General features: G+C 60.8%; 64 protein-coding genes and 2 tRNA genes (2 of these 66 cut by a window edge). 35 read left to right on the forward strand and 31 right to left on the reverse strand.

Features of this window, described 5'->3' with window-relative positions; translation table 11 throughout:
- The 3 genes from ACK3SC_RS12315 to ACK3SC_RS12325 all read right to left on the reverse strand — a co-directional run.
- Nucleotides 1-350, reverse strand: the beginning of a protein-coding gene (locus tag ACK3SC_RS12315; protein ID WP_416840486.1) for a hypothetical protein. The gene continues 445 nt to the left of window position 1, outside the view; the window shows 350 of its 795 coding nt (coding positions 1-350); the start codon lies at nt 348-350; its stop codon lies off the left edge, out of view.
- On the reverse strand, nt 319-1,506 hold the full coding sequence (locus tag ACK3SC_RS12320; protein ID WP_416840487.1) for a tubulin/FtsZ family protein: 1,188 nt from the start codon (nt 1,504-1,506) through the stop codon (nt 319-321). Before ACK3SC_RS12320 ends, ACK3SC_RS12315 begins: the two co-directional genes overlap by 32 nt.
- 309 nt (nt 1,507-1,815) lie before the next feature.
- The gene (locus tag ACK3SC_RS12325; protein WP_416840488.1) at nt 1,816-2,721 is read right to left on the reverse strand and encodes a complex I NDUFA9 subunit family protein; all 906 of its coding nucleotides are present in this window, start codon (nt 2,719-2,721) and stop codon (nt 1,816-1,818) included.
- Between the two features lie 243 nt (nt 2,722-2,964).
- Here ACK3SC_RS12325 and tmk point away from each other — a divergent pair, with 243 nt between their 5' ends.
- Complete coding sequence (gene tmk, locus ACK3SC_RS12330) at nt 2,965-3,558, forward strand: dTMP kinase (RefSeq protein ID WP_416840489.1); 594 nt, start codon at nt 2,965-2,967, stop codon at nt 3,556-3,558.
- Between the two features lie 22 nt (nt 3,559-3,580).
- Here the strand turns inward: tmk and ACK3SC_RS12335 are convergent, their stop codons facing one another.
- Nucleotides 3,581-3,901, reverse strand: coding sequence for a hypothetical protein (locus ACK3SC_RS12335; protein WP_416840490.1), 321 nt, complete (start codon nt 3,899-3,901; stop codon nt 3,581-3,583).
- Nucleotides 3,902-4,013: 112 nt separating this feature from the next.
- Between ACK3SC_RS12335 and ACK3SC_RS12340 the strand changes: the two genes are divergently transcribed.
- Nucleotides 4,014-5,060 carry a thiamine pyrophosphate-dependent enzyme gene (locus tag ACK3SC_RS12340; protein WP_416840491.1) on the forward strand — a complete coding sequence of 349 codons (1,047 nt, stop codon included), beginning with the start codon at nt 4,014-4,016 and terminating at the stop codon, nt 5,058-5,060.
- Between the two features lie 101 nt (nt 5,061-5,161).
- On the opposite strand, the gene ACK3SC_RS12345 is transcribed toward ACK3SC_RS12340, so the two are convergent.
- Nucleotides 5,162-5,395: an Lrp/AsnC ligand binding domain-containing protein gene (locus tag ACK3SC_RS12345; protein WP_416840492.1), complete on the reverse strand. Its 234-nt coding sequence runs from the start codon at nt 5,393-5,395 to the stop codon at nt 5,162-5,164.
- A 107-nt stretch (nt 5,396-5,502) separates the two neighbouring features.
- On the opposite strand from ACK3SC_RS12345, the gene ACK3SC_RS12350 reads away from it, so the two are divergent.
- Nucleotides 5,503-6,186, forward strand: a complete 684-nt coding sequence (locus tag ACK3SC_RS12350) for a potassium channel family protein (protein ID WP_416840493.1) — start codon at nt 5,503-5,505, stop codon at nt 6,184-6,186.
- 2 nt (nt 6,187-6,188) lie between these two features.
- Nucleotides 6,189-6,425, forward strand: a complete 237-nt coding sequence (locus ACK3SC_RS12355; RefSeq protein ID WP_416840494.1) for an Lrp/AsnC ligand binding domain-containing protein — start codon at nt 6,189-6,191, stop codon at nt 6,423-6,425.
- A 603-nt stretch (nt 6,426-7,028) separates the two neighbouring features.
- Here the strand turns inward: ACK3SC_RS12355 and ACK3SC_RS12360 are convergent.
- The 4 genes from ACK3SC_RS12360 to ACK3SC_RS12375 form a co-directional block, all read right to left on the reverse strand.
- Nucleotides 7,029-7,529 (reverse strand): DUF5813 family protein, encoded by a 501-nt coding sequence (locus ACK3SC_RS12360; protein WP_416840495.1) that lies wholly within the window; start codon nt 7,527-7,529, stop codon nt 7,029-7,031.
- A gap of 369 nt (nt 7,530-7,898) precedes the next feature.
- The gene (locus tag ACK3SC_RS12365) at nt 7,899-10,211 is read right to left on the reverse strand and encodes a methyl-accepting chemotaxis protein (protein WP_416840496.1); all 2,313 of its coding nucleotides are present in this window, start codon (nt 10,209-10,211) and stop codon (nt 7,899-7,901) included.
- 107 nt (nt 10,212-10,318) lie between these two features.
- A complete protein-coding gene (locus tag ACK3SC_RS12370; RefSeq protein WP_416840497.1) occupies nt 10,319-10,450 on the reverse strand; it encodes a hypothetical protein in 132 nt (43 codons plus the stop codon).
- A gap of 100 nt (nt 10,451-10,550) precedes the next feature.
- Entirely contained in the window at nt 10,551-11,294 is a 744-nt protein-coding gene (locus ACK3SC_RS12375) for a tetratricopeptide repeat protein (protein ID WP_416840498.1), read from the reverse strand.
- A gap of 365 nt (nt 11,295-11,659) precedes the next feature.
- Between ACK3SC_RS12375 and ACK3SC_RS12380 the strand changes: the two genes are divergently transcribed.
- From ACK3SC_RS12380 to ACK3SC_RS12395, 4 genes are all read left to right on the forward strand, one after another.
- The gene (locus tag ACK3SC_RS12380; RefSeq protein WP_416840499.1) at nt 11,660-12,829 is read left to right on the forward strand and encodes a tubulin/FtsZ family protein; all 1,170 of its coding nucleotides are present in this window, start codon (nt 11,660-11,662) and stop codon (nt 12,827-12,829) included.
- Nucleotides 12,830-12,881: 52 nt separating this feature from the next.
- On the forward strand, nt 12,882-14,195 hold the full coding sequence (locus tag ACK3SC_RS12385) for a tubulin/FtsZ family protein (RefSeq protein WP_416840500.1): 1,314 nt from the start codon (nt 12,882-12,884) through the stop codon (nt 14,193-14,195).
- On the forward strand, nt 14,192-15,007 hold the full coding sequence (locus ACK3SC_RS12390) for a hypothetical protein (protein ID WP_416840501.1): 816 nt from the start codon (nt 14,192-14,194) through the stop codon (nt 15,005-15,007). Before ACK3SC_RS12385 ends, ACK3SC_RS12390 begins: the two co-directional genes overlap by 4 nt.
- Nucleotides 15,008-15,332: 325 nt before the next feature.
- Nucleotides 15,333-16,082, forward strand: a complete 750-nt coding sequence (locus ACK3SC_RS12395) for a hypothetical protein (RefSeq protein WP_416840502.1) — start codon at nt 15,333-15,335, stop codon at nt 16,080-16,082.
- A gap of 113 nt (nt 16,083-16,195) precedes the next feature.
- On the opposite strand, the gene ACK3SC_RS12400 is transcribed toward ACK3SC_RS12395, so the two are convergent.
- Together ACK3SC_RS12400 and ACK3SC_RS12405 are read right to left on the reverse strand one after the other, a co-directional pair.
- Nucleotides 16,196-16,280 (reverse strand) — tRNA-Leu (locus tag ACK3SC_RS12400).
- Nucleotides 16,281-16,321: 41 nt separating this feature from the next.
- On the reverse strand, nt 16,322-16,666 hold the full coding sequence (locus ACK3SC_RS12405) for a ferredoxin (RefSeq protein WP_416840503.1): 345 nt from the start codon (nt 16,664-16,666) through the stop codon (nt 16,322-16,324).
- A 94-nt stretch (nt 16,667-16,760) separates the two neighbouring features.
- On the opposite strand from ACK3SC_RS12405, the gene ACK3SC_RS12410 reads away from it, so the two are divergent.
- On the forward strand, nt 16,761-18,011 hold the full coding sequence (locus ACK3SC_RS12410) for a hypothetical protein (RefSeq protein WP_416840504.1): 1,251 nt from the start codon (nt 16,761-16,763) through the stop codon (nt 18,009-18,011).
- Nucleotides 18,012-18,017: 6 nt separating this feature from the next.
- On the opposite strand, the gene ACK3SC_RS12415 is transcribed toward ACK3SC_RS12410, so the two are convergent.
- Complete coding sequence (locus ACK3SC_RS12415) at nt 18,018-18,536, reverse strand: peptidylprolyl isomerase (RefSeq protein WP_416840505.1); 519 nt, start codon at nt 18,534-18,536, stop codon at nt 18,018-18,020.
- Nucleotides 18,537-18,750: 214 nt separating this feature from the next.
- Here ACK3SC_RS12415 and ACK3SC_RS12420 point away from each other — a divergent pair, with 214 nt between their 5' ends.
- The 6 genes from ACK3SC_RS12420 to ACK3SC_RS12445 all read left to right on the forward strand — a co-directional run bounded on the left by ACK3SC_RS12420 (nt 18,751) and on the right by ACK3SC_RS12445 (nt 22,551).
- Entirely contained in the window at nt 18,751-18,969 is a 219-nt protein-coding gene (locus ACK3SC_RS12420) for a DUF2892 domain-containing protein (RefSeq protein WP_416840506.1), read from the forward strand.
- A 105-nt stretch (nt 18,970-19,074) separates the two neighbouring features.
- Entirely contained in the window at nt 19,075-20,100 is a 1,026-nt protein-coding gene (locus ACK3SC_RS12425) for a succinylglutamate desuccinylase/aspartoacylase family protein (RefSeq protein ID WP_416840507.1), read from the forward strand.
- Nucleotides 20,101-20,280: 180 nt separating this feature from the next.
- Entirely contained in the window at nt 20,281-21,243 is a 963-nt protein-coding gene (locus ACK3SC_RS12430; protein WP_416840508.1) for a hypothetical protein, read from the forward strand.
- Between the two features lie 118 nt (nt 21,244-21,361).
- The gene (locus ACK3SC_RS12435; RefSeq protein ID WP_416840509.1) at nt 21,362-21,718 is read left to right on the forward strand and encodes a hypothetical protein; all 357 of its coding nucleotides are present in this window, start codon (nt 21,362-21,364) and stop codon (nt 21,716-21,718) included.
- A 41-nt stretch (nt 21,719-21,759) separates the two neighbouring features.
- A complete protein-coding gene (locus ACK3SC_RS12440; RefSeq protein ID WP_416840510.1) occupies nt 21,760-22,062 on the forward strand; it encodes a CopG family ribbon-helix-helix protein in 303 nt (100 codons plus the stop codon).
- Nucleotides 22,063-22,551: a hypothetical protein gene (locus ACK3SC_RS12445; protein WP_416840511.1), complete on the forward strand. Its 489-nt coding sequence runs from the start codon at nt 22,063-22,065 to the stop codon at nt 22,549-22,551.
- A 24-nt stretch (nt 22,552-22,575) separates the two neighbouring features.
- On the opposite strand, the gene ACK3SC_RS12450 is transcribed toward ACK3SC_RS12445, so the two are convergent.
- The gene (locus ACK3SC_RS12450; RefSeq protein WP_416840512.1) at nt 22,576-23,643 is read right to left on the reverse strand and encodes an anthranilate phosphoribosyltransferase; all 1,068 of its coding nucleotides are present in this window, start codon (nt 23,641-23,643) and stop codon (nt 22,576-22,578) included.
- Between the two features lie 108 nt (nt 23,644-23,751).
- Between ACK3SC_RS12450 and ACK3SC_RS12455 the strand changes: the two genes are divergently transcribed.
- The 3 genes from ACK3SC_RS12455 to ACK3SC_RS12465 all read left to right on the forward strand — a co-directional run bounded on the left by ACK3SC_RS12455 (nt 23,752) and on the right by ACK3SC_RS12465 (nt 26,375).
- On the forward strand, nt 23,752-24,795 hold the full coding sequence (locus ACK3SC_RS12455) for an Lrp/AsnC family transcriptional regulator (protein WP_416840513.1): 1,044 nt from the start codon (nt 23,752-23,754) through the stop codon (nt 24,793-24,795).
- Between the two features lie 246 nt (nt 24,796-25,041).
- Complete coding sequence (locus ACK3SC_RS12460; protein ID WP_416840514.1) at nt 25,042-25,563, forward strand: hypothetical protein; 522 nt, start codon at nt 25,042-25,044, stop codon at nt 25,561-25,563.
- Between the two features lie 92 nt (nt 25,564-25,655).
- A complete protein-coding gene (locus tag ACK3SC_RS12465) occupies nt 25,656-26,375 on the forward strand; it encodes a hypothetical protein (RefSeq protein WP_416840515.1) in 720 nt (239 codons plus the stop codon).
- A 51-nt stretch (nt 26,376-26,426) separates the two neighbouring features.
- On the opposite strand, the gene ACK3SC_RS12470 is transcribed toward ACK3SC_RS12465, so the two are convergent.
- Complete coding sequence (locus ACK3SC_RS12470; protein ID WP_416840516.1) at nt 26,427-27,350, reverse strand: 2-dehydropantoate 2-reductase; 924 nt, start codon at nt 27,348-27,350, stop codon at nt 26,427-26,429.
- Between the two features lie 128 nt (nt 27,351-27,478).
- Here ACK3SC_RS12470 and ACK3SC_RS12475 point away from each other — a divergent pair, with 128 nt between their 5' ends.
- Complete coding sequence (locus ACK3SC_RS12475) at nt 27,479-28,381, forward strand: type II CAAX prenyl endopeptidase Rce1 family protein (protein WP_416840517.1); 903 nt, start codon at nt 27,479-27,481, stop codon at nt 28,379-28,381.
- Between the two features lie 30 nt (nt 28,382-28,411).
- Here the strand turns inward: ACK3SC_RS12475 and ACK3SC_RS12480 are convergent, their stop codons facing one another.
- A complete protein-coding gene (locus ACK3SC_RS12480; RefSeq protein WP_416840518.1) occupies nt 28,412-29,275 on the reverse strand; it encodes a CehA/McbA family metallohydrolase in 864 nt (287 codons plus the stop codon).
- Nucleotides 29,276-29,500: 225 nt separating this feature from the next.
- Here ACK3SC_RS12480 and ACK3SC_RS12485 point away from each other — a divergent pair, with 225 nt between their 5' ends.
- A complete protein-coding gene (locus ACK3SC_RS12485) occupies nt 29,501-31,246 on the forward strand; it encodes a Rieske (2Fe-2S) protein (protein WP_416840519.1) in 1,746 nt (581 codons plus the stop codon).
- 21 nt (nt 31,247-31,267) lie between these two features.
- Here the strand turns inward: ACK3SC_RS12485 and ACK3SC_RS12490 are convergent, their stop codons facing one another.
- Complete coding sequence (locus ACK3SC_RS12490; protein ID WP_416840520.1) at nt 31,268-32,302, reverse strand: NAD(P)/FAD-dependent oxidoreductase; 1,035 nt, start codon at nt 32,300-32,302, stop codon at nt 31,268-31,270.
- Between the two features lie 132 nt (nt 32,303-32,434).
- Between ACK3SC_RS12490 and ACK3SC_RS12495 the strand changes: the two genes are divergently transcribed.
- From ACK3SC_RS12495 to ACK3SC_RS12520, 6 genes are all read left to right on the forward strand, one after another.
- Nucleotides 32,435-33,136: an HAD family hydrolase gene (locus tag ACK3SC_RS12495; RefSeq protein ID WP_416840521.1), complete on the forward strand. Its 702-nt coding sequence runs from the start codon at nt 32,435-32,437 to the stop codon at nt 33,134-33,136.
- Entirely contained in the window at nt 33,133-33,906 is a 774-nt protein-coding gene (locus tag ACK3SC_RS12500; protein ID WP_416840522.1) for an aldo/keto reductase, read from the forward strand. The genes ACK3SC_RS12495 and ACK3SC_RS12500 overlap by 4 nt, the downstream gene beginning before the upstream one ends.
- An 85-nt stretch (nt 33,907-33,991) precedes the next feature.
- The gene (locus tag ACK3SC_RS12505; protein WP_416840523.1) at nt 33,992-34,696 is read left to right on the forward strand and encodes an RAD55 family ATPase; all 705 of its coding nucleotides are present in this window, start codon (nt 33,992-33,994) and stop codon (nt 34,694-34,696) included.
- Nucleotides 34,697-34,704: 8 nt separating this feature from the next.
- Entirely contained in the window at nt 34,705-35,121 is a 417-nt protein-coding gene (locus tag ACK3SC_RS12510; RefSeq protein WP_416840524.1) for a hypothetical protein, read from the forward strand.
- A gap of 38 nt (nt 35,122-35,159) precedes the next feature.
- A complete protein-coding gene (gene msrB, locus ACK3SC_RS12515) occupies nt 35,160-35,567 on the forward strand; it encodes a peptide-methionine (R)-S-oxide reductase MsrB (RefSeq protein ID WP_416840525.1) in 408 nt (135 codons plus the stop codon).
- A gap of 186 nt (nt 35,568-35,753) precedes the next feature.
- Nucleotides 35,754-35,978: a hypothetical protein gene (locus tag ACK3SC_RS12520; protein ID WP_416840526.1), complete on the forward strand. Its 225-nt coding sequence runs from the start codon at nt 35,754-35,756 to the stop codon at nt 35,976-35,978.
- A gap of 100 nt (nt 35,979-36,078) precedes the next feature.
- Here ACK3SC_RS12520 and ACK3SC_RS12525 read toward each other — a convergent pair whose 3' ends face one another.
- On the reverse strand, nt 36,079-36,507 hold the full coding sequence (locus ACK3SC_RS12525; protein ID WP_416841222.1) for a universal stress protein: 429 nt from the start codon (nt 36,505-36,507) through the stop codon (nt 36,079-36,081).
- A 160-nt stretch (nt 36,508-36,667) separates the two neighbouring features.
- Nucleotides 36,668-37,222, reverse strand: coding sequence for a helix-hairpin-helix domain-containing protein (locus ACK3SC_RS12530; protein WP_416840527.1), 555 nt, complete (start codon nt 37,220-37,222; stop codon nt 36,668-36,670).
- Between the two features lie 82 nt (nt 37,223-37,304).
- On the opposite strand from ACK3SC_RS12530, the gene ACK3SC_RS12535 reads away from it, so the two are divergent.
- The gene (locus ACK3SC_RS12535; protein WP_416840528.1) at nt 37,305-37,490 is read left to right on the forward strand and encodes an NAD-dependent epimerase/dehydratase family protein; all 186 of its coding nucleotides are present in this window, start codon (nt 37,305-37,307) and stop codon (nt 37,488-37,490) included.
- Nucleotides 37,491-37,545: 55 nt separating this feature from the next.
- Here the strand turns inward: ACK3SC_RS12535 and ACK3SC_RS12540 are convergent, their stop codons facing one another.
- Together ACK3SC_RS12540 and ACK3SC_RS12545 are read right to left on the reverse strand one after the other, a co-directional pair.
- On the reverse strand, nt 37,546-38,157 hold the full coding sequence (locus ACK3SC_RS12540) for a methyltransferase domain-containing protein (protein ID WP_416840529.1): 612 nt from the start codon (nt 38,155-38,157) through the stop codon (nt 37,546-37,548).
- Between the two features lie 43 nt (nt 38,158-38,200).
- Nucleotides 38,201-38,710, reverse strand: a complete 510-nt coding sequence (locus ACK3SC_RS12545) for a GNAT family N-acetyltransferase (RefSeq protein ID WP_416840530.1) — start codon at nt 38,708-38,710, stop codon at nt 38,201-38,203.
- A 98-nt stretch (nt 38,711-38,808) separates the two neighbouring features.
- Here ACK3SC_RS12545 and ACK3SC_RS12550 point away from each other — a divergent pair, with 98 nt between their 5' ends.
- Entirely contained in the window at nt 38,809-39,024 is a 216-nt protein-coding gene (locus tag ACK3SC_RS12550) for a hypothetical protein (RefSeq protein WP_416840531.1), read from the forward strand.
- An 82-nt stretch (nt 39,025-39,106) separates the two neighbouring features.
- Here the strand turns inward: ACK3SC_RS12550 and ACK3SC_RS12555 are convergent, their stop codons facing one another.
- Complete coding sequence (locus ACK3SC_RS12555; protein ID WP_416840532.1) at nt 39,107-39,715, reverse strand: translation initiation factor IF-2 subunit beta; 609 nt, start codon at nt 39,713-39,715, stop codon at nt 39,107-39,109.
- A 202-nt stretch (nt 39,716-39,917) separates the two neighbouring features.
- Between ACK3SC_RS12555 and ACK3SC_RS12560 the strand changes: the two genes are divergently transcribed.
- Nucleotides 39,918-40,136, forward strand: a complete 219-nt coding sequence (locus ACK3SC_RS12560) for a hypothetical protein (RefSeq protein WP_416840533.1) — start codon at nt 39,918-39,920, stop codon at nt 40,134-40,136.
- A gap of 152 nt (nt 40,137-40,288) precedes the next feature.
- On the opposite strand, the gene ACK3SC_RS12565 is transcribed toward ACK3SC_RS12560, so the two are convergent.
- From ACK3SC_RS12565 to ACK3SC_RS12585, 5 genes are all read right to left on the reverse strand, one after another.
- On the reverse strand, nt 40,289-41,011 hold the full coding sequence (locus ACK3SC_RS12565; RefSeq protein WP_416840534.1) for a fumarylacetoacetate hydrolase family protein: 723 nt from the start codon (nt 41,009-41,011) through the stop codon (nt 40,289-40,291).
- Nucleotides 41,012-41,075: 64 nt separating this feature from the next.
- Nucleotides 41,076-41,285: a hypothetical protein gene (locus ACK3SC_RS12570; protein WP_416840535.1), complete on the reverse strand. Its 210-nt coding sequence runs from the start codon at nt 41,283-41,285 to the stop codon at nt 41,076-41,078.
- Between the two features lie 193 nt (nt 41,286-41,478).
- On the reverse strand, nt 41,479-42,450 hold the full coding sequence (locus tag ACK3SC_RS12575; protein ID WP_416840536.1) for an aldo/keto reductase: 972 nt from the start codon (nt 42,448-42,450) through the stop codon (nt 41,479-41,481).
- Between the two features lie 59 nt (nt 42,451-42,509).
- Entirely contained in the window at nt 42,510-43,352 is an 843-nt protein-coding gene (locus ACK3SC_RS12580; RefSeq protein ID WP_416840537.1) for an ion transporter, read from the reverse strand.
- Between the two features lie 88 nt (nt 43,353-43,440).
- Nucleotides 43,441-44,256, reverse strand: coding sequence for a hypothetical protein (locus ACK3SC_RS12585; protein ID WP_416840538.1), 816 nt, complete (start codon nt 44,254-44,256; stop codon nt 43,441-43,443).
- Between the two features lie 511 nt (nt 44,257-44,767).
- Between ACK3SC_RS12585 and ACK3SC_RS12590 the strand changes: the two genes are divergently transcribed.
- Complete coding sequence (locus ACK3SC_RS12590) at nt 44,768-44,962, forward strand: cold-shock protein (RefSeq protein WP_058571634.1); 195 nt, start codon at nt 44,768-44,770, stop codon at nt 44,960-44,962.
- 80 nt (nt 44,963-45,042) lie between these two features.
- On the opposite strand, the gene ACK3SC_RS12595 is transcribed toward ACK3SC_RS12590, so the two are convergent.
- Nucleotides 45,043-45,366, reverse strand: a complete 324-nt coding sequence (locus ACK3SC_RS12595) for a DsrE family protein (protein WP_416840539.1) — start codon at nt 45,364-45,366, stop codon at nt 45,043-45,045.
- Nucleotides 45,367-45,490: 124 nt separating this feature from the next.
- Here ACK3SC_RS12595 and ACK3SC_RS12600 point away from each other — a divergent pair, with 124 nt between their 5' ends.
- The 3 genes from ACK3SC_RS12600 to ACK3SC_RS12610 all read left to right on the forward strand — a co-directional run bounded on the left by ACK3SC_RS12600 (nt 45,491) and on the right by ACK3SC_RS12610 (nt 48,139).
- Nucleotides 45,491-46,015 carry a hypothetical protein gene (locus tag ACK3SC_RS12600; protein WP_416840540.1) on the forward strand — a complete coding sequence of 175 codons (525 nt, stop codon included), beginning with the start codon at nt 45,491-45,493 and terminating at the stop codon, nt 46,013-46,015.
- A gap of 135 nt (nt 46,016-46,150) precedes the next feature.
- Nucleotides 46,151-47,410, forward strand: a complete 1,260-nt coding sequence (locus ACK3SC_RS12605; RefSeq protein ID WP_416840541.1) for a low temperature requirement protein A — start codon at nt 46,151-46,153, stop codon at nt 47,408-47,410.
- Nucleotides 47,411-47,698: 288 nt separating this feature from the next.
- Nucleotides 47,699-48,139, forward strand: a complete 441-nt coding sequence (locus ACK3SC_RS12610) for an NUDIX hydrolase (RefSeq protein ID WP_416840542.1) — start codon at nt 47,699-47,701, stop codon at nt 48,137-48,139.
- Between the two features lie 68 nt (nt 48,140-48,207).
- Here the strand turns inward: ACK3SC_RS12610 and ACK3SC_RS12615 are convergent, their stop codons facing one another.
- On the reverse strand, nt 48,208-49,206 hold the full coding sequence (locus ACK3SC_RS12615) for a hypothetical protein (protein WP_416840543.1): 999 nt from the start codon (nt 49,204-49,206) through the stop codon (nt 48,208-48,210).
- A gap of 86 nt (nt 49,207-49,292) precedes the next feature.
- Nucleotides 49,293-50,372: a deoxyhypusine synthase gene (locus tag ACK3SC_RS12620; RefSeq protein ID WP_416840544.1), complete on the reverse strand. Its 1,080-nt coding sequence runs from the start codon at nt 50,370-50,372 to the stop codon at nt 49,293-49,295.
- Nucleotides 50,373-50,553: 181 nt separating this feature from the next.
- On the opposite strand from ACK3SC_RS12620, the gene ACK3SC_RS12625 reads away from it, so the two are divergent.
- A complete protein-coding gene (locus ACK3SC_RS12625; protein WP_416840545.1) occupies nt 50,554-51,204 on the forward strand; it encodes a hypothetical protein in 651 nt (216 codons plus the stop codon).
- A gap of 98 nt (nt 51,205-51,302) precedes the next feature.
- On the opposite strand, the gene ACK3SC_RS12630 is transcribed toward ACK3SC_RS12625, so the two are convergent.
- Nucleotides 51,303-52,064, reverse strand: a complete 762-nt coding sequence (locus tag ACK3SC_RS12630; protein ID WP_416840546.1) for a Nif3-like dinuclear metal center hexameric protein — start codon at nt 52,062-52,064, stop codon at nt 51,303-51,305.
- Between the two features lie 172 nt (nt 52,065-52,236).
- Here ACK3SC_RS12630 and ACK3SC_RS12635 point away from each other — a divergent pair.
- Nucleotides 52,237-52,324 (forward strand) — tRNA-OTHER (locus tag ACK3SC_RS12635).
- A gap of 43 nt (nt 52,325-52,367) precedes the next feature.
- Here the strand turns inward: ACK3SC_RS12635 and speB are convergent.
- On the reverse strand, nt 52,368-52,727 hold the 3' portion of the coding sequence (gene speB, locus ACK3SC_RS12640) for an agmatinase (protein WP_416840547.1). Its footprint extends 450 nt past the window's final position; 360 of the gene's 810 nt are visible here — the last part of the coding sequence; the start codon falls outside the window, past its right edge; its stop codon occupies nt 52,368-52,370.

Raw genomic sequence — 52,727 nt, forward strand, 5'->3', positions numbered from 1 at the left:
GAGACTTCGACTTCACTGGTTCCGTCGTCAGCGACGACGTTTGCCCCGGTGAAGTTCTGCCCGTCGAAGGACTGCTGGTCGACTTTCGCGCCCGTCTGGTCGTAGTACGTGACGGTCCACGTCACATCCTCGAGTTCAGTCTCACCCTGGAGACTCCAGGCTTCGAGTTGTGGGTTCTTGTACAGTTCGTCGAGTGTGACCGATGCAGTCACTTTCGAGTCGACCTGTGCCTCGGAGGGCGCGTCCTCGGAGGCAACGCTCACCGCACCTGCCGGTACTGCCGCAACCGACAGGAGGACGACGAGCGCAAGAGCCAGCTTAGAAAAGTGACTCCAGTTCGTCCTCGTCATCGTTTATGAGGTTCTCCAAATTGGACTCGCTCTCCTGACGAATCTCTTCGATGTTGTCCTGTGCCTCGATGGCAACCTGCTGTAGCTCCTTGATGCGGGGCACGTTTGCCACTCCAGAGAGGAGGATGACACTCGCGACCTTTCCAGCGCCCGGAATCGGGTAGTCACCGCCGCGAACTTCCATGGAACCGGTCTGCTCCTCGATCCATTTCCGCCCGCGCTCTATGCCTTTCCGGTTCAGATGCTCCGGCGGGCCAGCGAGGACGAGCAGTGCGCGCTCGGCACCTTCGATCTCACAGGGGAGGGTGAGGCGACCGAGTGCGGCCTTGCGGACGAGGCTGGTGATACGGTTCGTGGTGTGGGCAGTGTCGAGGTTGTCGTCGGGTTCGTCACCGCCGGTGAGTCGCGACAGGAGGCCGCCGTTCTTCTTCTTCCGAGGTTCGACGCCTTCGGAGGCGTAGCCGACGGTCGAGACGCCGCCACCGGCCAGCGTGTTGATAATTTCCGAGGAGTCGACGACGGACTCTGCGACGTTCTGTCCGTCTTTGACTTCGCCAGCGCCGAAGAGGACGCCGAAGCGGTTGACGATCTCTTCGTTGATCTCGTCGTAACCACCCTGGACGGACTCGCCTGTCTTTCGCCAGGCGTCGTTGTCGAACACGAGGAGATTGTCGACCTCGCGGACGAACGTCTGGAACGAGCGGGCGGCGTTCAGGGTGTAGATGCCACCCTCGTCGGACCCGGGCAGGATGCCGAGGCCGTAGACGGGTTCGGTGTAGATGCGTTTGAGATGTTTCGCAAGGACTGGCGCACCGCCGGACCCGGTGCCACCACCGAGACCGGAGACGACGAGGAAGGCGTCGACTTCGTGTACTGGGATGCTATCGATTGCACCCTGTACCTCGTCGATGTCTTCTTCGGCGATCTCCGCACCGAGTTCGTTGTCCGCACCGACGCCGTGTCCCTTCACGCGGGACTGGCCGATGAGGACGCGCTGGTCCTTCGGGATGTTCTTCAATCCAAGCAAGTCGGCTTTCGCAGAATTCACTGCGACTGCTGCGCGAACGATACCGGCGTTTCGTTCGCGGTCGTACTCGACGAATTTGTCGACTACTTTTCCCCCGGCTTGCCCGAATCCGATCATTGCGAGCTTCATAGGTTCGGTCCCCTCGCCATTGCGTGAATTGAAGAACGAAGGCAGGCATAAGCGTTGTGGGATAGACGTGTAAACTCGTTGTAATGTTAGGTGAAAAAAACGGGTGACGTCGGAGGGGTGTTAACCGCACATTATGGCGTTAGAACCCCCTCAGAGTCGTGAAAAGTCAGCTTTCATAATCAATTAACTAATAAATTATTCGTATCTCACCTGTTCGATTCAGTACCGTTCCGAAAAACGTGAGAGACCAGTTCTGTGATAAACAGAAATCGCACCGATTCAGTTCGGTTCTGGTCAGGTCGGGTCGGGTCAGTTTCGTTCGTCGAGGTACGTCCCGAGCGTCTTCATCGAGTCAATCTCGACACCGAACGCGTCCACATCGTTGTCGTCAGTGGTGTTATCGAACTTCAGCGACCGATACTGGTCTTTGCCCATCGGGAATCCGGGGATCGCTCCGAGGACACTGAGTCCGATGCCCGCGAGTCCCATCGGAAGGGGGACGATGCTGATGGATTTGCCTTCCGCGTCGTAGACCATCTCGGTGATGTCGCGCAGGTCGAGTTTCTCCGGGCCACCGATGGTGTACGTCTTTCCGACGTGTTCGTCTGCTTCGACTGCGTCTGCGAGCATCGGGACGATGTCACCGACCCAGATGGGTTGGAAGCGCGTCTTCCCGTTTCCGGGGAGCGGATAAAGCGGGACACCCGGTGCGAACATCCCCTTGAGCCGCTTGGTGAACGAGACGAACTCGCCACCATCGCCGAACACGACAGAGGGTCGGAAGATGACCCAGTCGAGACTCGACGATTCGATTGCACGCTCGGCCTCGCCTTTCGACCGTATGTACGCGGTGTCGCCGGTGGCGTCGGCACCGAGTGCGCTCATCTGGACGATTCGAGACACGTCGTGCGACTCGGCTGCCTTCACGACGTTCTCGGTGCCCTGTCTGTGGACGATGTCGTGCATCTTGTTCCCGCCTTTGGGTTCGAACAGCGGGGAGAGGGCGACGAGGTTGACGACAACGTCTTTCCCGTCGAAGGCGTCGGCCATCGAGTCGTAGTCGGTGACGTCACCAACCGTGTGTTCGACACCGTCCGGAAGTCCAGACGTGTCTGGAGAGCGTGACATCGCAGTGACCGCGTGTCCACGCGATTGGAGTTCGCGACAGAGGTGCGTACCGATGAATCCACTTCCGCCGACGACAAGGACGTTCATACCGTATTATCCGGCGGAACGAGGGTAAAGCTAACGGGGGCCGAGAGTCGAATTCGCTCCCAACCAGTCCGATTAGAAACGTTTCGGGCGAGTGGCGACCACACTGTACAGACCCCAGACACCACACTGTACAGACCCCAGACACCACACTGTACAGACCCCAGACACCACACTGTACAGACCCCCGACCACTGACACGAACGGTTCGGGGTGCTTTTTCGTTGGGGCCGATTCAGTTGGTGTATGCTCGTCACGCTCGAGGGACTCGACGGAAGCGGCAAGACCACCGTCTGGGAGGCCCTTCACGATGTGTATTCGGATGCAGTGTTCACCCGCGAACCGACCGACGATTCGTGGTACGGTGACGCGGTCAACCGCGCAATCGGTGACGACGACGCCGACCCACTGGCGACGCTCTTTCTCTTCACTGCCGACCACGCAGACCATCTATCTCGGGTCGTCCGCCCTGCGCTCGCCGAGGGCAACCTCGTCATCTCGGACCGCTACTCTGACTCGCGCTACGCCTATCAGGGAGCGTCGCTCCGCGACAGCGACATCAAACGGCCGATGGAGTACATCAGAGGCATCCACGCCGCGTTCACTCGACCACCGGACAAGACCATCTACCTCGACGTGGACCCCGAGACGGCGGCCGCTCGAAGTGGCAAGACCAACAAGTTCGAACAGTCGGGCTACCTCGCAGAGGTCCGTGCGAACTACGAGCGACTCATCGACGCAGAACCGGACCGGTTCGTTCGCGTGGACGCGACCCAACCGCCAGAAGACGTCCTCGACGCGGTCGAGTCCGCACTCGAAGCGATTCTCGACGAAGCGTAACTCGCAGGGTTCGGCGCTGTCGTCATCGGGACTCTGGAAGGTTCTCGAACTCCTCCGGTGGCGGTACGTAGAGCGTGTCGATAGTGAACCCGAGCGCCAACGGCATTCCAATCATCACACCGAGCGCGGCGATTGGGCTGCCGAGGTCAACGCCGATGCCGAGGACGCCCGAAAACACGAGCGTCGAGAAGAACAACACCAGCGGAATGAGTAACAGCGCGTACAGCACGTACCCCCACTGCGTCTTCAGTCGAAGGCGGAAAAAGCGGGTCATGACCGCCGCGATAAGCGTGTGCAGTCCGACGACGACGACCATGAGCACGAGGTTGACCACCGAGACCATACGCCGCCTAGGGAGGCGGTGGTCTTTGGCCTGTCGCTCTCGCGGGCGGGTGGTTCTCGAAGACCACTTCGAAACGGGTGACGTTTATCACGAAGGACCGTGACCCACCGCCATGCACCGACTCATCGCAGAGCGCGGGTTGGACGGCACGGAGTTCTCTGCAGACGACGCCCGCGCCGCCCTCCGCGACATGATTCGAGCGCGACGATTCGACGAGCGTGCACTCGCCCTCCAGCGGCGTGGATGGATGAGCGGCTATCCACCGTTCCGCGGGCAGGAAGCGTCCCAGATTGGTGCGGCACACGCGATGCGCGACGACGACGTACTCCTGCCGACCTACCGGTCGAACGCACTCCAGATTACTCGTGGCGTCCCGCCGAGCGACATCTTCCTCTTCCGCCGTGGCTACGCCGAGTACGAGTCGGACCACGACGTTCCGGTGTTTCCACAGGCGGTTCCGATTGCGAGCCAGCTTCCCCACGCCACCGGCGTTGGCATGGCCGCCACCTACCGCGATGACGACTACGCGGCGCTGGTCTGCTTCGGTGACGGGGCGACGTCAGAGGGGGATTTCCACGAAGGGCTCAACTTCGCCGGTGTCTTCGACGCACCGGTCGTCTTCTTCTGCGAGAACAACGGGTACGCGATCTCACTCCCCCGCGAGCGCCAGACTGCGAGCGAATCCATTGCAGCGAAGGCCGACGCGTACGGCATCGACGGGATGCAAGTCGACGGCAACGACCCGCTGGCGGTCAGAGAAGCGGTCGAAGAAGGGCTGAAAAAGGCCCGAGACGGCGAGCCGGTACTCATCGAGGCACTCACGTACCGACAGGGCCCCCACACCACCGCCGACGACCCGTCTCGCTACCGCGACGACGACCCGGACCTCCCCGAGTGGCGGATTCGTGACCCGCTCGAACGCTTCGAGGAGTTCTGTCGAGCGGAGGGCGTCGTGGACGACGAACTCGTCGAGTCGATGTACGAAGACGCAGACGACGAACTCCGTGAGGCGGTCGAGACGGCAGAAGCGGCGCCAGAACTCGGTCCAGAGGAGTTGTTCGACTACATCTACGCGGACTTGCCGGCAGAACTCGTTGCAGAGCGAGAAGACTACATGGCGTTCGTCGACGAACACGGTCCGTTCCCGCTCGAACGCTGAACAGTCCCACGACCGTGATACCACTCTCGTTCGCACTCTAGCGAGACCACTCTCGCTCTTACTGGTTTTCCCACTGCGTCAACAGACCGAGAATAGCGATGTTACTCGTCCAGCGAGATGTACGTCTTCGTGTCGGTGACGCCCTGGAGTCCCTGTACTCGACTCGACGACGTTTTCAGCACTTCGTACACCTCCTCGGTGTCGACTTCGGCGATGATATCGTACGCGCCGGCGACGATGTGTGCCTCCGTCACTGTCTCGAGTTCGCGGATTGGCCCGAGTAACTGTTCGGACTCCCCAGCGCCAGTCTTCACCATGATGAAGGCGTGAACCATGCGTGTCATATTCTACCACATCATGCAAAAGCCTTGCCTCACCCGATACCGACTGACTCACCGAAACGGGGGAAGGTTATTTGCCTCCCCCGACATACCGTATTCGTATGCGGTTCGTTATCATAGGTTCTGGACGGGTTGGTCTGCGCACTGCCCGTGTCCTTCGGGAGGAAGGACACGAGATCACTCTCGTCGAGTTAGACCCCAATCGCGTCAAGCAGGCGCAAGAACGGGGTTTCGAGGTCGTCGAAGGAGATGGTTCCCACGAAGAGGTACTCCTCGAAGCGGGAATCGAGGACGCCGACGCACTGGGTGCGCTCACGGCGGACCTCAACGTGAACTTCGCGGCGTGTATGATCGGCAAGCACTTCGGCTGCCGGACTGTCCTCCGCATCGACGAAGATTACCGTGAAGAGGTCTACAAGAAGTACGCGCACGAAGTCGACGAAATCGTCTACCCCGAGCGACTCGGTGCCATCGGCGCGAAGAACGCACTGCTCGGCGGGTCGATTCGGGCGATTGCAGACATCGCACAGCATCTGCAGGTCATCCTCGTGACGGTGACTGAGGAGTCACCGATGAACGGATACAGTATCGAAGAGGTCGCACTCCCGGCGAACTCGCGACTCCTCGCGTTCGGCAAGAAAGACAAACCGATGGGCATCCCGCTCCCTGACGACTCCCTGGAGACTGGCGACCGGGTTGCCGTCCTCGCCGACTTCGAGGTCCTCGACGACGTTCGTCAACTGCTCGTCGGTGACGATGCTGTCCTCGCGGCGGGAGGTGCGTGACGATGGTCCACGCCTACATCATGGTGAAAGCCGCCGCCGTGACCGATGGAATCGACCACCTGAAAGAGGAACTCCTCGCCCTCGACAACGGAATCGAGAGTGCACACATCGTCGCTGGCGACATCGACTTCATCGTAAAGGTGGACGTCGGGACACCTGCCGACGTGAAGGATATCGCCGGTGGTATCCAGGCGGTCCAGGGCATCGAAGACACACAGACCTACATCGCGATGGACTGAGTCAGCGAGATACAGCACAGTCGCCGTCGCTGCCTCCCTCCCATCCGAACGCCCTCGGCCGGTATTCTCCTCGTACTCTCTCGACTGTCCCTACTGATTACTCGTTCCGTTCTTTCCACTCGTTCTGATCTGTCTAACCCTTCCATTCTGCCCACTCGTTTCGTTCTGTCTACCGTCTCCCCACAGCAGAGCATGAACCCCTGTTGTTACTGATTAGTATCCTACATCCATCTGAAAACGTCGCCTATCTGGCCAAAATTTTGATGTAGCGGAGTCGAAATTCTCAGATACTGTCCGAGTGGGGCAGTCGCCAACGCACAACGACTGGCGAGACGCCTCACCGACAGCACGTTCGACACCGGGCATTGACGACCCCGTCGACGACGGGTGTGTCTGGCAGCCCGACGAACATACCGGAGTACGGAAGGGCTTGCCGCCGCACATAGGGGTAGCGAGGAAACTCGCTGTGGCGCGCAAGGGGTTCGCGAGGGTACACGTGGCAGGGGCACACGCGAGAACCACGCAACAACCCCCCCAAGTCACATTTTTCGGGACCTCGCATCGTGCCGATGCGGCCAGAGTGCGTTAGAATCCAGTGCCAGGTTAGAACCCAGTGCCAGCAACGTCCCGTGCCCGGCTCAGGATGCTCGTCACCGGTTCGGTGTACTCGTATCCGGGGATGATGCCTTCGACGAACGTTCCTTCGACGTAGTCGATGATTGCACCGGCATCGTCGACGCCACGTCGTTCGTTGATGTCAGTGAACGTCGTCTCGACGACTGCTTCGTCGGCCACGCGACGAACGGTCGGGTCGAGTTCGTGGTCGCCTGCGATGACGCCGTTGATATCTTCGAGTCGGAGTTCGAACGTTTCGTACCAGCCGTCTTCGACGATTTCAGCCACGTCGTCGGCGACGACTGCCGACAGCATCGGGACACGAACCGCCACGTCGAACTCGACGTGTCCTGTGTCTTGCGTGGCGACGCAAACGACGCCTTCGAATGGCGTCGTCACCGACTCGTACGTCCGGTCGTCGACCTGTTCGAACGACCCGTGGTCCCCGAATGCCCGGTGAACTCGGCCGGGGAGTTCGTCTTCACTCATAGCCAACAGAATGGTCTCACGGGAGAAAAGTTCGTTGCGTCGGAGTCGCGTCTAACCGACAGACAGCGTCTGAGTGGACAGAATGGCGGCATATTTAAGTATCTCGCCGCACTCCTTTCAGGTGACGCTTCGCTTTGGAGGGCCGAAGCGTCAGCGGGGACCAATCTAGGGTGGCAATTCCCGCGCGGGCCGCTCCCGTGCGGTTGCCTATCCCTTTCTGACGAACCCAACGCTTCGAGCGGTGAGTCCGTATTTTCGTGCTGTCGTCTCGCCGAGTGACGTCGATGTCTGTTCCGTGGCTGTCTGTTCTGTACATCGTCCACCGACTCCCGAGTCGCTACACTGTCGAAACTGCAGACGACGGTGCGTCTACTCGTCGTCTCCCGACCCATCGGTGGCGAGTTCGGCCATCGTCGGCGACGACAGCACCTCGGCGTCCATCGACTCGGTGTCCGTGTCGTCCTGTGATTCGAAATCACCGTCCGCAATCGAGGCGTCAGTGCCAGATTCCACGCCAGTTCGAACCTCGAACCGGCCGGCGAGCGACCGGAGTTCGTCTGTCGTGGTCGACAGTTCTTGCATCTGTCCAGCGACGCCACTCATCGTCTCGTTCTGGTCGCGTGCCGCGCTGGCGACGGCTGCTGCGTCGGTCTGTGCCTCGGATGCAATTTCGGCTGCTTCGTCCGCGAGACGAGCAACCGACTGTGCGGCCGACGCCTGTGAGTCTGCAGCGTCGTCTATCGCGGCGACGCCGATGTCGACTTCCTCGAGTCGGTCCACTGCTTCGTCGATGGCCTCGACGCTCTCGGCAACCGTCTCGGAACCGGTCGAGACGCGTTCTCTCGCGGCGCGAACGTCTGCGACTGTCTCGTCTGCCGCCGCCTCGACTTCGTGTATCGACTCGGCGATTTCGCTCGTCGCTTCGGTTGTCTCTTCGGCGAGTGACTTCACACTCTCTGCGACGACAGCGAACCCGGCTCCTGCATCGCCTGCACGTGCGGCCTCAATAGAGGCGTTGAGGGCGAGCAGATTAGTCTGGTCGGCGATCTCGTCGATGAGGTCGACCACCTCGGAGATATCGGCAACGTCTCCGCGAAGGGTCTCGGCACCGTCTGCGGCGGCGGCGACGCGGGCGTCGATAGCCGCCATCTCGTCGTGGACGGCGGCGCTGGCGTCGCGACCAGATTCCCCATGCTCGGTGGCCTCACTGGCGAGTGACGCGAGTTCGTCCGCCGATGCCGCAACCTCTTCGACTGTCGCCGAGAGGTCCTGCATCTCCGAGGAGACGTTGGTCAGGAGCGTCGCCTGTTCGACTGCACCATCAGAGATATCGGCCGTTCCCTGTTCGACACGGTCGGATGCTGCAGTGACCTCTTCGGTTCCGGCGGTGACGCGCTCGCCGGCGGCGTTGACCGTGTTCGCAAACGTCGCGACCTGTCCAATCGTCTCTTCGAGGTCTGTGAGCATCGCGTCGATGCCCTCACCGACACCAGCCATCGCATCGTCGTCCGGTGTGACCGACGTTCGAACGGTCAAATCTCCCGTCGCGGCACGGTCCATCGTCTCTCGATAATCGGTGGCAGCGGCTGCGAGGTCTGCTTGCGCCTCCTCTGCTGCTTCGATGCGGTTCCGAAGCGCGTCTCGCATCTCACCGAATGCGTCGCTCAGTGCTCCTAACTCGTCGACACGAGCGGTGCTGAGGTCGGCATCGAGGTCACCGCTCGCCAGTGCTTCGGCGCGCGTTTGGAGTCGGCGCAACGAGACGACGGTCCCGCGACCGATGACGGTGCCGATGAGACCGAGACCAGCGAGTGCGACGCCGATGAGGATGGCGATATCTCGTTCGACGAACTGCGCCACTGCGTAGGCATTTTCGGGCGGGGCCTCGACGATGACTGCCCAGTTCGTGCCCGTGACTGGCGCGTGAGCGACGACCGACCCGTCTCGTTCGACGACACCCGATTCGCCACCGATTGCCGCGTCGAGTGCCGGTGTCTGGTCGCCGTCACGGTACTGTGTCAGGATATCGCTCCCGTATTTGTCGAAGGCGATGACCCCGTCGTCGGTGACGACTCTCGTGTGTGACCCCTCGATTGGTTCGCTGAGCGTCCCTGCGTGTTTGGTCGCGTCGACGACGACCATCACGGCGGCGTCTCGACCAGCGACAGGACTCATGAACGCGAGTCGTTCGCCACCACCGTATCGGTACACTTCGGAGACCGCGACCTGATTCGGGTCGACCATCGTCAGCGACCCCGTCGTCCACGAGATGTCGAGGTCCTCGACAGTCTTGGTCTCCAAGACGCTGTCAGTACTTCGGACGATGTTCCGGTTCGATGGTTTGATGTAGTGGATGGCGAGCACTTCGTCAGGGAGATTCTTTTTCTCATAATCGAGAATACCGTCGATTTCTTCTTCGTTCCCAGACCGAATCGCATCGTACTCTGAGAGCATTCGAGCCGTCCGTGAGTAGCCGTCTACCCAACTCGATAGCTCTTCTGCCTCTAACGTCGCGACCATCTCTAAATTCGTGTGGGCGTCTCCTCTGACCTCTTCGCCGACCATATCAGAGACGTAAAAGCCGAATCCGCCAAGGACTCCCGCCACCAACAGGATGACGAGCAGAAACTTTCGGAGGTAACTGCGTCTGAGAACCTCCGGCACGAGGGTGGCGAGTTTCATCTTATTCGTCCGCTCGAAAATAAGACGTAAAATCTTGCCCCACTAGCTATCGATATTGATAACACTCCAGACGATGACCTGTCGGTTTTCCGCACCGCTCAGTACCCCTACGAGAGGTCGCTCGCTGTCACACCGAGTGCGACTGCTGCCGCCCCGGTCGCACCCCCGCCCGTCGCGACGTACGTCGGGAGCGTCGAGAGCACTCCGCCTCCGAGACCAGCGACGAAGCAGAGTGCCATTCCAAAGAGTGCAGCGTCGTACCTCGTCGGACCATTCTGTGGAAACACGGTGTAATTACATGTCATTAGCGCATCCACAAAAGAAGTTGTGGAGGCGGGACTACTCGCCGCGCTCGTCGACGCTGTCGCCGTCTGACTCGACTACGCGTTCGCCACGGTCGGTTTCTGCCTCGCGTTCTTCCGTCTCGACTATCTGGAGTTTGTCGAGTGCGCGTTCTCGTTCACCCGTGACCGAGACGTCACGCAGTCCGAGCGAGAGTGCCGCGTCGAAGCAGCGAACCGCTTCTTCGAACTGACCACGCTCTGCGAGGAAGAAGCCACGGTTGTACCACGCGTGCGCGTCTCGCGGGTCGAGTTCGACCGCCCGTTCTGCGTGTTCGAGCGGATTCGACGAGTCACCGAGCTCCCACAGCGCGTACGCGAGGTTCATCTCCGCGATGGCCGCGTGGTCGTTGTCGTCGTCGATTCTGAGCGCCTCTCGGGCGGCACCGATCGCTTCGTCGTACTCTCCAAGCTGTGCGTGCGCGACGCCTTTGTTCACCCACGCCTCCTGTGCTTCGTGTGAGTCTTCGTCGGCATACGCGATCGCTCGACCGAAGCTGTCGATCGCCTGTCCGTACTCTTCGATAGCGACGTACGCCAACCCAATCTCGACGAGTTTCTGAACGTCGACTGCTTCCGGAACGATTTGCGACTCGTCGAGGATGTCGGCGAGGACGTAATCGTCTGCCGGGTCGACGAGCCGGGTGTTCGCTCGAAGCTCGGGGGGGTCGAGGTCGAACCCCTCGTACGGGTTTCCGAATCCACCTCCCTCCGAATACCGGTGGTCACGAGTCGAGGTCATCCATGAGTGTTGGTGCGGAGACGACATAACATGTCGTGTGGATGTGTTCTCGCCTGCGGTGAGTGTCGCTCTCTCGAAGGCTGTGAACTCCACCCCAGCGCGATACCATCGGATGTTTGAACTCCCCCAATACGTTGAATTTGGCACATTCGAGCCGTTTGAGGGGCGATAACTGCGGTATTTATCTTCCACACAGTATACTTAGATAGTTGACATGTGGCCAAATCGCTTAAATGCTCTTGGTTTGCATCCAAAATCAACTGGGGTGGACTCTAATCCACGGGTGGTGTCCGGATTGATTCTACCGAAGGAATACTCCGAGTAAGCCGTTCCCATAGAGAACCGACCCAGGCCGCAATCCAACCATGAAATTAGGCGTAATCGGTGTCGGCAATGCAGGCAGCAAAATTGTCGACAAGATGGTCGAATTCGAATCGCTCACGAACCGAAAACTCTGTCGTCACGTGATGGTGATAAACACCGCTCGGACAGACCTCACCAAACCGGACCACATCCCGGAGGACCGACGGATTCTCATCGGAGACACACACCAGAAAGCCAAAGGCCACGGTGTCGGTGGCGATGTGGACGTTGGTGCCGAAGTCGCCCGAAACGACATGGACGAGATTCGACGAGCGTTCGACGACGTGGACATCCACGAGGTAGACGCCATCTTGGTCTGTGCGTCGCTCGGCGGCGGAACCGGCAGCGGTGCCGGTCCAGTCGTCATCAACGAACTGCAGAAGATGTACGACGAACCAGTGTACGGGCTGGGTGTCCTCCCCGGAAAGTACGAAGGTGGCCGACCGGCCCTCAACGCGGCCCGGTCCCTCCAGTCGTTCGTCAACAACACGGACAACTTCATCGCCTTCGACAACGACGCGTGGCGGTCGAAAGACCAGACGGTCGGTGAAGGCTACGAAGGCATGAACCGCGAACTGGCGACTCGTATCGTCACCCTCCTCGGTGCCGGCGAGTACGACGAACCGACCATCGCCGAGAACGCGATGGACTCCAGCGACATCATCCGCACGCTCGACACGGACGGCATCTCGTCTATCGGCTACGCGTCGACGTCGGTCGACAACAGCGATGGCTTCATGAAGCGGTTCCGTGAGGACCACGAAGTCGACGACACGTCCAACTCCGCCGCGAAAATCAACGGCCTCGTCCGTCGGGCAGTCAACTCCCGACTCACGCTGCCGTGTGAACCCTCGAGCGCAGACCGAGCACTCATCGTCCTCTCCGGACCGCCGTCCGAACTCTCTCGGAAGGGACTCGAGAGCGCCCGTGAGTGGATCGAAAACGAAGTCGATACCGTCGAGGTTCTCGCTGGCGACGACCCCCGAGAGAACGCCAATGCGCTCTCTGCTGTGGTGTTGCTGTCGAACGTCACGCAAACGCCACGCATCGAAACGATTCAGGAACAGGCAGTCGCTGCCCAAGAAAAGATTGCCGAACAAGAGGCCGTCCGCGAAGAAGAAATCGCCGACCTGATCACGGACAAGGACGGCAAAATCGACCCGGTCATCTGACCATGACTCCCGTGAACCGGGGGGGAACACACACCTCTCAGGGAGTGGTCCGATGAAACTCGCAGTCATCGGCGTCGGTCACGCGGGCAGTCGCATCACCAACCAGATTCTGGAGTTCGAGCAGTCCACCGGCCGAAACTTCTGCCACGGAAACACGCTCCTCATCAACTCGACCCAACCCGAGTTCGATGCGCCCGAACACGTCCCCGAAGAGCGGCGACTGACGATTGGGGACGTCTACTGGGAGGCAGATGGGTCGGATATCGACGGCGACCCTGACCTGGCAGCCGAAATCGCACGCGAAGAGAAGAACGACATCATCCGGACGTTCGACCTCATCGAGTTCCACCAAATCGACGGGGTTCTGGTGCTCGCAGGACTCGGACGCGGGACCGGTGGCGGTGCCGGCGCAGTCGTCATCGACCAGTTGAAGGAAATCTGTGACGAGCCAATCTACGCCGTCGGCGTGCTTCCAAGCGAATCGGAAGGCGAAGAGGTGGCGCTGACCGCCGCGCGGACGCTCCAGTCGTACGTCGCCAAGGCGGACAACGTCATCGCCTTCGACAACGACGCGTGGGAGGATGCAGACTTCGCCACCGTGGGTCGGTTGGACGATGCCACAGCAGACGACGAACAGTCCGGTGCAGACGAAGACGAGGACGCCAGTACAGCCGACGGAGAGAATACCAGTCCGGCCGAAGACACGCGCGACGACCATACCGACTCGGTTGGCAGTGGATTCGAGCGCATGAACGTCGCGCTGGCCAAACGCCTCGTCACACTGTTCGCAGCGGGCGAGTTCAAGAACGCCACTGATTCCGAGAATCGGATGGATCCGAGCGACATCATGCGGACGCTCGACACAGGCGGCATCTCGTCTATCGGCTACGCGTCGAGTGACCTCAAACAGGCCGGCGGCGTCCGCTCGTGGGTCCGGTCGGTGAGCTCTCGGTTTTCGTGGATGCCCGAACCCGAATGGGCGTACGAAACCACCGACGACGAAGACGGGGCGACCGACGCTGCGAAAATCAACAGACTTGTTCGCCAAGCAGCCCAGTCGAAGCTCACGCTCCCGTGTGAGATTTCCAGCGCAGACCGGGCGCTAATCGTCCTCACAGGGCCCGCTCGAACACTCTCCCGAAAGGGCTTCGAGGGCGGTCGGTACTGGCTCGAACAAGAAGCAGACATCGTCGAAGTGATGGCTGGAGACGAACCGAACGAAAGGTCGTCGTCGCTTTCCACCGTGATTCTGTTCTCGAACGTCACTGACGTAGATAGAATCAAGGAGATACAGCAGACGGCGCTCAATCATCAACAATCCCTGCGTACCGAAGGGACGGAACTCGGTACGGCGGACTCCACATGACCGACCCGATGGGTGGCGACTGGGACCGGACTCCCTGGTGGCTTCCAGCGTGGCTCCTCGCCATGGTCAGTGGGATGCGAATCGACGTTCGATGGTTGCACACGTCGTGGATGGACATCGTCTTCGCACGGGACCAGAGCAATTCGGTCGTCGAAAACCGGAGACCAGAGAGTACCGGCGGTACCGTCGCCTACTATCTGTGGGCCGTACTCGGTGCGCTCGTTCTCACCGTGGTGTACCCACTCTTCGTTCTCGGATTGGCGACTCGGTTCTACGCCCACCGACTCGACCGATTCACCGCAGGACTCGGCTTCGCCGGCGTCGCGCTCTTTTCGGTCGTCGTCTGGGGGCTCTTCTCGGCGGCGACGTACATCTCACCGATTGCGTTCGAGGGGTTCGTCGCCGTCGTCGTCGCAGGCGTCGTCGCAACCATCTCTGCGGTCGTCGCACTCTACTTCAGACGGCTCGATGGGCGCGCAACCACAGTCGCGCTCGCGTATCCGCTGGGAGTGACTGCCATCTTCCTCCCACCGGTCGTCGCATCGCTCTACTCACCCACGCTGGCGTCGATCGTCTTCCCGAGTTCGACGTCGCTCGCGATCTGGATTCTGAACAACGTCCTCGACTTCGCCGGCATCGCCGCGTTCATTCGCGCCTCGTTCGAGTTGCAAGGGGTCGCGTACGTCGGTATGTGGTTCGCACTCGCGGTTCCAGTCGGGTGGTTCCTCGGCGGACTCGTCACGCTCGTCGACGGCGTGCGGGACTCGGGGTCCTCGCACCCTGCCGACGATGGTGGGTCGAAAATCTACTGACGCCGTTCTGTCCGGATTTCCTTTCTGTCGATAGTTTCTGAGGACGTGCTGAATACAGGGCGCGAGTCGGTCAGCCACGTATCCTAGACGAACCACGCCGTGGCTATTCGCACACGTGGACTCTCGCATCCAGCACCTGAACACTCTGGAACACGTGTGAATAGAGCGAGGCGGCGAAGACGCCGAGAGACCATCTCACTCTCTGTTTGGGGCCGACCGACGAGGGCCGTGATGGTCGGTAACCGGGGTACACGCTCCCAGCGTGGCCTCCGCCGAGGAGGGAGTCGAAGACTTATCTCCGGCGGCGATGACTCTCCTAACAGAAATGTTGTTCGCGTCACAGGTCCCCGGGGTGGCGTTCGAGTCACTCCCGATTGTGGCCTCTCTGTCAGCCGTCGCGCTGGCGGCGGTCCACCTCCTCGTCGGTGAGGGAGTCGACACCGACACGGGGGCGGGTCGGTCGGCCCTATCTGCCGCCGGGGGAGCGGCCGTCGCGTACGTGTTCGTCCTGCTTTTGCCCGAAGTAGCGCACTTCGCGGCCCAGGACCCGCGAGTCACCGCGGGCTCTGTCACCGAAGAGGCGATATACGGTGTCGCTTTCGCCGGGTTCGTCGTGTTCTACGGGCTGGAGGTCCTCGTCGCCCGAACCACGGCCGAGCAGTCCTCGCCGCCGCCAGCCGTGTTCTGGGCCTACACCGCCGTGTTCGCCCTCTATAGCAGTCTCATCGGGTACCTCCTGTTTCACCAGGAACTCCCGGGAGTCGTCAACCTCCTGCTGTACGCCGTCGCGATGGGACTGCACTTCACCATCACCGACCACGGAATACGCCGACACCTCGGGGCGCGGTACGACCGCGTGGGGCGGTGGGTGCTCGCGGGTGCGACCCTCGCGGGTGCCGCAGTCGGGTTCCTCACACTGGGTCAACCGCTCGTCATTACCGGGCTGTTCGCGTTCGTCTCCGGCGGCATCATCCTCAACGTCATCAAGGAGGAACTTCCGCACCCGCGACGGGGCCGGTTCCTCTCGTTTCTCGGTGGCGCAGTCGCGTACACCCTCGTCGTCGCACTCATCTGAGTCCGGCCCGGGGTGGACGAGATTCGAACCACGGTCGCTCACGTTCGTTCGCTCCCTGGTTCGAATCTCTCTGTCCGCACTTGGCACTCCTCACCTACGTTCGTCGGCACAAGTGCGGGGGACGAGATTTGAACTCGCGAATCCCTACGGAAGCGGATCTTAAGTCCGCCGCTTTTGGCCTGGCTCAGCCACCCCCGCGCAGTTGACCGTTCTCGGTGGAATAGAAAAGTGCTTTCGTTTCACCAGTCGACAGACAGCGACCCGTCGCCGTTCGGATCTGGCGAGAGTTCCTCGTCGGTTCGGCGGTCGATGACGTGGATGACGCCGCGGCCCTTCTTCGCGGGACACACCTCTGCAGCGCGGATGTTTTCGTCGAGTTCGTCCTCACCGACGAAGTACGACTTCGCGCGGGCGAGGCCAGTTTCGAGGTCCATCTCCCAGTTGTCTGCGACTTCTGCACAGCGACCTGCTCCGAAGCACTTGTTCGCCTCGAAGATTATCTTGTACGGCTTTTCTTCGACCGGCGGCGCGTTCTCGTCGGTGCCGAAGTCGCTTGGCTTGGGTCGCTCGGACTCCTCACTCATCGCAGGTGCTTGCAACCGACCGAACTTTGCGCTGTCGGTCGCAGGGTGCGCACCCCCGGTGGGTCTATTCGACACGAGTGCCAAGTGAAGACAGATGGGTTCGAGGCGACGTGAGTACTTCGGCGACGTTTTCCGTGCGGCCACGGCGAGCGAGCGTCATCGGTTCGTCGCTGATGTCTGGGCCGCACGCGGGTGGGAGACGACGCTCGAAGACTCGCTCGTCGTCGCCCGCCGCGCCACACAGACGCAACGAATCGCGGTGGTCACTGGCAGTCGATTCGGACTGCGACCTACGATTCCGGCTGATGCGGATGTCGTCGTCGCACTCACGCCGCTGTCTGCACCCAGTGCACGCGTCATCTCGCTGGACGAACTCTACGAACTGGTTCGCTACGGCCTCCCGGCAGCTGACGGCGACAGACTCGTCGAAACGCACTTCGGCGTGTCTCTCGACGACGTGCCTGCGTCGTCTTCGGTACACGTACCACGTGCCGACTCGACCCGGTCGGTACTGGTCGTCGTCGCCGTCGTCGCACTCCTCGTCGTCGCCATCGTCGCGACTGCGGGTGTTCCGGGTGTCGCCCCGCGGTTCGGCGGGGAACCAGAGTCGGACCAATCGACTGCGACGGCGACACCCGCACCGACACCGACACCCGAACCACGGGTCGTCGCTCCCGGTGTGACGACAGACGGTATCGAGAACGCCTCGGTGCTTGCTGCGGCCCACCGGAACGTGGTGGCCAACGAATCGTATCAGTGGACGATTGGCTATCGTGAGTCGATTGCCGGCGACGAGACGGGGCGCGAAGTCGAAGTCGTTCGGGTGGAAGAACCGCACGTCTACACCTCCGAGGTTCAACACGTCAGTTGGTCGGGGCTCAGGGCGTTCCCACGGCCGACTGCCTCAGAAGACTCCTACGCCGACGGGGCGTTTCGGTACGCTCGCCGACCGGCCGAACCAGACGGTGTCGCCGTCCGCGTCCTCGACCCGGAAGTGCTCGACGGCCCGGGGAGGCACGCAATTCGTGCCGAACGGTACATCGACTGGTATCTCTCGACTGAGCAGTCGCGAGTGGCGGACTCGGCAGTCGTCGACGGTGTCGTCGTGTACCGAATCGAGGGGAGTGGAACCGATTTCCCTCGCTCTCGTGACTACGCGTTCACTGCGTTCGTCGAAGAAAGTGGATTCGTTCGGTCGATGCAGGCCTCTTACGAGACCCGTGACGGACTCGGCGTCACCGTCTGGTTCGAGTACGATTCGGTCGGTACCACGACGGTCGAAGCACCATCGTGGGCTGAGAGTGGGAACCAGACGAGTGGGAACCGGGTGACGCCGGCCGGCTAACTTCGATTACTGCTCGATGTCGACGGATTCGAGGACCACGTCCGACACCGGTTTGTCCTGACGGTCGGTCGGGACAGAACCGATGTCTTCGACGACATCCATACCGTCGACGACTTTTCCGAAGACAGCGTGCTTGCCGTCGAGGTGGGGTTGCGCACCGAGGGTGATGAAGAACTGCGACCCGTTCGTGTTTGGCCCGCGGTTCGCCATCGACAGGACGCCGGCACCGTCGTGGCCGAGGTCCGAGTGGAACTCGTCGTCGAAGGTGTAGCCCGGGCCGCCACGGCCGGTCCCGGTCGGGTCACCGCACTGAATCATGAAGTTGTCAATGATGCGGTGGAAGAGGATATCCTCGTAGAGGGGTTCGCCTTCCATCGTCTCGTCGGTCTCGGGGTGGACCCACGTCTTCTCGCCTGTGGCGAGTCCGACGAAGTTCTCGACGGTGTTCGGAACCTTGTCCGCGAACAGTTCGACGGTGATGTCGCCCTTGTTCGTGTGGAGCGTGGCAGTTGGGTTGTCGCTCATACTTCGTTGGTCGGGCGGGCGAGTGAAAACCGTGCCGCCTTCGGTACATCCTTCGAAGGCTGTCAGGTGGGAGTGAAACGATGTTGCGACTTGCCTTCGGAACTGGCTGTGATTCTTCGAGACAACACTGGACTCGTGATTGACCCATTATCGATTGATGATACCGGCCACTGGGATTATTGTCTTGCAATCCAAAGCCACAACTGAGATTCATATGGAACACAACGTTGGCAGTCTCGACCGGACAGTTCGTCTCGCACTCGGAGCACTCCTCGTCGTCGTCGGCATCGGTGCAGTAGCAGGTGTGGTCCCGCTCGCCCCGATTCTGGCGGCCGTCGCCGTCCTCTTCGGTGTCGTCTTCCTCGTGACGGGATACCGGCAGTCGTGTCTGCTCTACCTTCCGTTCGGCATCAACACGTCTGACCGACAGTAGTCGGCCACCGAACCCTTCTCTCCGAACATCGTCGGCAGTGCGGTCTATTTTCTGCTGTAGTGAGGCCCCCCTACCTACAAGACACCCGACCGCGATGCGTCGAATATGCACACTGCGGAAACCGTGACGCTCGCCCGCCTTCCCTCCGGCGTCCCGGTGCAGACGACGGTTCACGTTTACGAACCTGCCGACGGCACTGATGGGCCGACACTCTACGTGCAGGCCGCCCAACACGGCCGCGAGATAAACGGAACCGAGGTCCTTCGTCGCCTTCACGGCCGACTCGATCGCGCCGACCTGACGGGGCGCGTCGTGGCCGTTCCCGTGGCAGACCCGTTGACGTTCGACCGCGTGTCGTACGTCACGCCGGAGGCCATCGACTCGGTCAACTCCAACATGAACCGTGTCTGGCCGGGTGACCCGGAGGGCACCCTTCATGAACGGATGGCCGCCACGCTCTGGGAGTTCGCCAGCGACGCGGACGCGATCGTGGACCTCCACACCGGCAGTCCGGACATGCTCACACACACGGTCTACCGCCAGAACGACGACGCCTCACGCGACCTCGCAGAAGCATTTGGCGTGGACTTGCTCCTCGCAGAGGCCGCCGGCGAAGACGCCGAAGAAGAGTGGACCAAACGCAACTTCGACGGCAAACTCCGCGTCGCGGCCACCGAGGCGGGCATCCCGTCTATCACGCCCGAACTCGCGCACAACAAGCAACTCGTCGAAGCGGCTATCGTCGCCGGCGTCGAGGGCCTCCTCAACGTCTGCCGAAGTCTCGGTATCCTCTCCGGTGCGGTCGAGTCGTGGGACGGCCAGACCTACCGGAACCACCTCGGTCGCGTCTCCGCGGACACGTCCGGTCTGTTCGTCGTCCGCGAAGACGTCGAACTCGGCCGCGAAGTCCGCCCCGGCGACCACCTCGGCTGGGTGTACGACCCGACGAGATACACCGTCTTGCAGGAAGTCGAAGCCGAACGCGCTGGCGTCGTCTACTCCATCGCCCGCGAAGCGACGGTCACGGCCGGGAAGACGCTCGTCGGTGTGGCACTTCCGCTGGACCGCGACGAAAACGAGTTGGCGACAGACGACGTGTTCGGTGAGATGGACGACGAACTCGATATCTAGGGTCTCATACCCTTGTCCTGGTGAATTTGTGTTCTGTGAGAATAATCTATTTTGCCCTACACGTCGTCGAATCAACACGTACCCCGGCGCCGTGGACTGCTAGGTCACCGTGTCGAGTAACCCACCAGTGGAGCATGATGCTCGGACTGTGGGGCACCGATGGGTCCGTAGGAAAGACAAATGTCATCGAAACAGAACGGAGGCGGACGAATTGATTATAAACGACGCGCGTTGCTGAAGGCACTTCCAATCGCTGGACTCACACTGGTCGGGAGTGGTTCTGCTGTCGCTACACCGGCCTATCCATCGGTCATCTCACTTCCCACTGGATTCCAGCCGGAGGGAATCGTCACCGGCCTCGGCAACGAATTTTTCGTGGGGTCGCTCGCCGGCGGGGCCATCTACCGGGGTAACCTGCGGACTGGGGAAGGGGAGATACTCGTCCCACCCGCGGACCGTATCGCAGTCGGTCTCGCACACGACCCTCGAAGTACCTACCTCTTCGTCGCCGGCGGACCGACTGGAAGGGCGTTCGTGTACGACGCGAACTCGGGAGCGATGGTCGCCGACTACGGACTCCAGGAATCGCCAACGTTCGTGAACGACGTCGTTGTGACGAGATCAGCGGCGTATTTCACCGACTCGTTCCGACCCATGCTGTACCGGGTTCCACTCGGTGCGGCCGGAGAAGTCCCCGACCAGAGCGAAGTGGAGGAGATTCCGCTCGGCGGTGACTTCACGTCGATTCCCAACGAGTTCAACGCCAACGGAATCGACGCGCCACCGAACGGGGCGTATCTCATCGTGGTAAATTCGACCACCGGACTGCTCTACAACGTGGACCCTGCGTCGGGCGATGCGACCGAAATCGACCTCGGGGGAGAGACGGTGTCGGCAGGCGACGGTCTCTTGCTGGCGGGCAGGACCCTCTACGTCGTGCGAAACCAGCTCAACCTCATCGCGGTGGTGAAACTCGACCCGGACGCAACTGCAGGCGAAGTGGTCGACGAGATAACCGACCCAGCGTTCGACGTGCCGACGACGGTTGCAGGGTTTGGGAACTCCCTCTACGCGGTGAACGCTCGCTTCGGAAACCCTGACCCAGCGAACGCGGAGTACGACGTCGTTCGCGTCTCGAAGTAGCCAGCACCCCTTCAGGAATCGGGGGGGTCAGAATGATTTTCGTCGGCAGATGGAGACGCCATTCGAGTCGGCTCACCCTGACAAAAGACACTTATCTGACTCGTTTGCACTTCTATTCGTGAATCGTCGCGCTCTCGGAATTGCCGGGTTGATTCTCCTCGTCGTCGTAGCCGGTTCTGTCGTCGTGGCCGACCGACACGCGCAACGTGTGGCGCTATCTCACGAAGAGTCGTACCTCCAGTCCCACTTGGAAGAAGCGACCTGCCTCACGTCTTCCGGAACGTCGGAAACGACTGGACGAAACCGGGCGTCGGTCGTCGGTCGCTCCGTCGATGGATGGACCGTGCGGGTTTCGCATCAGTACTGGTACAGCACCGAACAGATATCGGCTGATGCGTTCTCTGAGGCGGTCTACGTCGTCGGTGTGGACGCTGTTCGCCGTGTTCGAGGTGAATCGTTGAACCTGCCGTGTTAGCGATACATCTTTGGCCCTGTACATCCAATGTATGTACAACGATGAGTACGAAGCGGGTCAACTTTCGACTCCCAGAGGAGTTAGTCGCGCACGTCGACATCGCCGCGGAGGTCACCCACAAGAACCGAACCGAGATACTCATCGAGGCGCTCCGGCAGTATCTCGAAGAGATAGAGTCTGAAGAGAGCTTTCGTGAGGCAGTCGTCGAACTCTACCTCGCAGGCCACATCGAATTCGACCAGCTCGCCGAGATTATCGGGCGACAGGATGCAGAGGCAGTTCGTGCCTCGAAGAACGTCCTCGACCGCGGCGAAGAACTCGCAGACAAACTCGCAGACTTCTGAATGCTCGTCGTAGATACGAGCGCGTTCGTCTCGCTCGCAGTCGGTGGTGTCTTCGAGACTGTTCTGGACGAGTTCGATATCGTCACTACACAGACTGTTCTCGACGAACTCGAACAGACTGCGGCGTACGACGACAATCACGGAACTGGTGCGTCGAAAGTTCTCGACGCAGAAGACCGAATCACGGTCATCGACACGACAGGAACCGAGTTCGTGACGAGTCGAATCGACGACGGTGAAGCGAGTTGCGTGGTGGCCGCCAGCGAAGTCGATGCCGCGTTTCTCGTCACCGACGACTACCGTGCACTTCCGGAGCTTCAGCAACTGGTCGATGCCGAGGTGGTACTTTCGCCAATCGTCCTTCGTGCGTTAGTCAAGCGTGATGCGCTCACTGCCGAAGAAGCGCAGTCTGCGTTCGAGACGATTGCAGAGGGGCGCGACTGGCTCGGTGCACCGATTTACCGCTACGCAAGACAGCTCTTCGAATGAGATCTGGGAGTCGCTAGCTGGCCCTCAGAAGTCCCGCAGGTCTTCGAGCACTGCTTCGGCCGCACCGGAGTCGATAGCCTCGCGTGCCATCTCCAGTCCTTCGTCGATGGAGTCGGCGTCTTCGCGGGCGTAGATGCGGAGTGCCGCGTTGAGGGCGACAGCGTCGGCGAAGCGGTCCGTGCGCTCTCCCGAAAGGACAGCTTCAGTGATTCGAGCGGAGTCGCCCGCAACGTCGTCTTCGTCGACGCCGAGGTCGTCGTACTCGAAGTCCATGCCGTAGTTGGCCGTCTCGATGTCGAAGTCGTCGAACTCGCCGTTGGTCCATTCTGCGACCTTCGTGTATCCCGGCCGGATGTCGTCGTAGCCTTCCATCCCCTGGAACATGACGATACGGCGGAGGTCGTGGTGCTCGCTTTCGTTGAACGTGTCCGTCATCTTCTTCGCGAACGCGAGGTGGTAGAACGACCCGAGGTGGACCGACGCGTTCGCCGGGTTGGCGATGGTCTCGATGGTGTTGACGAAGGTTCGAACGCCCATGTTGTCGCGGCGCTCCCAGAGCGCGTGGATTGCCGGGTTGAAGGTGGGCTGGTAGTAGAAGCCGAAGCCAGTCTCGTCGACCATGTCGGCCGATTCGCTGGGTTCGAGTTCCGTCCGAACCCCGAGTGCGTCGAGGACGTGCTTGTAGGCGTCCTGTTTCTGTGTCGGGACGCGGTCACCCGAGTGGACGACGACGGGCGTGCCTGCGGCGGCGGCGGTGACACCCGCAGCGACGCCGAGAATCGCCGTCTTGCCCTTGCCGTCGTAGTTCGCTCCGCAGTCGACGGGGTCGACGTTCGGCTCGGCATATTCGACGTGTTCGGCCATCACGTCGGCGTACGCGGCGAGTTCCTCGGCGTTGTTGTGTTTCCAGCGGTTGGCGAGCCAGAACGCACCGAGCGTCGTGTGGTCTGGCTCGTCTGCGAGGATGCGTCGCATCGCTTCCATCGCCTGCGCTCGCGTCATGTCTTCGGCGGACTTCGTTCCCGTGCCGACGACTTCTGTCATCAGACGTTTCAGCGGCCACTCCCCGAACTCACTGTCGGCTGCGGTCATGCCTGTGTCTTCGAGTGAGTGTGCAAAAAACGTCCTGTTCGCGTCCGATGGCCGAGACGGCCCGCCCGGTCCGAAAGCGATAGGCCCTCCGACTCCTAAGCCCGGATAATGACCGCGCTGTCGGACGACTGGCGGGCCGGCCTCGACGAGGTGGATGCCACGCTCATCGACGAGTATCAGAGTGGGTTCCCTGTCGAAGCGCGACCTTTCCGTGTCGTGGCCGAAGAACTCGATATCGACGAAGACGAGGCTCTCGAGCGTGTTCGCCGCCTCCGCGAGAAGGGCATCTTCCGGCGATTCGGTGCCGTTCTCAACCCACCCGTCATCGGCAGTTCGACGCTCGCGGCCGTCGCTGCACCCGACGACCGATTCGACGAGATTGCCGAGATAATCAACTCCTACAGGCAGGTGAACCACAACTACCGGCGCGCACACGAGTGGAACATGTGGTTCGTCGTCACTGCCGGGTCGAGGGAAACACGCGACCGAATCCTCTCGGAAATCGAAGACCGAACCGGGTGTGAGGTGCTCAACCTCCCGATGCTCACGGACTACTACATCGACCTGGAGTTCCCCGTGATGAACGACGACCGATTCGCTCGCGAGAGCCTCGACGAGACCGAAGTAAGCGCGACTCGAATCTCGGAGAACGCGACGGGTAACCTCTCGGACCTCGACGCACGCCTGCTGGTCGAAATTCAAGATGGTTTCCCGCTCTCGAAGACCCCGTACGCCGACGTTGCCGCCGCCATCGACGCCGACACCGACGACGTCATCGAGGCAATCGAGCGCCTCCTCGACGAGGGCTGTATCAAACGCATCGGTTGTATCGTCAACCACGTCGTCACCGGATTCCGGAACAACTGCATGGTCGTCTGGGACGTCCCGGACGACGAACTCGACGCCCGCGGCGAAGTCGTCGGCAGTCTTCCGTACGTGACGCTCTGTTATCACCGCCCCCGTCGCCCCGAACAGCACTGGCCGTACAACCTGTTCACGATGATTCACGGCCGCGACGCCGACGCCGTCGATGCGAAGATAGACGAACTCGCCGCCGAATATCTCCCGTTCGACCACGAGCGCCTCTACTCGACCGAGACGCTGAAACAGACCGGCGCGCAGTACGAAGAACTGGTCGGCTCGCAGGACTGATTCCTCGGCTAGTCAGGAACGCACTCTCGGCCGAGAACGTCCGTTTTTCGGGCTGACACAACCGTTACGTCACTGGAAGGTGTCTTTCTACCTGTATTTCTGTGGTGGTCTCTCGATTTTCTGAGGGGGAGGCCAACGAGTCCGACGAAGCGCGTTCGGCGACGACGAAGATTGCTCAACGACGACGAAAAGCGCCCGGCGAGTCTGGTGGGACTGAACACTGATTCAGTAGCAGGTAGCCTCAACATGAAACCACGCTCACGACGGAACACACTTCGGTTGGTCGGCTACGGGTTCACTGGCTGGTCTGTTGGCTGTTTGACGCCCAAGATTGTCAGTTCGGGCGACGAGTCTCCACAGACGACGTTGCCGAGTACGGCAGCAGCCGAGTCGAGCGCGTTGACCACCCCACTGTCGCCTCCCACGAAAGACGAAGGTCCAGTTGACACACAGCGATTCGAGTTCACTGGCTGTACAGCGACGGTACACCTGAGCTGTTCCGAGTTCTGGATACTGGTTCAGCCGTCCGCTATCGAGTACTTCCTCGTCATGCTCTACCGCAGCCAGACCACGAACAAACTGTACCGGTTCGTCGCTGGGCCACTCTCCGGCTGCGTCACTGACTCCTTCGGTGACTACGGATTTCAGCTTCTCGGAGCCACGATTCAGGTCCCGAACGAACACCCAATCAACGTCCCCCTTCCGAACCGCTGTTTCGACGCGGAGAATCCACGCAATCGGCTGTCGGTCGGTCCGAGCGAGGCGTAGTTGTTCTGTACCAAGGTTACTGAGCTCCCTCGCGTACCGCCACAGCGGCACGATAATGCTTGGTGCGAGCGTAACTGTCTGGTGGGTTTCTCATGAGTGACACAGCGTCATCGGTCGAAATAGACCGGTATCCGGTGGGGGTTCGCGGACCCCTCCAACCGTTCGCGGGAGTGGTCTGTCCGTACATCGGGTTCGAAAGCGGGCACACACTGTGGCTTCTGCTGTTCGAGTCGACGCCGACACCTGTCGGGTCGTACGCCGAAATCTGGGTCGAGACACCCGACGGTGAGTCGACGCTCTACGCGCCGAGTGGGGCGACAGATTTCGTCACGTCGTATCACGAGTTCGACCGAGTGAAAGAGTCTGCAATCTCGTGGGTGCACCACGAGGGCGATGGATACGACGTCACGATGGAGAGCGCCGACGGGACGACGATAGACCTCCGAATCGACTTCGAGGTCACGAGGCGGACGCGCGTGTTGAACCTGCTCGGTGCACTGCTACCGACTGCTATCTCCCGGACGACAATCGGGAGTTCGATACGGACATTTCTGTTCAACTTGCTCTTGCCAGTCGGTGGGTCGAAGGTTCGAGGAAAGACCGAAACCGGGGTTCAGTACTGGGTCGACACCGACCGAATTCTCGACGTGTCGGCAGTGCGAGCAACCCTCAACGGGGTCGAACTCGGTGGGCTGGCACCGTCGCGCTCGCGGACCACCCGTGGCGATATTAGCTGGTGGGAGAACCCCTACGCGCTGGTTGGCCGAGTCTACCTCGAATACCCGATTGCAGGGCAGCCGATTATCGGGTGATCGTGTCGGCGACGCTATCGTGTCGGTGACGTCGTCGTTTGACCGCCGTCGCTATCGGCTATTTCTGTCGGCCCAGGGTTGGAGTATCGCGGTCACCGCCCTGTTCATCGGCACGTCCACGCCGACGTCGTGTGCGTGTCGAACGACCGCGCCGTTGAGCGCGTCGAGTTCCATCGGTTTGTCGTGTGTCAGGTCGTAATGCAGCGACGAGTACATCCCCGGCTCGAGTTCCTGTGCGAACGCCGTCCATTCAGTGAGGGTGTCGTCGGGGAGTTCGACGCCTTCAGCGTGAGCAACGTCGACTACTTCCGACATGATATCGCAAAACATCTCGAACGAGGCGTCACTCTCGCGGATATCTCCGATCGGAAGGCGAGTCGTCGCTGACATGCCTGCTTGTGCACAGATGAACGCGAACTTCCGCCAGAGTTCGACGGAGATGTCGTCTGCGAGAACCGCGTCGATACCGTCGCACGCGGACATCGCATCGTGTAGCGCCTCAATTCGGGGCGTGTTCTCACCGTCGAGTTCGCCGTAGATGAACCGTGCGGGGCCACCGGTGTGTTCGACGACGCCGGGTTCTTTGATGGTCGAAAAGATGTACGCCACGCCACCGATTACGTGGTCACTCCCGATCTCGTCGGCAATCCACTGCTCGCTATCGACACCGTTCTGGAACGACACGACGGCGGTGTTCTCGTCGAGAAGGGGATGGAGGTCCGCTGCAGCACCTTCGACGTCGTGGGCTTTCGTACAGAGGAGTACGTAGTCACACACGCCGATGTCGCTCGGGTCGTCGGTCGCAGGCAGCTTCACACTGGTGTCGCCAGCGACGCTCTCGACGCGCAAGCCATCAGACTGGAGGGCGGCGAGATGAGACCCGCGTGCGATGAGGTGCACCTCGTGTCCCGCATCTGCGAGTCTCGCACCGAGATAGCCCCCGACGCCGCCAGCACCGAAAATCGCGAACTTCATGCGTCGGATACAGGGTGTCCGATAAAAGAGATTTGGAACGCGGAATCACACGACTGCTGTCGACTATTCTCTCGAACGGAGAATCAGACGCACAGAATATAGCGAGCTGACACGAATCTCTAGTGCCGATGCCTTCCTTCAAATCACGGTTGACGGCCCACCCTGTCGCGTCGTTTTTCGTTCTCGCGTATGCGATTACGTGGGCCATCAACGCACCCGTTCTCCTGTTCGACATGGAACCATCGTGGACTGCGTGGAGTCTCTTTACGCTCGGTGCACTGGGCCCGTTTATCGCCGCGGTCATCGTCCTTCGGGCGAGTGGTGAATCGATTCGCGAGTGGTACAGACCTCGCCTCCGCTGGCGTCTCTCGCTGCGATGGTACGCCGCCGTCATCGCCCTGCCGCTCGTGTTCCTCGCGCTCGGCACGGTGCTGTACAGCCTCCTCGGCTATCCGGTCGACCTCGGCGTTCTCGATTTAGGGACCATGTTCTACCTCACACTCCCCGTGTTCATTCTCTTCGAGGCAATCGTCGGCGGCGGAAAAGAGGAACTCGGATGGCGCGGGTTCGCCCTCCCGAAGTTACAGGCCCGATACGGCGCGGCCATCTCGGGTCTCATCATCGGTATCCTCTGGGCGCTCTGGCACCTGCCGATGTTCTTCACCACGGCCACACCGCACGGGACGTGGCCGCTCGGACAGCAAGTGCTCTGGGGCGCCAGTGTCGTCGGGTTCTCACTCGTGTTGACGTGGCTCTACAACGAGACGGGAAGCGTCTGGATTGCGATGCTCGGACATGGTGCGATAAACATCCTGAGCGGACTCGTCCCAATCGACCCCTCGGTCGTTGGGACCCCGTTCTACGACGAGGTTCGCATCGCCGCAATCGGGACGTTCGTCGTCGCGGTGTGGGTCGTCGCGCTCGTCCTCATCGTCACCCGTGGTGCGGACAGACTCTCGCGCAACCCTGCTTCGACGAGCGGATTCCCGGATGCGACGGGTTCCGTGGGCACCCCTCGTCGGGCGGACTAACTCGAGAGAACAGTGGTCGACTGGTGTCGCTTACAGTGGCGACAGTCGGGCCAGCAACTGCGCCCCGCGAACTGCGCTTTCTTTCGCAAGATACCCACTCTTGAGTGCGCCGACCTTTGCGAGATACGCCGATTTGACGGCTCCGTTCTTCGCCAACACGCCACTCGTCAGTGCGCCACGTTTGGCGTAGTACGCAGACTTCCGGCCCGCAGCGCCGACGTAGTGTTTGGTGCTCGTTGGAATCGGTGTCCGTCGACCCTGCACCTGTGTCGACCCACTGCGAATCGCGTCGAGGATGTCGTCGCTGGTCAGTGACGCACGCGACAGGTCTGGAATCTCGATTTCGGTGTACGCACGACCGACGTACCCGACTTTGTGGGCGTCGCTGCCGGCGACACCGGGGTACAGTCGGTTCGAGGCGAACCGGCGGGCGCGACGGTTCTTGTATCCGGTAAAGAGCCACGAGTTGTACGTCTCGATGGCGTCGAACGCGTTGCCTCCGGTCCGGTCGTGATATCTGGCGAGTTTTCGCTTGCCGATGCCGTGGCGACTTCGCTGGAACGGATGCGGAACGATGGCGACGCCGCCTCGGTCACGAACCCACTGGGCCGTCTCGTCCAGTGGACGGCGACGTGGTGGGAGTTCTTCGATACCCAGTGCGAGGAGGTGGCCATCGGCCGTCGAGACTTCCACTCCGGGGATTCCAACCAGTCCGTACATCGGGGCGAGTTGCGCCGCTCTGATGGACTCGTGGATGACGTCGTGGTCGGTGATGACGACGGCGTCGAGTCCGATTTCTGCGGCCTGCTCTAAGATGAGCTCGACTGGGTCGGCGGCGTCGTACGAGCCCTCAGAGTGGACGTGCGGGTCAATTCGGACGGTCAGCGAAGACACACGCTTTGATTATACGCCGGGAACGAAAAAGGCACGCCCGAACTGTGCTAGCGTTCGTCTCACCTACGAATTTTGTCTCACGTGGGACGGAGTTCCGTCTGATTCTCGAAGACGCGACGATTGTTCTCCAGGACGCACCGACCGTGAACCTCGAGGGTAGTTTAGTTATCCTACACAAATTCGTTTCAGCGAAGCTTTAGGAATCTCTCCAGCGTGGGGGACTGTATGGCTTCTAAAGGTCAGTTCGTCCCCACTGTCGAACTCGACGAACTTCGTGCGTCGGGTCGTGAACTCGTCTCTGCGGATGGTCACGCAATCGCCCTCTTCTTCCACGAAGACGAGGTTCGGGCAGTCGATAATGCTTGTCCACACATGGGGTTCCCACTCGTCGAAGGAAGTGTCGCCGAGGGTGTCCTCACCTGCCACTGGCATCACGCTCGCTTCGAACTCGCTTGCGGCGACACGTTCGACCCGTGGGCCGACGACGTGCTCACCTACCCGGTCGAAGTCCGCGATGGGACCGTCTACGTCAACCCGAATCCAGACCCTGACGAACCGCCGGCGGTCCACTGGTCGAACAGACTCGAAGACGGTCTCGAACAGAACCTCCGCCTCGTGGTCGCAAAGTCCGTCATCGGCCTCGTCGACAACGACGTCGATGTCACGACCCCACTGGAGACGGGTATCCGATTCGGGTGTCGCTACCGCAGACAGGGGTGGGGACCGGGACTCACCATCCTGACCGCGATGGCGAACGTCCTTCCAGACCTCGCTCCCATCGACCGAAAACGCGCGCTCTACCACGGCCTCGTGGAAGTCGCAAACGACGTGTCGAACGAACCACCGCAGTTCGAACAGGAGGCACTCGGTGCGACGAACACTGACTTCGACCGCATTCTCTCGTGGTTCCGCGAGAACATCGAGGTTCGGGACCCGTCGGGTGCAGAACGCGTCATTCGAACTGCTATCGACGCCGGATACGACGACGACGACCTGGCACGAATCCTCGCGACTGCGGCGACGGACCACCGATACATCCAGACGGGCCACGTGCTCGACTTCGTCAACAAAGCGTGCGAGGCACTCGACCACATCGGGTGGCGGAACGCCGACGTTGTGCTTCCGAGTCTGGTTCGCGGGCTCGCGACTGCAGACAGAGCGGAGGAGTCCGCCGAGTGGCGTCGCCCAATCGACCTCGCAGGGCTTCTCGACGACACGTTCGACGAACTCGAGCGATTCGTCGAGTTCGGCGCAGGAAAGACGTGGTCGCGCCCCGACGACATCCTCGATGCACTCCTCAGTGACGACCCACACGCCATCGTCGATACGCTGGTCGAAGCGATTCGAAACGGTGCAACACCCGAAGAACTCGCAGACGTCGTCTCGTACGCTGCCGGGATGCGAGTCGCACAGTTCGCGACGAGCAACGAGTTCAGCGACTGGAACACGGTCCATCACACCTTCACCTACGCCAACGCGGTCCACCAGCTGACCAGGCGAACCGACGCAGTGGAACTCTACCGCGGCGTCTTCGACGCTGCCATCAACGTCTACCTCGACCGGTTCTTGAACACGCCGCCAGCACCGCTGCCGGACGAAAATCCGGATGCCGACCCTGACGAGATGCTCGAAGTGCTCTCGGCCGCCTTCGACACAGAAGGGCGCGTCAACGACGCCGGGCGTGCCGCCGCCCACTTCCTCGATGCAGGTGGCGACCCGGCGACGCTCAGACGAGAACTCGGCGGGGCACTCCTCGCAGAGGATGCTGGATTCCACACGTATCAGGCTCTCGAAGCAGGATTCACGCAAGCCTCATCTCGCCCCCCGGCCGAAGCGCGGACGCTCTTGGTCGGCGTCGCGCGATATCTCGCCGCCCACTCTCCGACGCGGCGAGAGCGAGAACAGACGTTCACTATCGCGTCACGACTGCAGCGTGGTGAGTCGATTCACGAAACGCTCGAAACTGAGTAGCGCTCGCGGCTCGACAGGAGTTTACGAGTCGGCGATTCGCTCGCCCGCTTCGATACCGCTCCAGAGGGCGGCGTGCACGCGGCCCTCTCCTGCGGTCCAGTCGCCCGCGAAGTAGAGTCCTTCAGACTCACCTGACCGAATCACTTCTCGGTTGGCGACGCCGTCGGGGAGGGCGTATCGCCATCCCTGGTCGTCTACCCAGTCAGGGTCTCGAACGCTGTCGTCGTCGACGAGGTCGGCGACCATGTCTGCGACCTCGGCCGCTGCTTCGTCTATCGGGTCGTCGTAGTGTTCGGTCGACCACTCGGGACTCGGTTGGACGACGAGGAGGCTCTCTCCCTCTGGAACGTGGCCGTCTTTACACTCTTCGCGTGCGACCCAGCCAATCGGGTGGGCTTTGTCCGTGTTCACCAGCGCGTACCACGGCTCGTCTCGTTCGAACGGATAGTGGAGGACAATCGACCGAATCGTCCGATACCGAACGCTCCCGATTGCCTCTCGGAGGCCGACCATACACTGGTCGCCCCAGCCCATCTCGGTGAGGAGCGCGGCCGTCTGCGGCGCGGGCGGCGTCAACAGGACCACGTCGTACGGTCCATGACGTGTCCCCTCCTCGTCGACGACGGACCAGTAGTTCGTCTCGGGGTTGTGGTCGATCGCCGCGACGCGTGTCTCGCGTTCGACTGTCGCGTCCGTCTGCGCGAGCAATCGTTTCGCGAGTTGGGTGATTCCCTCCGTCCACGTCCACTTGTGTTGGTCGCGCGCGTCGCCGCTGGAGATGACACCAGCTGCGTCGAACGTCCACACTGGTTGTTCGATGTCGACCAACCCCTCTTCACCGAGACTTCGAATGAGGCGTTCAGTGCGGTGGTCGTAGTCTTTCACGTAGTTCGCACCGTGGTCGTACCGACAGCCGTTTTTGCGACGTGTCGCCGCGCGCCCGCATACCCCGCGACTCTTTTCGAGTATGGTCACGTTTGCGTTCGCGTCGCGGAGTGCGTACGCCGCCCCAACCCCTGCGGCACCAGCCCCAACGATACACACGTCGCGAGTCATCCAGACACCCTGCGTGTGGCTCCTGCCTGCATCGTATGTCCCTGTGGTTTCGAGGCGCTAAAAGACTCGCACAGCGGCGGGATTGCGTAGGATAGACGAAACTGATTCACGTCTCGCACACACACTCAGGGTATGTACGATTCGGTCATTTTCGACCACGACGGGGTGTTGACCACGCTCGTCGATATCTCACTCCTCCACGATGCGACGTGGGCGGCGTTCGACGAACTCGGCGTGACAGACCCCGACCCTGACCACGTCGAACAGATGGTCATCAACGTCTCGCCCGAAGACGTTCACACAGTCGCGGGGACGTACGACCTCGACCCGGAGACGCTGTTCCGAACTCGCGACGAGTTCTCGTCGTCCTACCAGTGTGCGGCAGTCAGAGACGGACGGAAAGTTCCGTACGACGACTTCGACGCGATTCGCCGTATCGACGCCCCGCTGGGCATCGTTTCGAGTAACCAGCAAGAGACGATAGATTTCATCCTCTCGCATCTCGACGTCACCGACCTGTTCGGCGTCGCCTACGGGCGCGAACCAGCCATGTCGAGTCTCCACCGAAAGAAGCCCGAACCCTACTATCTCGAACAGGCGATGTCGGCACTCGGCGTCGAGTCCCCGCTGTTCGTCGGTGACAGCGATGTCGACATCGCCGCCGCCGAAGCAGCAGGTGTCGATTCGGCGTTCATCCGCCGTGGCCACCGAGCAGACCACACGCCATCGCCCGACCCGACACACGAAGTAGCCGGGCTCGACGACTTACTCGCTATCGACGGGGTGCCGGTCGCAGACGAGACCACCGTCGCCGGTGGCGAAGGGGGACGATGAGTCGCGTTCCGCGTCTCGGACTCGGGACGATGGGACTCGACACGCCCGCCGACGCGACTGCGGTGACCACCGCACTCGAGATGGGATACCGCCACGTCGACACGGCTCAGATTTACGACAACGAAGCCGTCGTCGGTGACGCCATCGCTGCTGCCGACACGCCACGAGAAAGCGTCGTTCTCGCGACCAAAGTCTGGGCAGACAGTCTCGCGTACGACGACGTTCTCCGAACGACACGAGAGAGTCTCGACCGACTCGGGACCGACTTCGTCGACCTGCTGTACGTCCACCGCCCGATACAAACATACGACCCGTCCGAGACGCTCGCCGCGTTCGACGAACTCGTCGACGACGGACTCGTCGGCGGTGTCGGCGTGAGCAACTTCACCGTCGAGGAGTTGGACGAGGCGCTCGACGTTCTGGAGGCACCGCTCGTCGCCCATCAGACCGAGTACCACCCGCTGTTCCAGCGCCCCGAACTCCTCGAACACGCCGAGAAACACGGCTACAGCGTCGTCGCCTACTCACCACTCTCGGGCGGGCGCGTCCGCGACGTGGACGAAGTCGTCTCGGTGGCAGCAAAACACGATGTCACGCCCGAGTCTGTGAGTCTGGCGTGGTTGGCGTCGAAGGGAGTGTGTAGCATCCCAAAAGCATCCAGTGAGCGACACCTCCGTGCGAACCTCGACGCCGTCGATGTCCAACTCGACGACGAAGATATCGCAGCCATCGATGCCGTCGAAGAGGAAATCGAACTCTTTCCGGAGTGAGTCGGACGATAGGTTGCGCCGCTGAAATATCAGGCTTGATACCTGCGCCGGAACGATTTTAATAGGAGGTCCGGTGTGTCCGAGCATGCGGATTCCGAGTGGGGTTAGCGGGTTCGACGAACTTATCCAGGGTGGCTTCCTTCCACGGCGACTGTACGTCCTGAGTGGGCCACCGGGGAGTGGCAAGACCACGTTCACAGCACAGTTCATGGCAGAGGGACTTCGAAACGGTGAGCAGTGCATGTACATCACCATGCACGAAACCGAAGAAGAACTCATCAACGACATGTCGAGTTTCGACTTCGGATTCGAGACGCTCACGAACGCTGATGGCTTTCGATACATCAATCTCGTGAGTCCGAAGGGGAAACACCTCCTCAATCAGTTCTCACAGAGCGGCAGTTCTTCGAGCGTCCAGAGTCTCACAGACAAGATCGTCGCCTTCGTCAACTCTCGAGAGGTCGACCGTCTCGTCATCGACTCGACGATGCTCCTCCGACTGTTCTTCGCCAACGGGTCCGAAGAGATGACGCGATTCCTCACCGCACTCAAACAGGGCGATGCGACGACGCTCCTCATCTCGGAGATGACGGACCCGTCGTCGTACGCCGACGAGCACTTCCTCGCCCACGGTGTCGTCTTCTTCCACAACTACCTCGAAGCGACTGGGATGACGAGGGGAATTCAGGTCATCAAGATGCGTGGGACGAACATCGACTGCGACATCCGGTCGATTACATTCACGGACAACGGGTTAGTCGTAGACCCCCGTTCGAAGGTTGACATCTGAGTCCCCTCATGTACGAACGGGCTTTCGGAACGGACTGGCGAACGATTTCAGACGAGGAGGCGATTCGGCGCATGTACGCGCTCGGCGTCTCGACAGCACTCGGTGCGCCAAACAGCAGCGAGTTCGAGCGGATTCGACGGCAGGCGAACACCGCGTACGGGCGCAGTGTCCTCCAGCTCTCTTTCGAGGAGGGGAAACAACGCGTTGCACGTAACAGAGGCGAGTTCGACTCGAAAGAAGACCTCTGGGACGCCCTCGTCGACGAAGCACAGACACCGTCGACGACTGGACGCGCCGACGTGGGGATTCGAAAACCGACGGACAATCAGGGTGTTCCAGACGCAGTCGGTCGAATCGACGTTCTCGACGTGCAACGTGACGATTTCGGTCGGATTCGACTTCCGGACTTCCTCCGACGAGAGTAGCCGACGCGTCTTTCTTTCTCGGGGCCTCTATATCAACTATGAGCAACGCAGAATTTACTCTCTCCGAGTCCGAGTGGCGGAAACGCCTCACCGACGACGCCTATCGAGTCCTCCGTGAGCAAGGAACCGAACCACGGTTTTCGGGCGAGCACGTCGACCGGTCCGACGACGGTGTCTACCGGTGTGTCGGGTGCGGAACTGAACTGTTCACGTCGGAGACGAAGTACGACTCACACTGTGGCTGGCCGAGTTTCTACGACACAGACGAGTCGAACATCGAACTTCGGCGTGACCTGAGTCACGGCATGGACCGAACCGAAGTCGTCTGTGCCACCTGTGGTGGCCACCTCGGACACGTCTTCGACGACGGTCCCCAGCCAACTGGAAAACGTTACTGTATCAACTCGGTGGTCCTCGACTTCGAACCCGACGCGGACAGCGAATAGCCGGTTCCCGGTCACGAATCGTGGCTGCCTTTCTACGAACCAATCCAGTGAATTCAGGCGGTTAGGACGTTCTTAACCACTGAACAGTCACGTTAGCTTACTCGTACCAATCTGTTGGGGTGACGTACGATGCGCATGTCTCGTGGGTACTCAACGACACCCAACTCGCCGCGTCGTCATTCGGCGGTGACGCCGTACGTTCTCGTCGTCGGTGGACTCCTCTTGTTCTGTGCGGCCATCCTCGTCCCGATTGCAGAGTATTCGGCCAGTACGTCTCTCGTCTCCGTCGCAACGAGTGGGTCGATGCCGGCACTCGATGGCCGACTGCTCGTCGTGAGCGGCGGCCTCGTCATCATCAGCGCGGCAGCGACGCTGTTCGGCGTGCTGCTCTTACTGATTCGACTGAAATAACACGCCTGTCCAACCAGTGGCGGTCAGTCACGTCGAAAACAGAATCAATAGCTGGCTACGGCGGGAACAGCTGTGCGAACGATGCCGATGTCCGGTACACTCAGTCAGACTTGATCGGCGTCGCGAGAACGGGGATATCTGACTCGATGACGACAGACCGCGAGACGCTCCCGAGGATGTTGTCTTCGAATCGAGCGTGGGTTCCCATCGCGATGAGGTCTGCACCGATTTCGTGGGCGTAGTCGAGAATCTGGTCGGCCGGGTCGCCGTGGCGAATCGTCACGACTGCGTCGACGCCGTGGCTCTCCATCGTCTCACGCGCCGCTTCGAGGGCGTCTGCACCCTTCGCTTCGAGTTCTTCGCTCACTTCGTCTTGTCGCTCCGAAGCGAGCGTCAGGAACGCACGGTTGTCGACGACGTAGAGGAGATACACCGACGCCTCGCGGTCGGCAGCGAATGCCGCTGCGTCGTTGACGATTGGCGTCATCGAATCGCTCCCATCGATCGGCACGAGGATGGTGTCGTACATCAGGTGAATCTTCGCTTGCAACCGTATCAACCCTCGTCGGTAGTTCCCGGTTTCTGGGAACTTCTCTGGGAACGTCCAGTCGCCGAATACGTACGACACGCCGGGGTCGCGTTGTGCCGGGCAGTCGTCTCCCGCCGTTCGGAGCCGAAGTGAAACTGTCCTACCCTGCGGATTCGCTACTGACCTCTGACATCGCTTCCTCGTCGTCGGCCGCTGTCGTTTCGTCGTCGTTCGATGCGGACTCGGCAACCAACTCCGCTCGTCGTTTCCAGTCTCTCACCCGCCGTTCGGAAACGTCGGTCGCGGCGACGAGTTCGGCTTCGCTCGCCTCACGAAGTGCCGGTATCGTGTCGATGCCGTGTTCCTGAAGGCGTGTCGCGTAGGCCGACCCAATTCCGCGAATGTTCCGCAGGTCGTCCGGGGCACGGGCGTCTTCGTCGGAGTCGTCAGTCGGGTCGGAGTCGTCAGTCGGGTCGGGGTCGTGCGCAGACGGCCCAACCTCGTCACGTTCCGCTGCAACCTCGTCACGTTCTGCTGCAACCTCGTCACGTTCTGCTGCAACCTCGTCTGGGAGGATGTACACGAGTGCGTCTTGTGGAACGTACCCAATGACGTGCTTCCGTTTTCGGTCGCTCGTCAGGACGACGCCCCCCGAATCGAGTGCCTTGTAGCCGCCACACTCGAAGCTCGTCCCATCGGTGAGATACACTTTCATCAGCGATTATAGGCAATCACACACGATAGCGTTGTCACTTGCGTGACCTGTCTTTAGCCCCATCCACCTCTCCTCTCGATGCATGAACGTGTTCGTCATCGGCGGAACGGGGCTCCTCGGGACGGGAATCGTCCGGCGACTCGCCGCCGCAGGTCACGACGTGACGAGTTTCCAACGCGGCGAGACTGATGGTGCCCTTCCCGATACAGTCACTCGACTCACCGGTGACCGCGACGACGACGAACAACTCAGAGACGCCATCTCGTAGGTCACTCCAACTGTCGTCGTCGATTTGGCTTGCTTCGACGCCGTTCTCGACCCGTTCACTCCGGTTTCTGGAGAATCAACTCTTCGCAGGCATGCTGGTGCGGTTCGCCCGCTGAGTCGTCGTCGAAGACGTAGTCGTCGGCGTGGAGAACCGTCCATCCCTCGTAGTAGGACTCCAGTTCGCCGGGGTTGTACAGATGTTCGTTGTCTCCCCAGTCTGGCGCAGGTGCGACGTCGGGATGGTCGACGAACGCCCAGACAGCGTGGACGCCACCGGGACGAGTGGCCGACTGAAAGTTGTCGAACTGTCCGGGTCGGTTCGCTGGACGGACGTACTGGAGTGTCCCAATCGAGTAGACGACGTCCCACCGGTCGTCGAACGCGAGTTCGTTGACGTCTCCTCGGCGCGTCTCCAGTTCGACGCCTCGGTCTGCGGCGAGTCGTTCGGCTTTGTCGAGGCCGTTGGGTGCGATGTCGATGGCCGTCGTGTCGAACCCCTGTTCTGCGAAGTACACCGCGTCACGACCCTCCCCTGCGCCGATATCGACGACAGACGGGCGGGACGCGGCCGAGACTGCATCGGCGGTGCGAACCGCGAGTTGGTTCGGGTCAGTACCCCAGTAAAATTCGTCGCCCTCGTAGATACGCTGGAGTTCTTCTAATCGCATTACGAAATCGACTCACGGGGCATCGATAAACGTCTCGTTTCGGTTAGATATCGTCGAACGGGTCGGGATACGACAGCGGGCCTCCCTCGTCCGAGTCGTCACCGACGGTGGCGACCATGAACACTTCTGGCGGCGTCTCGAACGGGTTTTCGAAGCCTCGGATTCCCGCCGGATGGAAGCCGAATCGCGAGTAGAAGTCGGGGTCGCCGTGGAGGAAAACGAGGTCGAATCCGTCTTCGACGGCGGTGTCGAGTGCCGTCTGGACGAGTGAACTGCCGATTCCCTGACCCTGTTCGTCGGGGTGGACGCCGACCGGTGCGAGCGTGAGCGCCCGAATCGACGGGTCGTCTTCGACGACGACGCGAGTACAGAGGACGTGCCCAACGACTGCGTTATCGTCGTCGCGAGCAACGAGCGAGAGCGACGGGACGAACGCGTCGGTCTGCCGGAGAGCAGCGACTAATTCAGCTTCGTCATCGGTGGGGAAGGCGGCAGCGTGAATCGATTCGACCGCTGATTCGTCGGCCGGCGTCTCGGGTGAGATGAGGACCATCAGGTGTCTTCGGGGCGCAGGTGACTAATCGGACTCGTTTCTCTCGACTTGTGAGAACTGACAGAGCTTTTTCACCCATTGCACACCGACCGACGAACATGATTCGTGCACTACTCGCAGTCTTCGGCATCGTCGAACTCCTGTTCCCCGACCAACTCATCGACACACTCACCAAAATCGCGTACGAGGATGGTGTCGAGATGAACGCGAAGCCGTGGGTGACCACGGCGGCGCGAGTGGAGGGTGCTGTGTTCGTCTTGCTCGCGCTGTTCGTCGTCGGCAAGCGATGTGGCGGCGACAGCGACGAAGCGTAACCCTCCGGCTGATTGTTTTCGATAGTGAGCGCGTCTGCGAAGAAACGTGGAGTAAGTAGAAACGAGAACCGTTCCGAACTGTTCAGGCGAGTTCTGCGAATGCGAGCGACCCGCTCGTGTTCTTGATGTAGACACGAACGGTCTGGCCTTCCTGCGCCCCGGGAACGAAGATCGTGTACTTTCCGCGCTGGGCAACTCCGTCGCCTTTGCGGCCCGTGCCGGTGATTTCGACTTCGTAGGTGCGGCCTTCTTCGACGGCATCGCGCTGGCGCGTCTTGCTCGCGCTGGAGCGCTTCTGGACGGGACGGAAGGCACCACACGCCTCACAGCGAAGCATGTCGACGCCGTCTTCGGTCACGAGACGCGTGTCGGGGAGCCCACACTCCGAACAGGTGACGTACTCTTCGACGTAGTCGTCGAGCGCCTCTTCGAAGTCGTTGATAGAGAACGACCCGCTGTAGCGAGCGCGGTCGCCTTCGAGTTGGCCGCTCGTACCGAACGTGCGCTGGATGGCACTGTGGAGGTGTTCGTTCGTCCGCGAGAGCGCGTCGGCAATCTCCCCGAGGTTGGTGAGACGCGTGAACGCGCCGTCTGTCTCGCCTTCTGGGTCTGGAATCCTGAGGCGCTCTTCTTCGACGTTTCGTTCCGGAAGGATATCGAGCGCTCGGTCAAGCGCAGATTGATACTCCATACGCCTCGGAGAATCTGCCGACGTATAGCCGTTCCGTGAGCGTCTTTCCCGCGGGCGCGTCGAAACCCGGGGGACGACGACCCCCAGATTACGGGACGAGAAGTCGGGAGCGCTGCGCTCCGACGGTTCGTGTCTTCATTTCACCAGCGTTGGTTCGAAACCGAGCGGTACGCCTTCCGCCGTGGCGTCGCAACCGGAATATATGGGATACACGTGGCAGTACTACGACCTGATACTCGCCGGAATATTCGGAAGTCTCGTCGTGGGCGTCTTCGTCGGACAGTTCACTTCGGTACACCCGACGACGGCGATCGTCGGATTTAGTTTCGTCGCCGCCGCGGTGATGGCCCATGGACTGTTTGTCAACGGTCCCGTGGACGCCCCTGCAGACCTCACCGACGAAGTCGACGTGTTGAACTGAGTGCTGTCGTCCACCGGTTTTCCCGACGATTTTGGGGACGACGCCCAGACTAGAACAGCCCAGTCCAACCCAGACCAGCCCAGTCCGGTTCAGTCCGGTTCAGTCCGGTTCAGTCCGGTTCAGTCCAGCCCAGACCAAACCAGCCCAGTCGCTCACTCTTGCGACTCGACGACGGTGTTCGTGAGCGTGCCCACGCCCTCGTACCAGATTTCGATGTCGTCACCGGGCTCGACGAGGCCGGGGTTCGCCGGACTCCCGAACGAGATGACGTCGCCCGGTTGGAGGGTGTATCGCTCGGAGAGGAACGAGACGACTTCGGCCGGTGAGAACAGCATCTGCTGGGTGTTGGCTTCCTGCCGCAACTCGCCGCCGACGTAGGTCGTCATATCGAGATTCGTTGGGTCCACGTCGGTCTCGATCCACGGGCCGAGGGGGCCGGACCCGTCGAACGCCTTTCTGGCGGTTCGCCCCGGTTGGTCAAGGGCGTCCAGGTCGTTGAGGATTGTGTAGCCGCGGACGACATCCGGAACGTCTGCCTCTGCAACGTCCGAGCACTCGCGGTCGATGACGACCGCCAACTCGCCGGCGTACGTCAGTTCCTCGGTCCACGCGGGATACTCGATGTCTGCGCCCGGGTCGAGCACCGAGACGGGTGGCTTGATGAACCAGTCCGGTTGGTCGGGGATATCGTAGTCCATCTGGTCGATCTTCGCCACGTAGTTTCGCCCGACACAGTAGAGTGCAGACGGGTCACACGGGGCGAGTAGGTCAGCATCCGCACCGACGTCGTACTGTCCGTCGTCGGTCTCGACGACTCCGTCGTCGTACTCCCCGGTCATCACGCCGTCGTCCGTTCGAATCCGTGCTAATCGCATCGCTGTGGTATCTCTCGGCGACGTACTTCAACAGATGTGTCGCAGCAAGAAGTCGGTTCGCTCGTCAGTCCATCGTCGGCATCGACCGATTCTCTCTGTCGAAGAGGTTGTGGATGCGTTCGGTTCGAGTCGCGTCGAACTGTCGTTGACACCGGGCGACCCACGAGTCAGTTTCGGTGGTGTCGGTTGTGTCAGTGGCGTCGGCGCTGGTCTGTGTCGAAGAACGGTCTGTTCGGAGTGTGGGTTCGTACGTCGGATTCGCGTGTGTGCTCACGATTTGGTGGTGATTCGAGGTCGGTCGGACGGCTATACGGCAACGAGGAGAATTAGCGATGTACGCGTACGACCGACATTGTGTACTCGGCTCTACAGCGCTATCTATAATAAACGTTCATGTTCAATCATCGCTGTCTGTCTGGTTGCCCTGCCACGACGACGATGGGTGGTGTATCGTGGGCGACGAGCCGTTACTTGTGGCCTGAAACCCGAACCGGCTGATACGGTTCTTCCAGATACTCGATATCGGACTCCGAGAGTTTGATATCCAGTGCTTCGACGGCGTCTTCGAGGTGCTCGATGCTCGACGTGCCGACAATGGGCGTGGTGACCCAGTCTTTGTGGAACTGCCACGCGAGCGCGATTTGGGCCATCTTTACGCCTTTCTCGGCCGCGAGTTCCTGCACGCGTTCGTTTACCTCGCGGCCACCGCCTTCCGCGTACGGGCGGCCAACGTCCGCTTCGTGCTCACCACGCGTCGTCGATTCGAACTCCTCGTGGGGGCGCGTGAGGAATCCTGCGGCCAGCGGACTCCACGGCATCACCGCGACATCTTCGTTGGCGCAAAGGGGCAGCATCTCGCGCTCTTCTTCGCGATAGGCGAGGTTGTAGAGGTTCTGCATGGAGACGAATCGGTCGAGGCCGAGACTGTCCGAGGTGTGGAGTGCGTCGGCGAACTGGTAGGCCCACATCGACGACGCGCCGACGTGTCGGACTTTTCCGCGACGGACCGCGTCGTCGAGGGCGCGAAGCGTCTGCTCGATGGGGGTGTCGTAATCCCAGCGGTGTATCTGGTAGAGGTCCACAGTGTCCATCCCCAACCGCTCCAGCGAGTTGTCGAGTTCCTGCTCGATGGTCTTCCGCGAGAGCCCGCTCGAGTTCGGGTCGTCGTCGCGCATCTGCCCGTAGACTTTCGTCGCGACGACCATCTCGTCGCGGTCGTACTCGGAGAGCACCTCACCGAGAATCTCCTCGGATTCGCCGTACGAGTAGACGTTGGCGGTGTCGAAGAAGTTGATACCGAGGTCGATTGCTCGTTCGATGAGTTCGTGACTCTCCTCCCGGTCGAGCGTCCAGTCGTCCCAGTCGGTGCCAAAACTCATACACCCGAGACAGATTTTACTCACTGTCGTGCCGGTCGGACCGAAGGTCGTGTATTCCATACCTGATGGTCAGGCTACATCCACGTCAACGTTCTGGGGACAGCACATCCCGGAGGAACTCACTCCCGAGAGTCGTACTCTTGATAGATGACGTGCCCGCAGGACTTGCAGTGAGACGCATCTCGGTCGTGATACGCTAACCCACAGTTCTCACAGATGACGTTGACTTTGTCTTTGTACGCCCACTCTTTGATAATCTTGCTCGCCTGCCACGGAATGAGAACGATGCCAGTCAAGATTGCAGCAACCGTGACCCACCGACCGCCGTCGGTGACCGGCACGATGTCGCCGAACCCAACCGTCGTAAGCGCGACGACGACGAAGTAAAACGCGTCGCCGAAATTATTGACAACGGGGTTCACCCGGTATTCGAACGAGTAGAACATCCCTGCGGCGACGAAGAAGATGGTCAACACGGTCAAGAGCAGTTTCATCACGCGAAGCGTGCCGACCGAGACGGTGCCGAAGAAAAACTCTTCGTCCTGTGTGAAGCGGTAAAATCTGAGGAACCGGACGACGCGTATCGCTCGAAGGAACCCGATGTTCGCCGCGAGGGTCGGTACTGGCGACAGCAACACCACGAGCGTCGGAAGAATCGCGAGCAGGTCGACGATCGAGTAGAAGTTGAATATCTCGGCGGGTCGGCTCTCGGCACCGTACACTCTGAGGACGTACTCGAGGAGGAAGACGAGCGAGATGGCGACTTCGATTCGCCAGAAGGCCGTCTGGAGCGCCGCCGAGAACGGGTACGTCTCGAGGACGAACACCGCGACGAACACGAGGTTGAGGGCGAGCAGGGTGATGTCGATGGCCTTCCCGACGGCAGTCTTGTGGTCGAGGAGATAAAATCGGACGATGTCCCGTGGTGTGTCACCGGAACCAGCCGACGTGTGACTCCCCATACAAGGTCATGTCTCTCACAGCTATTGATGCCGTCGCTGACAGTCGACTATCACATCGTCGAGTGTCTCCTCGACAGAGACCGGACGGTCAGATGACGATACAGCCGTCAGGAAGCAACTCGCGTTCGGTTCGTGCTGCTTCTGGGCCTTCGTCGACGAGTGTCGGTTCGTCGACGGGCTCGGAAAAGCGGCCTGGGTCCGGTTCGACTCGCTGGAGCATCGACGAGAACACCGAGCCTTTCCGGCCGCCGGCGGAGACGATTCCACCGTACTTGCGTTCCTCGAACGGGACCTCGTCTGGATGGGGGAACTCCTCGCGGAGTATCTCTGCTGTTGCTTTGATCTTCTTGGCCGCCTCTTTCTGTGAATAGAGGCTTTCGTTGTAGTAGGTCTCTGCGTACTGGTCGTCGAGTTCTTCGGTGGAGTGCTCCGGGGATTCGTATAGGACCGATTCTGTCGTCTTGTACCCACTGGCAAAGCGAATGTTCACCGTGAAATTGTCCGGGTATCTGAGGATAATCGGGAAGAACATCATGTCTGCGACGGTGAAACGCTGTTGCATCCGCCACAGTCCCTCGAAGTAGTAGGCAGTCAGCGCACCGAGTCGGTCGTTTCGCTCGCCTCGTTGGTACGCCAGTGCAACTTCTTCGTAGTCGTCACCTGCGATGTGGCGACAACGGCGTTTGTAACTCGCAGCGATGCCTTCGAGTTGCTTCTCGTAGGCTTCCAACAGCGGAATATCGGGGTCTGCGAGCATCTCCGCTTTCCGTACTTGAGCGTCTGCGACGTTCATCATGTTCTCGTGGAACACGCGCTCGGCGTCTTCGTCCGGGAGCGGCGTCCGCACCGCTTTCCGGTACAACACCTTCGTGTTCCCATTGAACCTGACCGTTCGCTCGCTCATCTAATCACATCGTTTGTGACGGAACAGAATGAAATCATCGATTAACGCATTGAATTGTTGATGTATTTTGGACGAATATTAAAATCAGTATGAAAAAGCGACACCAACTCAGTTGGGCCGGTGCCGGTCAGTCGTCTGCTCGGATGACCGGGTCGGATGGGTTAGCGACGTCGGCCACAGGTGCCTCCTTACCCTGTTGACTCGGGAGGAACGTCGCCAACACGGGCGTGGTACCGTGGCACTCGATGGGCCGGAAATGAGACGAAGGCTACCGATTGTCTGTCTCTGCTGTGGCGTCGATGACTCGAAACTGACCGTGCTGTCGAACTGTGGATACCACAGAACCTACGGGTCTCGTCGTCGAAGTGGCGGGTGAGCCTCGCGAAAGCCGACTGTGCGTGTACAAATGTCTATGACATGGGCTAGAAAAAGAATAACTTCAAAATATTTTTGAGATTGAGAAACAAATCTCGGAAGGCTTATCCCTCTACTTCGATTGTGTCCAAAAGCAATGGCGAAAGGAAACGTTGATTTCTTCAACGACACAGGCGGCTACGGTTTCATCTCGACGGACGACGCTGACGACGACGTGTTCTTCCACATGGAAGACATCGGCGGCCCGGACCTCGAAGAGGACCAAGAAGTGGAGTTCAGTATCGAATCGTCCCCCAAGGGACCACGCGCAGCGAACCTGACGCGTCTTTAAATTAGTTTAGTACACCGCGTTACTGCGGCGAAAGACACCGATTTTACGGACAATTACCGCTCGTGAGCAGTCGCTTCTGGTCACCCGAACGTGACGACTTTGTCTGTGTGTTCGACGATTCCCAGAAGGTCACTCATCGACGACCGAGGCCGGAGTTCGCCCGGTTCGAGCCCTCGTGAGTCGAGGCAGGTTCCACAGGCGAACAGTTCCCCACCTTTCTGGACGTACTGTTGCATCACGCCGTGCGGATTGAACGCCTCCGTCTGGATATCAGGTGCTTCGACACCATCCCCGAGCAGGAACACTTCGACAGTGTTGCCCTCGTCGAGTGCGGTGTTCGCAAACCGGAATGCGTTCCAGACGCGTTCTTCCTTGTTCGTCTCGATGATGAGTCCAATATGCATGATTTCCGTACGTTCTGTCGACCCTTAACCACGTTCTCGATTCTCAGCGAGCAACAACGACAGTCTCCAGCACTGTCGGTGGTCTCGACCGAAGGTTTTTGTTCGAATGCTGATACCTGTGGCTATGTCACGCCGTGACTCGGAAGAAGACGTGAAAGACGCCTTCGAACTCCTTCCGAACCATCCCGGTGGCTGGCGCGGGTTCGCGTCAGACGTCTCCGGGTGGGAGATTCTCCGGGCGTTCGACCGTCTCGGCTCCTCACGAAATGAAGCCGACAAAATCGTGTTGAACGCCCCTATCGCGATCTCCTCTGTGACTTCGTTCCTCTTGATCGGCTGGGGGCTCATCGCACTCGGTTCGTTGACTCTGCCACGAGCAGGCTACGGGGGTGCGGCGCTGCTCGGTGGGGTCGTCCTCCATCGAATCTCACTCGCGTTCTCTCGCGGGGCGCGATGGGCGCTCCCCGTCGTGGCCGCTGTTCCGCTGTTCATCGCCGCGGTTCTCTACTGGTGGCTCCAGCCTGCCTACCCACTTCGGGGGGCGGCCGACGCGGCTATCTGGCTCGCAATCGCCGCGTTCGTCGTGGCAGATGCGTCGCTCTTGTTCGGCTCTGTCCACCCGTCGTGGGAAGCCGAACCGGGCGAATAGACACGCGTCTTCTTCGTCTCGGTGTTCGAGTGGATCGCTCTGAAGCGACGGCGATGGTGACCGAGTCGCTCCCGACACGCAGGAGAATATGCTTATGCCATCTGCTGTCATCTTTATATACAGGCGAGGGGCCCAATGGCGTTCGATTCTCAGGGAGTACGGAGCCTGTTCCGTCGGCCTCCTTCGGTCTACACTGCCGAGGGAGAGAGTCCACGTCACGCCTCGTGGCTCGAACTCTTCTTCGACCTGGTGTTCGTCGTCGCCATCGCGGAGATTGGAACGAACCTCCACAACAACCTGACCGTAGAGGGCATCCTCTACTTTCTCGGCGTCTTCGCACTCGTGTGGTGGGTGTGGCTCGATTTTAGCTACTATGCCGACCTCTACGCGGACAACGACGTCGTTTCCCGTGTGAGCCTCGTCGGCGTCATGTTCGTCGTCATCTTCCTCTCACAGACCGTCAGGGGCGTCTTCCACGGCGAAACGTTCACGTTCGGCGCGATAATGCTCTTTTTGCGTCTCGTACTCACCGCCCTCTATCTCCGTCCGGGACCGACCGTCGCAGATGCCGGCACGAAGTGGTTCGTCGCGACGTGGATGACCTCTGAACTGCTCACGACGAGTGTCTGGGCGGCCTCGCTTTTCGTGCCCGACCCGACGCGGTTCATGCTGTGGATGGTCGCGTTCACCATCAACATGGCCGGCGTCGCAGTCATGTACATCGTGTTCGACACAGTTCTCGTTCAGGTGTCGCACTTCCCCGAGCGCCTCGGACTCATCACCATCATCGTTCTCGGCGAGACGATTCTCGCAGTCTCGTTCGGGACGTCTATCGCCACGTCGGGATTCAACTTCGAGGTTGGCCCACTGCTGGTGGGACTGGGCGGGTTCGTCCTCGCTGTCGGAGCGTGGTGGCTCTACTTCGAACAGTTCGACGAGCACATCATCGACCGGGCACTCACAGCGCCGCGTGACCGACTGATTCGGGCGAGACAGGCGGCGCTCGTCTACGTGTTCAGTCACTATCTCGTCCACGTCGGCATCGTCGCGACTGGTGTCGCAGTCATCGTCGCCATCGAGGCGACGGCCGACGGAGCCCAACTGGATACCCTCGTTCGCCTCGTCTTCTGTGGCGGCGCTGCTGCATTCGTCGCTGGGACCGCCATCATCCATCGAGCGATTCTCCAGGTCTCCAGTGAGACGCCGTTCGACACTCGTGTTCTGGTGGCACGGGGCGCGACAGTGCTGCTGTTGGTTGGCCTCGTCCCGTTTGGCGGGATGCTCTCACCACTCGGACTAATGGGCGTCGTCGCACTCCTGTTTACCGTCCTCGTCACGTTCGAGACGCTCGTCAATCCGTGGGTCGAGATGGTTTTTCCCCCGGTCAACGCGTAGGTCTTCGGGTGACGTCGGTGGTTGAACCGCTCGGTATGGGCTCGCTTTCGATTTGGAACTCTCTCGAACTCGAATCCGAACTGTCGGTATCTCGTCGTCCTCTTTGATGACGAATGTTCTCGGTGTGAGGAATATGGCCTCGGTACTCATAGGGCTCCGCATCACCGAGTGCCTAGTTCGGTTCGGAACGGTGCCATCGTCATCGGCCACCCGACTGTTTCGAACGGACGAGCAAGTCACTTTTCGTCTGGCGAACGTTTATAGACCCAATCGCAATACGTACAGGCCATGAGTTCGCGCGATATCAGGCCCGTCGTGCTGGGGGTCGTCTGGCGAGACGACGAACTACTGGTCGGGCGTGGCTACGACCCCGGAACGGACGAATCCTTCTGGCGACCACTCGGTGGCGGCATCGAGTTCGGTGAGCACAGCGAGGAGGCAGTGTGTCGGGAGTTCGACGAGGAACTGGGCGTCGAAGTAGCGCACACCGAGTTCATCACACACATCGAAAACCGGTTCACGTTCGACGGCACGCAGTATCACGAAATCGTCTTTCTCTACGAAGCCGATATCGCCGACGAAACGGTGTACGAACAGGACGTGATGACGGGCTACGAGGAGGCCATCGACGAGGAGTTCGAGGTTCGATGGATTCCAGTCAGTTCGTTCGAATCGAGAGACCGAACGCTGTATCCCGAAGCAATCGTCGACGTGGTCTCGAAAAACTGAATCTCGCGACGACTCATTCGCGTCGAAATGACTCACTCACGTCGCGGCTACTCATTCACGCCACTCACTCACGCCTTCTCCAGCGCACGCACGTCGATGAGTGGAACTGATTGCCCCCCAGACAGCGACGTCGACCCGGCAACTGTCCCCCAAAACTGGATTCGCTCGCCATCGAGCAGTCGAAAGCCGATATCGTCGTCGAAGAATCGCCCGGTCTGCCACTGTGCAACGACGTCTCCACGGAGGCGTCCGGCGTCGTCTTCGACAGCGACTGTGGCGAGTCGCGTGCCATCTCGACTGCTGGTTTCAGAGACTCGTCCCGTGTAGGTCACGACAGTCCCGGTGTAGGAGTTCGTATTCTCCCGAAGGTCGGCATACGGTACCGTCGTCGCACCGGCAGGTTTGGTCGGTTCTGTGCTGACGTTGTTCGCCACCTTTGGGTCGTCGTATAGTGGTTTGGGAGCCGGGAGGAAGTCAGAGAGCCGCTCGACAGCGAGATAGAGTACGAGGCCGGCGGCGACGTACTTGCCTGTTTTCTTGAGTGCTGCGCGGCGAGCGAATCTCTCTGGGTCGTCAGTCTCTTCACCAGTCCCTTGTTCAGTCGACGCCTCTCCATCGGCCGCTTCGATTGGGTCTCCAAGCCAGTTCGTCTTCGGTCGACCGTCTCTCCGGTCTGCGAGGTCGCGAACGAACGATTCGGTTCCTGTCTCGCGAACTTCGACGGCGATGGCCGGGGCGTCGAGTTCGACGAGACCAGGTCGGTGCGCGTCGTCTTCGAGGCGTCCGCGTCCAACAGTCGCCACGTAGGGTTCGACAGCGTTCCGTCTACACTCGCGGACGAACGCACTCATCTTGTCGGCGGTGAGTCGCGTCGATGTCGAAATCCAGATTCGAACCTCGCGGGGGACGCCCTCGGGCGTCGTTCCCTCGGCATGGATGTGGACGTCGGGGCCGTGAAATCGGACACGCGTCTCGTATCCCCGTGCCTCCCAGATTCGTTCGAAAATGGCGGCGAGTTCGACGTCGGAACGGTCGTCGATGAGTGTTCCGAGCGACCGGTCTCTCATTCACCTCGACGTGTCGTCCCGGTACTGTTAGCTGTTGTCACCCAGTTCTCGCCAGTGAGAACGAACGTGGCCGTTTCGACGCGGGATTAGTCGAGGCGCTCTCGTGCCGCAGCGACGAGCAGCGGGAGCATGATTGTCGCGTCGCCCAGAACGGTGGCGTTACGAGCGTCTTTTTCGAGTTTGCCCCACGAACGTGCTTCGTCGAGCGTCGCGCCCGAAAGCCCGCCGGTCGCCGCGGGGTCCATCGTAATCTGGACGCCGTAGTCGTACGCACCGGGTGTGACGAGCATCGTCTGGAGCGTGAAGTTCTTCGGGACGCCGCCGCCGACGAGGAAGCAGCCGGCTCTGTCGGCGTCGTACGCGAGGTCCGTCAGCGGCGTCATGTCCGCGAGCGCGTCCAGCGAGAACGACGACGTTTGGGAGTACATCCACGCTTGCAGGCCGAGGACGGAGTCCTGCACTGCAGGGCAGTAGATCGGGACATCGGACTCGTAGGCCGCGGCAGCGACACCGGCGTCTTCCTCGATTCCCTGTTCTTCGTTGACTTCGCTGTTGGCGCGACCGAGTTCTCGGCAGAGGCGCTCGATGCTGACAACTCCCTCTTCTTCGAGTGCCGGGAACACCTCGTTTCGCAGGTGTGACTCGAACAGTGCGAAGTGTTCTTGCGGCAGATAGACGTTGTAGATGCGGTCGACTTCTTCGTCGCGGAGCGTCTCGTCGTGTTCGCGCGGCGTCTTCTCTTCGTGGTGTTCGGCCCCGTGATGGTGTTTGCCGCCGATTGCTTCGATAGCGTCGTGGGTCAGGTTCGCCCCCGTCGTCACGAGTGCATCGACGTAGCCGTCGCGGATGAGGTCTGAGACGACTTTACGCATTCCGGTCGGCACCATCGCGCCCGCAAGCGACATGAAGATGGTACAGTCCTCGTCGGCCAGCATCTCGGCGTAGATGTCGGCCGCTTCGTGCACGTCTGCCGCGCCGATACCGGCGTGGCCGTACTGCTCGACGAGTTCGCCGACGGTCATACCGCCGTGGACCTCGGCGTGTCCGAGTGGGTCGTGGTTGAACTCCTCTCGCTCCGGCATCTCGTACCCGCCGCCGTGGTCGTGCCCGTCGTCGATGGCATCGCCCTCGTGACCTCCGTCGTGGGCGTCGTCGTGGTCGCTCATGCGATGGAGTGCGACGCCCGAGCGTTTGAACGCCCCGGTCCGACGAGGCTGTGTGGAGGGTTGGCAGACTGGTGTGCACGCCACTGACTCGGTGTATCTACTGCACGAGTGGCTCTCGTCAGACTCGACTGGAGATGATGTCATCAATGGAACTAATTATCTCGCGAGAGAGGTCAGTGTGATGCCCTCCACACAGCCTATCGAGAGACCAGAAGAGGCACACGCGGTCGCAACGCAGTACTTGAGATACGAACGTCCGGTGAGCGCGCTCGTCGCCGTCCTCGTCGTCTCGCTCTTCCTTGGCGTGTTTCTTGCAACGTCGCTGTTGCCGGCACTCGCCGTCGGGGCGCTCTTGGTCATCGTCGCACGCGCCCCACTCGTCCAGTCGAACGGGACGATTCGCCTCCGCACCGACGACACGCCGGAGTCGGTACTCGAGGCGTTCACAGGGCCGACGCCGCCGGTGCTCGCATTCAAATGGGGGGTTGCTGACGAGATTACGAGGGAGGCTGACGCGGTCTCGTATCGTGTCCCGTATCTCTTTGGCGTGCGCTCAGTGCGGGTGACTGTTCGCACGCAGACAGAGACGACGGCGGACGGGACTCACCACGTCGAGTTGAACGTCTCGGTGAACGACCAGCCGTGGTCGACGTACACGGCGACCATCAGTCCAACCGACGACCAGACGAGTATTCACGTCGAATACACGTCGGAACGCAAGTTTGGACTGCGACGCCTCCCCCAGAATTTCGTCGCACAACGCTACCGCGACGAGGCGCTCAGCGCGCAGGGGTACACGGTAATTGAGCGCGACGCACGGGTGGGGATTTGAACACGCAGCGTTCGCCCCGGACAGTTTTCGATAGACTCGAACGACGGCTTCCAACTCAGTCGGATACGACTGCTTCCAACCCAACCTGATACGACGGCTTACAACCCAGTCGGGTGGCTGATGTACGTCGTCTCCAGTCCCATCTCGTCGGCCAGTGCAGCGAGATTTCGCACGCCGAACGTCTCCGTGGCGTAGTGGCCAGCGAGGAACACCGAGATACCCGCTTCTCGTGCCTCGTGGTACACCTTCTGCTTTCCTTCGCCCGTAATGAGCGCGTCCACGCCCGAGTCGATGGCTTCGTCCAGCCAATCGACGCCCGACCCGGTGACGATTGCCACGTCGGAAACCTCGTCGGGGCCGAAGTCGAGAACCTGTGTGCCCTCGTTTCCGTCCAGTTCGTCGAGCGCGTCACGAATCTCGTCGGTCGTCTTCGGCGACTCGAACGACCCGGACTGCCCGATGTGCACTGGGCCGAGCGAGCCAAACGGCGTTCGGTCTTCGAGGCCGAGATAGTCCGCGAGGCCAGCGCCGTTGCCGAGTTCTTGGTGCCCATCGAGTGGCAGGTGCGAGACGTAGAGCGCGAGGTCGTTTCGAATCAACGGTTCGATACGGTCGAAGTTCCGGCCAGTCACTCGGTCGAGCCCACCCCAGACGAGGCCATGGTGGGTGACCAGCACGTCGGCGTCAGCGTCGATCGCCGCCTCGATAGTCGCTTCCGCGGCATCGACGGCGAAAGCGACTGTTTCGACCTGTGCGTCGTCCGGGCCGACCTGCAACCCGTTCGGACTGGCGTCTACGTCGGCGAACTCGTCGGTGTCGAGTCGCTCGTCGAATTCTGCGACGATGTCGGAGAGGTCCATACAGGTCAGTTGTAACTGGGCGACTTGTAAGAAACGGCTTTGGAGGACTCTGTCTTCGGTGCTCGCTTGGCGAGCGCGTGTTGCATACAAATATACACTCCCTACTCGACGATAGCCACCGTATACTCAATACGGTACGGACGAATGAGTGTCTCAGTGGTTGCGTCCACGTGAAAGGGTCGCTCAGCCTGGTAGAGCATCCATCCTTGCGATGGGTGGCCTGAAAGATGGCCCCGGTGGTTCGAATCCATCCCCTTTCGTTCACCCCTTTTTCGTCACCATTCGCCCGAGTACGGATGGGAGCTACTGCCCGTCCGCGTGCGAGAAGACGAACTCCCGTACCAACTTCGCCGCCAGCGTGGCGGCCTGTCCATCGTCTCTATCGTTGACTTCGACCACGTCGAAGCCATCGGCGTAGGGTGCGACCGCTCGAACGAGGTCACGCATCTCGCGCGACGTGAGGCCGAACGGCTCTTTCGTGCCCGTCCCGGGAGCGAACGCCGGGTCGGCGGCGTCGATATCGACGCTCAGATAGACCGACTCGTCGTCGAACGGGGGATTCCAGCAATCCACTTCTTCGGGCGGCACGACGGTCACGTCGTCGGCCTCGGCACGTTCCCACTCTTCCGGTGACCCGGTTCGAGCGCCGAGGATGTACACGTC

The sequence above is a fragment of the Haloferax sp. DFSO52 genome (assembly GCF_048158745.1).
Taxonomy (GTDB): Archaea; Halobacteriota; Halobacteria; order Halobacteriales; family Haloferacaceae; genus Haloferax.

Bases quoted from the DNA above. Each gene is read 5' to 3' on its own strand.
- ACK3SC_RS12320 (WP_416840487.1), bottom strand. From the start codon at position 1,506: ATGAAGCTCGCAATGATCGGATTCGGGCAAGCCGGGGGAAAAGTAGTC.
- ACK3SC_RS12325 (WP_416840488.1), bottom strand. From the start codon at position 2,721: ATGAACGTCCTTGTCGTCGGCGGAAGTGGATTCATCGGTACGCACCTC.
- tmk (WP_416840489.1), top strand. From the start codon at position 2,965: ATGCTCGTCACGCTCGAGGGACTCGACGGAAGCGGCAAGACCACCGTC.
- ACK3SC_RS12335 (WP_416840490.1), bottom strand. From the start codon at position 3,901: ATGGTCTCGGTGGTCAACCTCGTGCTCATGGTCGTCGTCGTCGGACTG.
- ACK3SC_RS12340 (WP_416840491.1), top strand. From the start codon at position 4,014: ATGCACCGACTCATCGCAGAGCGCGGGTTGGACGGCACGGAGTTCTCT.
- ACK3SC_RS12345 (WP_416840492.1), bottom strand. From the start codon at position 5,395: ATGGTTCACGCCTTCATCATGGTGAAGACTGGCGCTGGGGAGTCCGAA.
- ACK3SC_RS12350 (WP_416840493.1), top strand. From the start codon at position 5,503: ATGCGGTTCGTTATCATAGGTTCTGGACGGGTTGGTCTGCGCACTGCC.
- ACK3SC_RS12355 (WP_416840494.1), top strand. From the start codon at position 6,189: ATGGTCCACGCCTACATCATGGTGAAAGCCGCCGCCGTGACCGATGGA.
- ACK3SC_RS12360 (WP_416840495.1), bottom strand. From the start codon at position 7,529: ATGAGTGAAGACGAACTCCCCGGCCGAGTTCACCGGGCATTCGGGGAC.
- ACK3SC_RS12365 (WP_416840496.1), bottom strand. From the start codon at position 10,211: ATGAAACTCGCCACCCTCGTGCCGGAGGTTCTCAGACGCAGTTACCTC.
- ACK3SC_RS12370 (WP_416840497.1), bottom strand. From the start codon at position 10,450: ATGGCACTCTGCTTCGTCGCTGGTCTCGGAGGCGGAGTGCTCTCGACG.
- ACK3SC_RS12375 (WP_416840498.1), bottom strand. From the start codon at position 11,294: ATGACCTCGACTCGTGACCACCGGTATTCGGAGGGAGGTGGATTCGGA.
- ACK3SC_RS12380 (WP_416840499.1), top strand. From the start codon at position 11,660: ATGAAATTAGGCGTAATCGGTGTCGGCAATGCAGGCAGCAAAATTGTC.
- ACK3SC_RS12385 (WP_416840500.1), top strand. From the start codon at position 12,882: ATGAAACTCGCAGTCATCGGCGTCGGTCACGCGGGCAGTCGCATCACC.
- ACK3SC_RS12390 (WP_416840501.1), top strand. From the start codon at position 14,192: ATGACCGACCCGATGGGTGGCGACTGGGACCGGACTCCCTGGTGGCTT.
- ACK3SC_RS12395 (WP_416840502.1), top strand. From the start codon at position 15,333: ATGTTGTTCGCGTCACAGGTCCCCGGGGTGGCGTTCGAGTCACTCCCG.
- ACK3SC_RS12405 (WP_416840503.1), bottom strand. From the start codon at position 16,666: ATGAGTGAGGAGTCCGAGCGACCCAAGCCAAGCGACTTCGGCACCGAC.
- ACK3SC_RS12410 (WP_416840504.1), top strand. From the start codon at position 16,761: ATGGGTTCGAGGCGACGTGAGTACTTCGGCGACGTTTTCCGTGCGGCC.
- ACK3SC_RS12415 (WP_416840505.1), bottom strand. From the start codon at position 18,536: ATGAGCGACAACCCAACTGCCACGCTCCACACGAACAAGGGCGACATC.
- ACK3SC_RS12420 (WP_416840506.1), top strand. From the start codon at position 18,751: ATGGAACACAACGTTGGCAGTCTCGACCGGACAGTTCGTCTCGCACTC.
- ACK3SC_RS12425 (WP_416840507.1), top strand. From the start codon at position 19,075: ATGCACACTGCGGAAACCGTGACGCTCGCCCGCCTTCCCTCCGGCGTC.
- ACK3SC_RS12430 (WP_416840508.1), top strand. From the start codon at position 20,281: ATGTCATCGAAACAGAACGGAGGCGGACGAATTGATTATAAACGACGC.
- ACK3SC_RS12440 (WP_416840510.1), top strand. From the start codon at position 21,760: ATGAGTACGAAGCGGGTCAACTTTCGACTCCCAGAGGAGTTAGTCGCG.
- ACK3SC_RS12445 (WP_416840511.1), top strand. From the start codon at position 22,063: ATGCTCGTCGTAGATACGAGCGCGTTCGTCTCGCTCGCAGTCGGTGGT.
- ACK3SC_RS12450 (WP_416840512.1), bottom strand. From the start codon at position 23,643: ATGACCGCAGCCGACAGTGAGTTCGGGGAGTGGCCGCTGAAACGTCTG.
- ACK3SC_RS12455 (WP_416840513.1), top strand. From the start codon at position 23,752: ATGACCGCGCTGTCGGACGACTGGCGGGCCGGCCTCGACGAGGTGGAT.
- ACK3SC_RS12460 (WP_416840514.1), top strand. From the start codon at position 25,042: ATGAAACCACGCTCACGACGGAACACACTTCGGTTGGTCGGCTACGGG.
- ACK3SC_RS12465 (WP_416840515.1), top strand. From the start codon at position 25,656: ATGAGTGACACAGCGTCATCGGTCGAAATAGACCGGTATCCGGTGGGG.
- ACK3SC_RS12470 (WP_416840516.1), bottom strand. From the start codon at position 27,350: ATGAAGTTCGCGATTTTCGGTGCTGGCGGCGTCGGGGGCTATCTCGGT.
- ACK3SC_RS12475 (WP_416840517.1), top strand. From the start codon at position 27,479: ATGCCTTCCTTCAAATCACGGTTGACGGCCCACCCTGTCGCGTCGTTT.
- ACK3SC_RS12485 (WP_416840519.1), top strand. From the start codon at position 29,501: ATGGCTTCTAAAGGTCAGTTCGTCCCCACTGTCGAACTCGACGAACTT.
- ACK3SC_RS12490 (WP_416840520.1), bottom strand. From the start codon at position 32,302: ATGACTCGCGACGTGTGTATCGTTGGGGCTGGTGCCGCAGGGGTTGGG.
- ACK3SC_RS12495 (WP_416840521.1), top strand. From the start codon at position 32,435: ATGTACGATTCGGTCATTTTCGACCACGACGGGGTGTTGACCACGCTC.
- ACK3SC_RS12500 (WP_416840522.1), top strand. From the start codon at position 33,133: ATGAGTCGCGTTCCGCGTCTCGGACTCGGGACGATGGGACTCGACACG.
- ACK3SC_RS12505 (WP_416840523.1), top strand. From the start codon at position 33,992: ATGCGGATTCCGAGTGGGGTTAGCGGGTTCGACGAACTTATCCAGGGT.
- ACK3SC_RS12510 (WP_416840524.1), top strand. From the start codon at position 34,705: ATGTACGAACGGGCTTTCGGAACGGACTGGCGAACGATTTCAGACGAG.
- msrB (WP_416840525.1), top strand. From the start codon at position 35,160: ATGAGCAACGCAGAATTTACTCTCTCCGAGTCCGAGTGGCGGAAACGC.
- ACK3SC_RS12525 (WP_416841222.1), bottom strand. From the start codon at position 36,507: ATGTACGACACCATCCTCGTGCCGATCGATGGGAGCGATTCGATGACG.
- ACK3SC_RS12530 (WP_416840527.1), bottom strand. From the start codon at position 37,222: ATGAAAGTGTATCTCACCGATGGGACGAGCTTCGAGTGTGGCGGCTAC.
- ACK3SC_RS12535 (WP_416840528.1), top strand. From the start codon at position 37,305: ATGAACGTGTTCGTCATCGGCGGAACGGGGCTCCTCGGGACGGGAATC.
- ACK3SC_RS12540 (WP_416840529.1), bottom strand. From the start codon at position 38,157: ATGCGATTAGAAGAACTCCAGCGTATCTACGAGGGCGACGAATTTTAC.
- ACK3SC_RS12545 (WP_416840530.1), bottom strand. From the start codon at position 38,710: ATGGTCCTCATCTCACCCGAGACGCCGGCCGACGAATCAGCGGTCGAA.
- ACK3SC_RS12550 (WP_416840531.1), top strand. From the start codon at position 38,809: ATGATTCGTGCACTACTCGCAGTCTTCGGCATCGTCGAACTCCTGTTC.
- ACK3SC_RS12555 (WP_416840532.1), bottom strand. From the start codon at position 39,715: ATGGAGTATCAATCTGCGCTTGACCGAGCGCTCGATATCCTTCCGGAA.
- ACK3SC_RS12560 (WP_416840533.1), top strand. From the start codon at position 39,918: ATGGGATACACGTGGCAGTACTACGACCTGATACTCGCCGGAATATTC.
- ACK3SC_RS12565 (WP_416840534.1), bottom strand. From the start codon at position 41,011: ATGCGATTAGCACGGATTCGAACGGACGACGGCGTGATGACCGGGGAG.
- ACK3SC_RS12575 (WP_416840536.1), bottom strand. From the start codon at position 42,450: ATGGAATACACGACCTTCGGTCCGACCGGCACGACAGTGAGTAAAATC.
- ACK3SC_RS12580 (WP_416840537.1), bottom strand. From the start codon at position 43,352: ATGGGGAGTCACACGTCGGCTGGTTCCGGTGACACACCACGGGACATC.
- ACK3SC_RS12585 (WP_416840538.1), bottom strand. From the start codon at position 44,256: ATGAGCGAGCGAACGGTCAGGTTCAATGGGAACACGAAGGTGTTGTAC.
- ACK3SC_RS12590 (WP_058571634.1), top strand. From the start codon at position 44,768: ATGGCGAAAGGAAACGTTGATTTCTTCAACGACACAGGCGGCTACGGT.
- ACK3SC_RS12595 (WP_416840539.1), bottom strand. From the start codon at position 45,366: ATGCATATTGGACTCATCATCGAGACGAACAAGGAAGAACGCGTCTGG.
- ACK3SC_RS12600 (WP_416840540.1), top strand. From the start codon at position 45,491: ATGTCACGCCGTGACTCGGAAGAAGACGTGAAAGACGCCTTCGAACTC.
- ACK3SC_RS12605 (WP_416840541.1), top strand. From the start codon at position 46,151: ATGGCGTTCGATTCTCAGGGAGTACGGAGCCTGTTCCGTCGGCCTCCT.
- ACK3SC_RS12610 (WP_416840542.1), top strand. From the start codon at position 47,699: ATGAGTTCGCGCGATATCAGGCCCGTCGTGCTGGGGGTCGTCTGGCGA.
- ACK3SC_RS12615 (WP_416840543.1), bottom strand. From the start codon at position 49,206: ATGAGAGACCGGTCGCTCGGAACACTCATCGACGACCGTTCCGACGTC.
- ACK3SC_RS12620 (WP_416840544.1), bottom strand. From the start codon at position 50,372: ATGAGCGACCACGACGACGCCCACGACGGAGGTCACGAGGGCGATGCC.
- ACK3SC_RS12625 (WP_416840545.1), top strand. From the start codon at position 50,554: ATGCCCTCCACACAGCCTATCGAGAGACCAGAAGAGGCACACGCGGTC.
- ACK3SC_RS12630 (WP_416840546.1), bottom strand. From the start codon at position 52,064: ATGGACCTCTCCGACATCGTCGCAGAATTCGACGAGCGACTCGACACC.